At 40.9% G+C, this 57671-nt stretch carries 57 protein-coding genes and 7 tRNA genes (2 of these 64 only partly in view); 31 read left to right on the plus strand and 33 right to left on the minus strand.

Annotated features, from left to right (window positions below; all coding sequences use genetic code 11):
• A protein-coding gene (locus tag SFRI_RS03520) for an anaerobic C4-dicarboxylate transporter (protein WP_041412770.1) crosses the window boundary here: on the minus strand, positions 1–311 show its beginning. The gene continues 991 nt to the left of window position 1, outside the view; only the first 311 of its 1302 coding nucleotides appear in the window; it begins with the start codon at positions 309–311; its stop codon lies beyond the left edge, outside the window.
• Positions 312–423: 112 nt separating this feature from the next.
• Positions 424–1866, minus strand: a complete 1443-nt coding sequence (gene aspA, locus SFRI_RS03525; RefSeq protein WP_011636166.1) for an aspartate ammonia-lyase — start codon at positions 1864–1866, stop codon at positions 424–426.
• A 506-nt stretch (positions 1867–2372) separates the two neighbouring features.
• On the opposite strand from aspA, the gene SFRI_RS03530 reads away from it, so the two are divergent.
• The 3 genes from SFRI_RS03530 (at position 2373) to SFRI_RS21180 (ending at position 4694) form a co-directional block, all read left to right on the plus strand.
• The gene (locus SFRI_RS03530) at positions 2373–3323 is read left to right on the plus strand and encodes a type II asparaginase (protein ID WP_011636167.1); all 951 of its coding nucleotides are present in this window, start codon (positions 2373–2375) and stop codon (positions 3321–3323) included.
• 44 nt (positions 3324–3367) lie between these two features.
• A protein-coding gene (locus SFRI_RS03540; protein ID WP_086019740.1) for an IS3-like element ISShfr6 family transposase occupies positions 3368–4545 on the plus strand; the annotation gives its coding sequence in 2 pieces (ribosomal slippage) (positions 3368–3626 and positions 3626–4545; 1179 coding nt in all).
• The gene (locus SFRI_RS21180) at positions 4542–4694 is read left to right on the plus strand and encodes a hypothetical protein (RefSeq protein ID WP_244262855.1); all 153 of its coding nucleotides are present in this window, start codon (positions 4542–4544) and stop codon (positions 4692–4694) included. Before SFRI_RS03540 ends, SFRI_RS21180 begins: the two co-directional genes overlap by 4 nt.
• A gap of 862 nt (positions 4695–5556) precedes the next feature.
• Here the strand turns inward: SFRI_RS21180 and SFRI_RS03545 are convergent.
• The 3 genes from SFRI_RS03545 to SFRI_RS03555 all read right to left on the minus strand — a co-directional run bounded on the left by SFRI_RS03545 (position 5557) and on the right by SFRI_RS03555 (position 9119).
• On the minus strand, positions 5557–6918 hold the full coding sequence (locus SFRI_RS03545) for an L-serine ammonia-lyase (protein WP_011636170.1): 1362 nt from the start codon (positions 6916–6918) through the stop codon (positions 5557–5559).
• A 67-nt stretch (positions 6919–6985) separates the two neighbouring features.
• Positions 6986–8245 carry an aromatic amino acid transport family protein gene (locus SFRI_RS03550; protein ID WP_011636171.1) on the minus strand — a complete coding sequence of 420 codons (1260 nt, stop codon included), beginning with the start codon at positions 8243–8245 and terminating at the stop codon, positions 6986–6988.
• Positions 8246–8441: 196 nt separating this feature from the next.
• A complete protein-coding gene (locus SFRI_RS03555; protein WP_011636172.1) occupies positions 8442–9119 on the minus strand; it encodes a helix-turn-helix transcriptional regulator in 678 nt (225 codons plus the stop codon).
• Between the two features lie 543 nt (positions 9120–9662).
• Between SFRI_RS03555 and SFRI_RS03560 the strand changes: the two genes are divergently transcribed.
• Both SFRI_RS03560 and rimI read left to right on the plus strand, forming a co-directional pair.
• Positions 9663–10037, plus strand: coding sequence for a hypothetical protein (locus SFRI_RS03560; RefSeq protein WP_011636173.1), 375 nt, complete (start codon positions 9663–9665; stop codon positions 10035–10037).
• Positions 10024–10482, plus strand: a complete 459-nt coding sequence (gene rimI, locus SFRI_RS03565) for a ribosomal protein S18-alanine N-acetyltransferase (RefSeq protein ID WP_011636174.1) — start codon at positions 10024–10026, stop codon at positions 10480–10482. Before SFRI_RS03560 ends, rimI begins: the two co-directional genes overlap by 14 nt.
• A gap of 76 nt (positions 10483–10558) precedes the next feature.
• Here rimI and lipA read toward each other — a convergent pair whose 3' ends face one another.
• From lipA to leuS, 14 genes are all read right to left on the minus strand, one after another.
• Entirely contained in the window at positions 10559–11524 is a 966-nt protein-coding gene (gene lipA, locus SFRI_RS03570) for a lipoyl synthase (RefSeq protein ID WP_011636175.1), read from the minus strand.
• Positions 11524–12174: a lipoyl(octanoyl) transferase LipB gene (gene lipB / locus SFRI_RS03575; RefSeq protein WP_011636176.1), complete on the minus strand. Its 651-nt coding sequence runs from the start codon at positions 12172–12174 to the stop codon at positions 11524–11526. Before lipB ends, lipA begins: the two co-directional genes overlap by 1 nt.
• 103 nt (positions 12175–12277) lie before the next feature.
• On the minus strand, positions 12278–12544 hold the full coding sequence (gene ybeD / locus SFRI_RS03580) for a DUF493 family protein YbeD (RefSeq protein ID WP_011636177.1): 267 nt from the start codon (positions 12542–12544) through the stop codon (positions 12278–12280).
• A gap of 155 nt (positions 12545–12699) precedes the next feature.
• The gene (locus SFRI_RS03585) at positions 12700–13908 is read right to left on the minus strand and encodes a serine hydrolase (protein ID WP_041413365.1); all 1209 of its coding nucleotides are present in this window, start codon (positions 13906–13908) and stop codon (positions 12700–12702) included.
• A 156-nt stretch (positions 13909–14064) separates the two neighbouring features.
• Complete coding sequence (locus SFRI_RS03590; RefSeq protein ID WP_011636179.1) at positions 14065–14877, minus strand: septal ring lytic transglycosylase RlpA family protein; 813 nt, start codon at positions 14875–14877, stop codon at positions 14065–14067.
• Positions 14867–15880, minus strand: a complete 1014-nt coding sequence (mltB, locus tag SFRI_RS03595) for a lytic murein transglycosylase B (RefSeq protein WP_011636180.1) — start codon at positions 15878–15880, stop codon at positions 14867–14869. Before mltB ends, SFRI_RS03590 begins: the two co-directional genes overlap by 11 nt.
• Positions 15881–15894: 14 nt before the next feature.
• The gene (gene rodA, locus SFRI_RS03600; protein WP_011636181.1) at positions 15895–17016 is read right to left on the minus strand and encodes a rod shape-determining protein RodA; all 1122 of its coding nucleotides are present in this window, start codon (positions 17014–17016) and stop codon (positions 15895–15897) included.
• On the minus strand, positions 16998–18854 hold the full coding sequence (mrdA, locus tag SFRI_RS03605) for a penicillin-binding protein 2 (RefSeq protein ID WP_011636182.1): 1857 nt from the start codon (positions 18852–18854) through the stop codon (positions 16998–17000). Before mrdA ends, rodA begins: the two co-directional genes overlap by 19 nt.
• A gap of 129 nt (positions 18855–18983) precedes the next feature.
• Positions 18984–19454, minus strand: a complete 471-nt coding sequence (gene rlmH / locus SFRI_RS03610) for a 23S rRNA (pseudouridine(1915)-N(3))-methyltransferase RlmH (RefSeq protein ID WP_011636183.1) — start codon at positions 19452–19454, stop codon at positions 18984–18986.
• Positions 19454–19783 (minus strand): ribosome silencing factor, encoded by a 330-nt coding sequence (rsfS, locus tag SFRI_RS03615; RefSeq protein ID WP_011636184.1) that lies wholly within the window; start codon positions 19781–19783, stop codon positions 19454–19456. The genes rlmH and rsfS overlap by 1 nt, the downstream gene beginning before the upstream one ends.
• Before the next feature lie 161 nt (positions 19784–19944).
• Entirely contained in the window at positions 19945–20580 is a 636-nt protein-coding gene (gene nadD / locus SFRI_RS03620) for a nicotinate-nucleotide adenylyltransferase (protein ID WP_011636185.1), read from the minus strand.
• Between the two features lie 21 nt (positions 20581–20601).
• Positions 20602–21636, minus strand: coding sequence for a DNA polymerase III subunit delta (holA, locus tag SFRI_RS03625; RefSeq protein ID WP_011636186.1), 1035 nt, complete (start codon positions 21634–21636; stop codon positions 20602–20604).
• Entirely contained in the window at positions 21636–22130 is a 495-nt protein-coding gene (locus SFRI_RS03630) for an LPS-assembly lipoprotein LptE (RefSeq protein WP_041412774.1), read from the minus strand. Before SFRI_RS03630 ends, holA begins: the two co-directional genes overlap by 1 nt.
• Positions 22131–22268: 138 nt before the next feature.
• Positions 22269–24860 (minus strand): leucine--tRNA ligase, encoded by a 2592-nt coding sequence (gene leuS, locus SFRI_RS03635; protein WP_041413368.1) that lies wholly within the window; start codon positions 24858–24860, stop codon positions 22269–22271.
• A 120-nt stretch (positions 24861–24980) separates the two neighbouring features.
• Here leuS and SFRI_RS03640 point away from each other — a divergent pair, with 120 nt between their 5' ends.
• Entirely contained in the window at positions 24981–25481 is a 501-nt protein-coding gene (locus tag SFRI_RS03640; RefSeq protein WP_011636189.1) for a zinc ribbon-containing protein, read from the plus strand.
• A 16-nt stretch (positions 25482–25497) separates the two neighbouring features.
• On the opposite strand, the gene SFRI_RS03645 is transcribed toward SFRI_RS03640, so the two are convergent.
• The 8 genes from SFRI_RS03645 to SFRI_RS20955 form a co-directional block, all read right to left on the minus strand.
• Positions 25498–25788: a DUF6482 family protein gene (locus SFRI_RS03645; RefSeq protein ID WP_041412776.1), complete on the minus strand. Its 291-nt coding sequence runs from the start codon at positions 25786–25788 to the stop codon at positions 25498–25500.
• A 112-nt stretch (positions 25789–25900) separates the two neighbouring features.
• Positions 25901–26413: a type II secretion system protein gene (locus SFRI_RS03650; RefSeq protein ID WP_011636191.1), complete on the minus strand. Its 513-nt coding sequence runs from the start codon at positions 26411–26413 to the stop codon at positions 25901–25903.
• A gap of 12 nt (positions 26414–26425) precedes the next feature.
• On the minus strand, positions 26426–27988 hold the full coding sequence (gene lnt, locus SFRI_RS03655) for an apolipoprotein N-acyltransferase (protein WP_011636192.1): 1563 nt from the start codon (positions 27986–27988) through the stop codon (positions 26426–26428).
• Between the two features lie 3 nt (positions 27989–27991).
• Complete coding sequence (gene corC, locus SFRI_RS03660; protein ID WP_011636193.1) at positions 27992–28870, minus strand: CNNM family magnesium/cobalt transport protein CorC; 879 nt, start codon at positions 28868–28870, stop codon at positions 27992–27994.
• Positions 28871–28915: 45 nt separating this feature from the next.
• On the minus strand, positions 28916–29386 hold the full coding sequence (ybeY, locus tag SFRI_RS03665) for an rRNA maturation RNase YbeY (protein ID WP_011636194.1): 471 nt from the start codon (positions 29384–29386) through the stop codon (positions 28916–28918).
• The gene (locus tag SFRI_RS03670) at positions 29383–30447 is read right to left on the minus strand and encodes a PhoH family protein (RefSeq protein ID WP_041412777.1); all 1065 of its coding nucleotides are present in this window, start codon (positions 30445–30447) and stop codon (positions 29383–29385) included. The genes ybeY and SFRI_RS03670 overlap by 4 nt, the downstream gene beginning before the upstream one ends.
• Positions 30448–30618: 171 nt before the next feature.
• On the minus strand, positions 30619–32043 hold the full coding sequence (miaB, locus tag SFRI_RS03675) for a tRNA (N6-isopentenyl adenosine(37)-C2)-methylthiotransferase MiaB (RefSeq protein ID WP_011636196.1): 1425 nt from the start codon (positions 32041–32043) through the stop codon (positions 30619–30621).
• 83 nt (positions 32044–32126) lie between these two features.
• Complete coding sequence (locus SFRI_RS20955) at positions 32127–32534, minus strand: hypothetical protein (RefSeq protein ID WP_011636197.1); 408 nt, start codon at positions 32532–32534, stop codon at positions 32127–32129.
• Positions 32535–32760: 226 nt separating this feature from the next.
• On the opposite strand from SFRI_RS20955, the gene SFRI_RS03685 reads away from it, so the two are divergent.
• The 11 genes from SFRI_RS03685 to SFRI_RS03735 all read left to right on the plus strand — a co-directional run bounded on the left by SFRI_RS03685 (position 32761) and on the right by SFRI_RS03735 (position 38315).
• Positions 32761–33984, plus strand: coding sequence for an FAD-dependent monooxygenase (locus SFRI_RS03685; RefSeq protein ID WP_049763512.1), 1224 nt, complete (start codon positions 32761–32763; stop codon positions 33982–33984).
• A gap of 218 nt (positions 33985–34202) precedes the next feature.
• Positions 34203–34790 carry an aminoacyl-tRNA hydrolase gene (pth, locus tag SFRI_RS03690; protein WP_011636199.1) on the plus strand — a complete coding sequence of 196 codons (588 nt, stop codon included), beginning with the start codon at positions 34203–34205 and terminating at the stop codon, positions 34788–34790.
• A gap of 77 nt (positions 34791–34867) precedes the next feature.
• On the plus strand, positions 34868–35959 hold the full coding sequence (ychF, locus tag SFRI_RS03695; protein WP_011636200.1) for a redox-regulated ATPase YchF: 1092 nt from the start codon (positions 34868–34870) through the stop codon (positions 35957–35959).
• Between the two features lie 213 nt (positions 35960–36172).
• Positions 36173–36249, plus strand: a tRNA-Met gene (locus SFRI_RS03700).
• A 45-nt stretch (positions 36250–36294) separates the two neighbouring features.
• Positions 36295–36379: transfer RNA gene (locus tag SFRI_RS03705), tRNA-Leu, on the plus strand.
• Between the two features lie 45 nt (positions 36380–36424).
• Positions 36425–36499 (plus strand) — tRNA-Gln (locus tag SFRI_RS03710).
• A gap of 23 nt (positions 36500–36522) precedes the next feature.
• Positions 36523–36597, plus strand: a tRNA-Gln gene (locus SFRI_RS03715).
• 5 nt (positions 36598–36602) lie between these two features.
• Positions 36603–36679, plus strand: a tRNA-Met gene (locus SFRI_RS03720).
• Positions 36680–36772: 93 nt separating this feature from the next.
• Positions 36773–36857: transfer RNA gene (locus SFRI_RS03725), tRNA-Leu, on the plus strand.
• Positions 36858–36905: 48 nt separating this feature from the next.
• Positions 36906–36980, plus strand: a tRNA-Gln gene (locus SFRI_RS03730).
• Positions 36981–37280: 300 nt separating this feature from the next.
• Complete coding sequence (locus SFRI_RS03735) at positions 37281–38315, plus strand: patatin-like phospholipase family protein (RefSeq protein WP_011636201.1); 1035 nt, start codon at positions 37281–37283, stop codon at positions 38313–38315.
• A 258-nt stretch (positions 38316–38573) separates the two neighbouring features.
• Here SFRI_RS03735 and SFRI_RS03740 read toward each other — a convergent pair whose 3' ends face one another.
• The 3 genes from SFRI_RS03740 to lolB form a co-directional block, all read right to left on the minus strand.
• Positions 38574–39521 (minus strand): ribose-phosphate pyrophosphokinase, encoded by a 948-nt coding sequence (locus SFRI_RS03740; RefSeq protein WP_011636202.1) that lies wholly within the window; start codon positions 39519–39521, stop codon positions 38574–38576.
• A gap of 90 nt (positions 39522–39611) precedes the next feature.
• Positions 39612–40484 carry a 4-(cytidine 5'-diphospho)-2-C-methyl-D-erythritol kinase gene (gene ispE / locus SFRI_RS03745; protein ID WP_011636203.1) on the minus strand — a complete coding sequence of 291 codons (873 nt, stop codon included), beginning with the start codon at positions 40482–40484 and terminating at the stop codon, positions 39612–39614.
• Positions 40485–40529: 45 nt separating this feature from the next.
• Positions 40530–41141 carry a lipoprotein insertase outer membrane protein LolB gene (gene lolB / locus SFRI_RS03750; RefSeq protein WP_011636204.1) on the minus strand — a complete coding sequence of 204 codons (612 nt, stop codon included), beginning with the start codon at positions 41139–41141 and terminating at the stop codon, positions 40530–40532.
• A gap of 237 nt (positions 41142–41378) precedes the next feature.
• Here lolB and hemA point away from each other — a divergent pair, with 237 nt between their 5' ends.
• The 8 genes from hemA to SFRI_RS03790 all read left to right on the plus strand — a co-directional run bounded on the left by hemA (position 41379) and on the right by SFRI_RS03790 (position 49264).
• Positions 41379–42629 carry a glutamyl-tRNA reductase gene (hemA, locus tag SFRI_RS03755; RefSeq protein ID WP_011636205.1) on the plus strand — a complete coding sequence of 417 codons (1251 nt, stop codon included), beginning with the start codon at positions 41379–41381 and terminating at the stop codon, positions 42627–42629.
• Between the two features lie 14 nt (positions 42630–42643).
• Entirely contained in the window at positions 42644–43729 is a 1086-nt protein-coding gene (gene prfA, locus SFRI_RS03760) for a peptide chain release factor 1 (RefSeq protein WP_011636206.1), read from the plus strand.
• 9 nt (positions 43730–43738) lie between these two features.
• Complete coding sequence (prmC, locus tag SFRI_RS03765; protein WP_011636207.1) at positions 43739–44593, plus strand: peptide chain release factor N(5)-glutamine methyltransferase; 855 nt, start codon at positions 43739–43741, stop codon at positions 44591–44593.
• A gap of 124 nt (positions 44594–44717) precedes the next feature.
• A complete protein-coding gene (locus SFRI_RS03770; protein WP_011636208.1) occupies positions 44718–45113 on the plus strand; it encodes a SirB2 family protein in 396 nt (131 codons plus the stop codon).
• 10 nt (positions 45114–45123) lie between these two features.
• On the plus strand, positions 45124–45912 hold the full coding sequence (locus SFRI_RS03775; protein ID WP_011636209.1) for a transglutaminase family protein: 789 nt from the start codon (positions 45124–45126) through the stop codon (positions 45910–45912).
• A gap of 193 nt (positions 45913–46105) precedes the next feature.
• Entirely contained in the window at positions 46106–47353 is a 1248-nt protein-coding gene (locus tag SFRI_RS03780; RefSeq protein ID WP_011636210.1) for a DUF819 family protein, read from the plus strand.
• Between the two features lie 17 nt (positions 47354–47370).
• The gene (gene kdsA, locus SFRI_RS03785) at positions 47371–48222 is read left to right on the plus strand and encodes a 3-deoxy-8-phosphooctulonate synthase (RefSeq protein WP_011636211.1); all 852 of its coding nucleotides are present in this window, start codon (positions 47371–47373) and stop codon (positions 48220–48222) included.
• Positions 48223–48391: 169 nt separating this feature from the next.
• Entirely contained in the window at positions 48392–49264 is an 873-nt protein-coding gene (locus SFRI_RS03790) for a DMT family transporter (protein ID WP_011636212.1), read from the plus strand.
• Positions 49265–49358: 94 nt separating this feature from the next.
• Here the strand turns inward: SFRI_RS03790 and SFRI_RS03795 are convergent, their stop codons facing one another.
• Positions 49359–50327: a ketopantoate reductase family protein gene (locus tag SFRI_RS03795; RefSeq protein ID WP_011636213.1), complete on the minus strand. Its 969-nt coding sequence runs from the start codon at positions 50325–50327 to the stop codon at positions 49359–49361.
• A gap of 6 nt (positions 50328–50333) precedes the next feature.
• On the minus strand, positions 50334–50690 hold the full coding sequence (locus SFRI_RS03800; RefSeq protein WP_011636214.1) for a VanZ family protein: 357 nt from the start codon (positions 50688–50690) through the stop codon (positions 50334–50336).
• A 338-nt stretch (positions 50691–51028) separates the two neighbouring features.
• Between SFRI_RS03800 and SFRI_RS03805 the strand changes: the two genes are divergently transcribed.
• Positions 51029–51514, plus strand: coding sequence for a YajQ family cyclic di-GMP-binding protein (locus tag SFRI_RS03805; RefSeq protein ID WP_011636215.1), 486 nt, complete (start codon positions 51029–51031; stop codon positions 51512–51514).
• A gap of 464 nt (positions 51515–51978) precedes the next feature.
• Positions 51979–52365, plus strand: coding sequence for a ribosome recycling factor family protein (locus SFRI_RS03810; RefSeq protein WP_011636216.1), 387 nt, complete (start codon positions 51979–51981; stop codon positions 52363–52365).
• Between the two features lie 344 nt (positions 52366–52709).
• On the opposite strand, the gene SFRI_RS03815 is transcribed toward SFRI_RS03810, so the two are convergent.
• On the minus strand, positions 52710–53285 hold the full coding sequence (locus SFRI_RS03815) for a porin family protein (RefSeq protein WP_011636217.1): 576 nt from the start codon (positions 53283–53285) through the stop codon (positions 52710–52712).
• Between the two features lie 826 nt (positions 53286–54111).
• Between SFRI_RS03815 and cspE the strand changes: the two genes are divergently transcribed.
• The 4 genes from cspE to SFRI_RS03835 all read left to right on the plus strand — a co-directional run.
• A complete protein-coding gene (gene cspE / locus SFRI_RS03820) occupies positions 54112–54324 on the plus strand; it encodes a transcription antiterminator/RNA stability regulator CspE (RefSeq protein WP_011636218.1) in 213 nt (70 codons plus the stop codon).
• A 309-nt stretch (positions 54325–54633) separates the two neighbouring features.
• Entirely contained in the window at positions 54634–54864 is a 231-nt protein-coding gene (locus tag SFRI_RS03825) for a hypothetical protein (protein WP_011636219.1), read from the plus strand.
• A 544-nt stretch (positions 54865–55408) separates the two neighbouring features.
• Positions 55409–56425, plus strand: coding sequence for a hypothetical protein (locus SFRI_RS03830; protein WP_011636220.1), 1017 nt, complete (start codon positions 55409–55411; stop codon positions 56423–56425).
• A 703-nt stretch (positions 56426–57128) separates the two neighbouring features.
• On the plus strand, positions 57129–57671 hold the start of the coding sequence (locus tag SFRI_RS03835) for an OsmC domain/YcaO domain-containing protein (protein WP_011636221.1). Its footprint extends 1644 nt past the window's final position; only the first 543 of its 2187 coding nucleotides appear in the window; the start codon lies at positions 57129–57131; its stop codon lies off the right edge, out of view.

Here is a 57671-nt window from a genome sequence, read left to right on the forward strand (position 1 = left end):
CCAGCAAAGAGTGTCATGAAATAAGTGACGACGGGTGCTAGAAAGGTAATTTGTTTTGGATGTTTACGTAGTAATTTCTCAGCCAGTGAGACGAGGTAGTCCATCCCTCCCGATACTTGCATGGCTGCAATGGCGGTGATCACCGACATAATGATTAGGATTACATCAATCGGGATAGTCCCTGGTGTTAGCCCAAGTCCAGCTGTCAGTATCAGCACTCCGACACCGCCAGCAAAGCCGATCCCCATGCTCCCCATTCTTGCACCTAGGTAAATCGCCCCAAGTACGATAATTATCTCTAATATAATCATGGTATTAACTCTTTGTTATTTTGATTGTCATATTCTGCTTAAGGTTAATTATGCAGAAGCTTATTGTTTAATAATCGAGTTTGGGTTGGAGAGAATCTCCAACCCAACAGAGTTACACTTTGGTTTTGCTAGTATTTCGTTTAGCCTGATACTTAGGATGCATTAGGTTTTCGACAGAGAGGATTTCATCGAGTTCTTCAACTGTTAATAAGCCTCGTTCTAGCACCACTTCACGGACATTTTTACCCGTTTGGGCACAAATTTTTCCGATAATGTCGCCTTCATGGTGACCGATGAACGGATTAAGATAGGTCACGATGCCAATGGAATTTAATACATGATTCATACAGACATCAGGATTGGCTGTGATCCCTTCAACACACTTCTCACGCAGTGCGATACAGGCATTCCCCATAAGACTTAGCGACTCAAACATCGCCTGGCCAATGACAGGTTCCATTACGTTAAGTTGTAACTGGCCGGCTTCTGCGGCCATAGTGATCGTAATATCGTTACCGACAATTTTAAAAGCCACTTGGTTAACCACCTCTGGGATCACAGGGTTGACCTTGGCAGGCATGATTGACGAACCGGCTTGTAACTGAGGCAAATTGATATCATTGAATCCTGTGCGTGGACCCGATGAAAGCAAGCGTAAATCGTTACAGATTTTGGACATTTTAATGGCCATACGCTTAATTGCACTGTGCAGCATAACGTAGGCGCCACAATCCGATGTCGCTTCAATTAAATCTTCTGCTGGCACATATTCACGTCCAGTAATTTCAGCCAAATGTTTAATGGCCAATGAGGAGTACCCTATTGGAGTGTTTAGACCAGTACCAATAGCCGTTGCGCCTAAATTCACCTCAAGTAATAATTCTTGGCAACGTTTAATTGATTTAATTTCTTCGCGCAGTGTTACAGCAAAAGCGTGAAACTCCTGGCCTAATGTCATAGGCACAGCGTCTTGTAACTGAGTGCGGCCCATTTTTAATACGGTCTTGAATTCTGTAGCTTTAGTGTCGAAGGCACTGATGAGGTCGGTTAATGCCTCCAATAAAGTATCTGTGCTGTTGACCAATGCAATTCTGAAACCTGTTGGATAAGCATCATTAGTGGATTGACACTTATTAACATGGTCATTAGGGTTGATGACATCATAGCGGCCTTTTTCTAGCCCCATGAGTTCCAATGCAACATTGGCTAATACTTCATTGGTGTTCATGTTGACCGAGGTACCAGCACCACCCTGATAAACATCTACTGGGAATTGGTCGACAAATTGACCTGTCGTGAGGATCAGATCGCAGGCTTCAATAATTTTATTCGCAATCTCGGGACTTACAGCCCCTAATTCGCTATTAGCCATGGCTGCCGCTTTTTTTGTTAGCATCATGCCTCGTACTAATTCAGGTGCGTCGGAAATTTTTTGATTACTTAATTTAAAGTTTTCCATTGCACGTAATGTGTGAATGCCATAATAAAATTTATTAGAAACTTCTTTAGTACCCAATAAATCTTCTTCGATACGTGTGCTATTAGTGTTTTTCATTTCTATCCTATTAAATCCTGTTAATAGTAAGATATATTTTCGACCTTGAGCTATGGTATGTGTATATAAGCTTAAATTGCATATCAAAAATAACTCTTCGAAAATATGAAGGGGAACTTTCCCCTTAACTATTGGGTGAGAGATTACCCCTTAAGGAGTATTTAAATATAGATGGAGATCACTTATTTGTATCTGGTTATAGATTTTGTTTAGTTGTTGGATAAATATCTCAACTGAATTGATTTGTGTGATCTATTACTGTTTGTTCTAAGTTGTATGTTGAATTGTTATTTTTTTGTCAACTTAAGATTTAAAGGTGGAAATGTTTTTTGGTAAAAGTATTGTGTTAATTAAAAGTGTCTTTATTTAAATTGTTTTATTATTCATTTTTTTGATTTAGATTATTATTTGGTCTTAGTTGTTAATTTTAGTGATAACTATCACGGTGAGAATTTAATAATAGTGCACACTTGTGAAGTGTTTATTATTAATAAAAGGAAGTTAGTATGAATTTTTCTATACGTAAGCTCTTGCTATCGGTTACCTTAGGGTTATTTCTATCCTCTGCGGTGCAAGCGCTTCCACAGGTTCGAATTATTGCCACCGGTGGGACCATTGCTGGAGTGGGCCAATCGGCTACTGAGTCAAATTATCAGTCTGGAGAGGTCGGGGTTAATAGCTTAATAGCAGCTGTGCCGGAGATAAAGTTGCTTGCCGAAATTCAAGGTGAACAACTCGTTAAAATTGGTTCGCAAGATATGAACGATAAAGTTTGGTTAGACTTAGCCAAACGGATTAATATTTTACTGGCTGATAAAAATGTCGATGGAATTGTGATTATCCATGGCACTGATACTTTAGAAGAAACTGCTTACTTTTTGAATCTAACAGTCAAGAGCGATAAGCCTGTAGTGCTGGTTGGTGCAATGCGTCCATCCACTGCTATGAGTGCCGATGGACCTATGAATCTGTATAATGCAGTCGCCATTGCCGCTAATCTAGAGTCTAAAGGCAGAGGTGTTTTAGTCGTGATGAACGATACAGTACTTAACGCCCGCGATGTAACGAAGACTAATACTACTGGAGTACACACCTTTGCCGCGCCTAATTTTGGCCCGCTTGGTATTATTCATAACAGTAAGGTTGAGTATATGGGCAGAACGGAACGTCAACATACGACTCAAACCCCTTTTGATATCAGCAAGCTCGATATTTTACCAAAGGTAGGTATTGTTTATAACTACGCTAATGCTAGTGATTTACCTGCTAAAGCTATGGTTGAAGCGGAGTTTGACGGCATTATTAGTGCGGGTGTAGGTAACGGCAACATTTATCACTCTGTATTCGATACACTCATTAAGGCGAGCAAAAAAGGCATATTGGTTGTCCGCTCTAGCCGTGTACCGACCGGTGCCACTACTCTAGATTGTAGTGGCATAGTTATTTTGGCCACCTAAATAGAGGTGATATTATTACCTCGTACATGACTTTAGGTGAACACATGAGATCGATAACCAGAAAAACATTTAGTGCTGAATTCAAACTTGAAGCAGCCCAATTAGTCCTCGATAAAAACCATAGCATCATCGAAGCAGCAAAGGCGATGAACGTGGGTAAATCAACCATGGATAAATGGGTGAGACAGTTAAAACTAGAACGCCAGGGTGGCACGCCAAAAGCCTCTCCCATTACCCCTGAACAAATTGAAATCCGTGAACTGAAGAAACAGGTAGCCCGTCTTGAGGAGCATAATCTTATTCTAAAAAAGGCTACCGCTCTCTTGATGTCAGACTCGATGAACAATTTACGCTGATCAGCGCACTCAAGCAGAGCCACTCTATTCTCACAATTTGTAATGCATTCAAAGTGCATCGAAGTAGCTATAAATATTGGCTAAAAAGAAAAGAACATATCGATGCTGACTTTACTATTTTATGCAGTGAAGTGAAGGCCGCGCATCGTATTAGTAATGGCTCTGCCGGTGCTAGAACGATAGCGCAATTAGTGACTAACAAAGGGATTAATCTCAGTCGTTATCGAGCCCGTAATCTAATGAGAAAGCTTGGATTATTAAGCTGTCAGCAGCCTAAGCATTCTTATAGGAAAGCTGCACAAGAGCATGTAGCGATCCCAAACACGCTTAATCGACAGTTTGCAGTAACTCAACCAGATCAAGTGTGGTGTGGCGATGTGACGTATGTTTGGGTCGGTAATCGTTGGGCATATTTAGCCGTTGTTTTAGACTTATTTTCCCGCAAACCTGTTGGGTGGGCTTTGTCATTATCGCCTGACAGCGAGCTGACCTCTAAAGCCTTGAAAATGGCATTTGAGTTAAGGGGGAAACCTGAGAATGTGATATATCACAGCGACCAAGGTTCACATTACACAAGCTTGAAATTCAGACAGTTATTATGGCGTCTTCAGATTGAGCAAAGCATGAGTCGTCGCGGGAATTGTTGGGATAACGCACCAATGGAGCGTTTCTTTAGAAGTTTGAAATCTGAATGGGTACCCGCAAGTGGCTATGGGAATTTTACAGAAGCAGACAAAGCGATCACAAATTACATCACTGGATATTACAGTGAAACTAGACCCCATCAATATAATGGTGGGTTAACTCCAAATGAGTCAGAACGTTTATATTGGAATGACTCTAAAACCGTGGCCAATATTACTTGACCACTACAGATGCTGAAATAGATGATGCCAAATACGGCTTTGTTGCTGCTGGTAATCTTAATCCACAAAAAGCCCGTATTTTGTTGATGTTATCGTTAACTCAAAGTAAAGACCCTCAACAAATCCAGCGCTGGTTCCAGCAGTTTTAGGCACTAGCTGAGGCACAAAACACTAGATTAAATCTACATTTTTATGAAGCCAGTAGTCACCACTACTGGCTTTTTTTATGTACTTTATTCTAGTTATAGCGTCTATCTTCCTAATAAAAATTACATAACACTCCCTACAATATACTATGCCTGTAGTGCAGTAGTCTTAATAGTCAGTAACCTAGTTAGTACACCTTGGTTAACGCTATTTATAAAGTATTTTATTAGGGATCCCCCCAAAAAAACTTTACGGAACAAGCCTAAGTAACAATTAATAAACATTAATCTTAACAGAGTAATCTATTAAAGTGCTCGAGGAAATACAGGTGGTCAACGATTATCTGAGTATGCTTATACTCATTGTCTAAATGGGTAAAAAAGATGAGAGTGTTATTGGCAGTGTTAATCGTAATATTTATTAATAGATAAAATAAAGATTGTATTTAACTAAGCGTTAACTACAACTTATGTATGAATTGAATAGATGGTTAAAGTTGTTTGTGACTTTAAATTTCCATTGCGAGGATTAAGTTTTAATGCTAAAGGTTAAGGGTGTCAATCAGGCATCGTTAATTAAAAAGATGAGCCGGTTACTTCTCATCTTACAAATACATGAAATAAACAGCCACAACAATTGCAGTAGCTATTATTATTCAGATGCTTTTAAATTAATATTATTCCGTTTCAATCTGAACGAGTTGTGAAAGCGAAAGTTTTTTATATGAGCTTATTCGTATTTTTAAACTCTTAAATAATATTAAATTAAATATAGAGTTGGTTTTGTTTTAGGTTTTTATTTTTTAATTAAAATAAAATCATATAAAGTTACCAGCAATAAAGATTGCATCTAATATTTTTAACATCAGCAAAGAACTTTGATAGCTAATCCACCCAAAGAGGTTTCTCTATATTTAGAGTTCATATCCTTACCTGTTTCCATCATTGTTTCGATGACTTTATCAAGAGACACGAGAGGATCTGAAGAACGACGTAGTGCCATACGTGCAGAGTTAATCGCTTTTACTGCGTTAATTCCATTACGTTCAATGCAAGGTATTTGCACCCTTCCAGATACTGGGTCGCAAGTCAGTCCCAGGTTGTGTTCCATACCAATTTCTGCAGCGATACATACTTGTTCAGGACTACCACCCAATAACTCAACAAGCCCTGCCGCAGCCATTGAACAGGCGACTCCAACCTCTCCTTGGCAGCCAACTTCCGCTCCAGAAATGGAAGCATTCTGTTTAAATAACCCGCCAATAGCCCCAGATGCCGCCAGAAAACGCATATAGTCTTTCTCGGTAACTCTATGGATAAACTTGTCGTAATAAGCAATTACTGCTGGGACAATACCGCAAGCCCCATTAGTAGGTGCTGTGACAACTCGGCCTCCAGATGCATTTTCTTCACTCACTGCAAAAGCAAACATATTGACCCAATCAATAACAGCCATAGGGTCATTAGATGTAGATTCAGAAGCCACAAGTTGTTGGCAAAGCGCAGCAGCACGACGAGGGATCCGCATTGGTCCTGGTAGTACCCCTTGGGTATTCATACCGCGATCCATAGATTCACGCATCGTTTTCCAGATATGAGTAAACTGAGCTTGAATATTACCTTCTGGGCGCAGCGATTTTTCATTCTCTAACACTAAAGAGCTAATCGATAATCCTTCAGTTTTACAATGTTTAATCAATTCTTCTGCTGTAGAATATTCATAAGGAACTTTTACTAACTGTTCCTCTTGTTTGCCGAAATTTTCTTCATCAACAATGAATCCGCCTCCGATAGAATAGTAAGTCTTGGAGAGCACTTTCTCGTTTTCTATCCATGCATGGATTTGCATGCCATTTTCATGCAGTTTCAAATTTGTATTATGGAAGTGGATGCTTTTATTATAAGGGAAGGACACAGTATGACAGTGCATGCCTACAGGAAGCCTTTCACTTTTCTCCAGCCGTGCAATAAAACTGGGGATACTTTCGATATCGACATCTTCCGGTAGATTACCCGCTAGACCCATAATAATGGCTATATCTGTGTTGTGACCCTTTCCTGTGAGTGACAGTGCGCCATATAAATCAACAGTAATTCTAGTGATTTCTCGAAGCTTGCCTTTCGAACGTAACTCATCGATAAACTCTTTTCCTGCTTTCATTGGTCCGCCGGTATGAGAGCTTGAAGGTCCAATACCCACTTTATAAATATCGAAAACACTAATCATATTGATTCCTTTGCAAAAGCTTCTATACCTAGAAGCTTTTGTCATAGTTTATGAATGGATAGAGCTGTTAAAATATGTCGTAAAGAACAGAGCTGATAGCAGCTAAGCCGCATATAACCGTAAAAATTTGAACAGGAAGTGATGTTTTATACTTAGCCATTGCAGGAACTTTATGCATCGCAAAAACGGGCATTAAAAATAGAATCGCAGCAATCATTGGAGCGCCCACTGCCTCAATCATGCCTAAAATACTTGGGTTAACGATAGCAACCACCCATGTAGACAGCACAATGAAAGCAAGTGATGCTTTTTCAATGATATTTACTGAAGCAGTCGTCCGGCACTTAATAACCCCAACCAGACCTTCGTGCGCACCAAGGAAGTGGCCAAAATAACTGGAGGTAATTGCTGTAAACGCCACAATAGGACCCATTAGAGAAATCATTGGAGATTCATGTTCATTGGCCAGGTAAGACAGGATAGAAATATTTTGTTCTTTAGCTAATAGTAGCTGTTCCGGTGACAAAGATAGCACCACTGAAAATACAAAGAACATAACAAATCCCATCAACATCAACGCAGCACCACCTGTAATAGCGTCAGTTTTTTCTACTGCATTTTGGCCATACTTCCGACGTTGCTCTTTCGTGAACTGACTGATGATAGGGCTATGATTAAACGAAAAGACAATAAGAGGAATCGATAGCCAAATAATCGATGGCATAGATGACCATTCAGGCGAGACTTCCATCATCGAAGTATTCCAGTCTGGGATTAGATAAATCGATAGTGCCAGCAACAGAAACACTAATGGATAAACTAGAATAGAAGTGACTTTCAGCATAAGTTCTCTACCAAAAACGACACCGCCCGTCATTGCCAGAATTAATCCTCCAGATAATATCCAGCGAGGAATTGAAGCTATACCCATCTGGTTTACCATAAAGGAATCTACGGTATTAGTGATCCCCACCCCGTAAATTAGAACGATAGGAAAGATAGCAAAAAAATAGGCAAAGGAAATCAGGTTGGCACCTGTTTTACCAAAGTGCTCCTCAACTGTGTCGGTAATATTCGATTCTGGTTTCGTTGACGATAACACAAACCGAGCCAGAGACTTATGGGCGAACCATGTCATAGGAGCTGCAATTAAAGCTAAAATAACGAGAGGCCAAAAACCACCTGCTCCAGCTTTAATAGGAAGAAAAAGAACTCCCGCACCCACAGCCGTGCCAAAAAGAGAAAGGCACCAAGTAAAATCTTGATAGTTAAATCGACTCTGATCTACAGGTAAGAAGGAGTCATTTGTTAATGTTCTTGAGCTCATATTAATACACTCACTATATTGATAATAATTGATTCGACAACGGTTCTGTCTCAGATTTACCCATAGGAACTGAATCATATGGCTCTTGTTCTGCAAATATTACGGAATCCCGTTCAGTTCAGAATAATGTGTTCTGAATCAACTATCTTTGCATGCCAGTCCAATGTGTAACTTCTAATTTCATTACCACTTTTTGTTACGTTCTAAACTCGCGAATATACTTATAAATAGCATGACGAGTTATTCCTAGCCGTTCTGCAACCGTGTTTGTTGCCTCTTTAAGTTCGAAAATTCCGTTTTCAAACAGCAGTTTGGTTATGGCTTTATTTTTCCCTTTCAAGTTGATTTTTTCGTCGTTTTCAACTTGAATAATTGCATTCTCAAGCGCTTTTTCAATTAATTCACTTGGAGATGAACTAAAGTTCTCATTAACACCGATTGAAGCGCTTGCCGTCTCGGGCATTAATGTTTTAATGATTTCGGTAAATGGGTAGGATAAGTTGGCATTAACACAAAATAATCCTATTGGTTTTTCATTCTCCCCAGCGAGTACACATGTTGTAGATTTCAGTAAAGATCCGTCTTTGATTCTAGTGAAATAGCTTTTGGGTGTCGCATCTCCTGTTTTCTCAAAAGCGCGAAGCATTTTCAGACCCATATCGGTAATCGGTGAACCCACGGTTCGGCCGGTATGATGTCCGTTGACAATTTTAACGACGGAATGCTCGAAGCTTTCGAATGAATGGACCACCACTTCACAATGAGGCCCTATAAATTCCGCTACGGTTTCTGCCAAGCGGAAATTGGATTTCATAAATTCTTTGTCTTTATCTGTAAACACAATATTGAATGATTTGTATGCGTTCATAGTCATGTAAATACCACTAAAGTTAACTAAAATTGGTCTTAATTGACCATTTATATACTTTTAATGCAATTAATCGTTCGAGCTGATAAGACGTATAAGACAATAATGGTCAGATTGAGTCAATAAGATAGTTACATATAGTTAATTTTTGTGAGGTGTATTGCTATTTTTATGTGTGTAATGCTTGTTTTAGTTACATCTAGTTAACTTTAGCTTGGTGTACATAAAAATATTAACTCGAAAGAATACGGTGATATAAAGTTAAAAAAATTTAACAGGCTTGAACTTGACCAATACCGAGCCTAAGACAGACAAAAGTGATCAAGCAAACCCTGGAAGGCTATTTCTATCGATTTTATTGAGCGGATAAATTTTGATCAGATTTATTGTGAATCTACATCTCTTTAGAGGAACAACAATCAAGTGCCGTTATTGGGAGTAAGTCGTTGTTTAAGGTGTGTGTAATCTCACCTGTTTGGGCTAAATTACCTTAAACCTTATTTAGTTAACTGTTATGCTTGCAAAAGTATCCTTGTTTTTGAGAGTCCGATGGATAAATCTGCTTTTTTAGATGCGATGAATATTACTCGCTGGCTCAGTGCCGATAAACCGTTAAAGCCTTACTTAGTGTTGCATGATCTCGATGCCGACTTATCTGATCAAATGTTTATTCATGATGTACTGCGTTTATTAAACGTTGATATTGATCAGTGCGAGTTTGATTGTGAAATGATCAAAGGGCCGCAGGTGATATGGGATATGCGTAAGACAAAAGTTCGTCCTCGCGTTGCTTGGGTTGTAAGTGCGCCGCTAACAGACCTTCATGCTTTGGCTGATGAAAAACGCCATTTATGGCAGCAAATATCTCAACATTTAGATAAAATCCAGCAATTAAGTAAGGGCGAGACCAATGAGCAACATTGATAGTCACTTTATTGTGCCCCTTGGCGTTGAGCATGTAACTGTAATGGCTAAGATTGAAAACCAAGCTCACACTCATCCTTGGTCCGAAACAGGCTTAAAAGAGTGTTTCGGGCCTTTATATCGAGTATTGGGTATTAAGCTGCAAGATGGTTTGTTGGGTTTTGCGATAGTACAGCAAATTATAGATGAGGCGACGTTACTCGATATTTGTGTGGCACCAGATAAACAAGGCTCAGGGTTTGGCTCGTTATTAATGCAGCAATTGATTGATGATGCGAAAGATGCGGGTGCAGTTGTGCTGATGTTAGAAGTTCGTCAGTCAAATGAGGCTGCAAAATATTTATATGAGAAAGCTGGTTTTATTGAGTCAGGCAGGCGTAAAAATTATTACCCTACAGATGATGGTTATGAAGATGCCATTTTAATGGATTTAGCATTGAGTTAATTTTTTGCGTGATTCAATTGAATACAAAAAAAAACAGCGCTAATTGAGCGCTGTTTTTTATTTGGGAGAAGTAAGATTACTTAACTTCTTTACCTTGAGCTTGTAAGTCTGCGTGGTAGCTTGAGCGAACAAGTGGGCCACAGGCTGCATGTGTGAAACCAAGTTCATCAGCTAACGCTTTCAACTCATCAAATTCTGCTGGTGGAACATAACGTTCAACGGGTAGATGAAATTTAGACGGTTGTAAGTATTGGCCAAGCGTGAGCATTTCTACGTTGTGAGCGCGTAAATCTCGTAATACTTCGGCTATCTCTTCGTTGGTTTCACCTAAACCCATCATTAAACCAGACTTAGTCGGAATAGTTGGATGACGCTCTTTAAAGCGTTTAAGTAGGTCTAATGACCACTGATAGTTAGCGCCTGGACGTGCTTTGCGGTAATGAGCAGGAGCCGTTTCAAGATTATGATTAAATACATCAGGAGGCTCGGTCGCTAAAATATCTAATGCGGCATCGATACGACCACGGAAATCAGGAACAAGAGTTTCAATCTTGATTTCAGGGTTTAATAAACGAATTTCGCGAATACAGTCCGCAAAGTGCTGTGCACCACCATCCCGTAAATCATCACGGTCAACAGAAGTGATCACCACATATTTTAACTTCATGTCTTTAATCGTTTGGGCTAGTTTTTTAGGCTCGTCAGCATCAGCTTTTAGCGGACGACCATGGGCCACATCACAAAAAGGGCAACGACGGGTACAGATTGCACCTAAGATCATAAAGGTTGCTGTGCCGTGGTTAAAGCATTCTGCTAAGTTAGGGCAAGATGCTTCTTCACAAACTGAGTGTAATCCGTTTTTACGTAATGCCGCTTTTATCTCGAGAATACGTTGATTTGAAGAGGGTAATTTTACTCGTAACCAATCCGGTTTACGCAGCATAGTTTCGCGCTCTGATGGCACGACTTTTACAGGAATTCGTGCGACTTTATCGGCATCACGTAATTTGACACCTGGTTGTAATCTTTCAGGCCTATTCATTATTCTGCTAATCCTTGATGATGTACAAGTTGTTGATAGCCCATAATTTGGCTAAAGGTTTGGATTAATTTATCGCCAGCTTCAAGCACAGTTTGTGGACCACCTAATGCTTTACATTGCACCATTTCTAAACCGGCATATCCGCAAGGATTGATACGCTGAAACGGGGCTAAGTCCATATCGACATTTAATGCTAAGCCGTGAAAAGAGCAGCCTTTACGGATGCGTAACCCTAAAGAGGCAATTTTTTGTTCTGTGACATAAACACCAGGAGCGTCGGCTTTTGCGTAAGCATTAATAGCGTAATAAGCGAGCATATCAATAATACTTTGCTCAATATTGTTCACTAACTGTCTAACACCTAGTTTATTACGTTTGATGTCAATAAGTGGATAAACCACTAATTGTCCTGGACCGTGGTAAGTAACTTGGCCACCGCGATCGACTTGAATAACTGGAATATCACCAGGGTTGAGTATGTGCTCGCTTTTACCTGCTTGGCCTTGGGTAAATACTGGTGGATGCTCAACAATCCAAAGTTCATCTTGGCTGTCGCTATCACGAGTGTCAGTATATTCCTGCATTGCATGCCATGTCGATTCATAGTCTTGCATACCAAGATGGCGGATGTGCAGTGTTTGTGCTTGCAAGGGCAACGTCTCCCCCAGATAAATGGTGTGTGTCCATCGAGTCAATGGTTTAATTCTTGAGTATTATACTCAAGTTTATGAGTAAAGAAGACTCTTTGGGCTCTTACAGTACGCGTTTTACACCTTCAATTGCGGCAAGATCAATATACGCTTTTTCAATGTGTTCTTTGCTGGTAACTGTAATACGGATGGTCACTGAATAGTAACTGCCTTTACTTGATGCCTTCACGCTTGGAACATAATCACCGGGAGCAAGTTGTTGTGCTACAGCAACAACACGATCGGCTAGGGTATCGTCAGCATCACCAATCACTTTGAAAGGGCACGAATTAGGAAATTCCATCACTTGGTCAAACGTTGTATTTAACATTAACTTACTCGATTCTGTTTTGGTGTTACTAATATGGTGGCAATTATACCCGATTCAAGCCCAGTAGATCTTAAAAAATTAAAGCCGCTGATTAGGCGGCTTTAATTAGTTGATTCACTAATGGATTCATGAATAGATCATGTAAATCTGTTTAATTACTCAAACCAACTGGCAAACATTTGCTTAAAATAATCCATTAACTTGCTGAATAAGCCGCCTTCTTGAACTTCATTCAATGTCACTAGCGGGAACTGAGCAATGTCTTTTCCATCAAGCTGGAAAAAGACACGACCAACTGTTTCGCCTTTAGCAAGTGGGGCAGTTAGTGGCTTTGTTAACTCAAAGTTAGCCTGTAAATCTTTTGCTTTACCACGGCTAATAGTAATAGGGGTGTCGGTCATAACACCGAGATCAACTGTTTCTCTATCGCCATACCAAATTTGTTGAGTTACGAAGGTATCGCCAGCTTTGTATGGTGTAATAGTTTCGAAAAAACGGAAACCATAGTTGAGTAGTTTCTTACTCTCAGCTTTACGAGCAGATTCACTTGATGTGCCCATCACAACGCTAATAAGACGCATGCCTTCGCTGGTGCCTGAAGATACTAGGTTGTAGCCTGCACCTGATGTATGGCCAGTTTTAATACCATCAACGTTTAAGCTTTTATCCCATAACAAGCCATTACGGTTATATTGCTTAATGCCGTTATAGGTAAAAGACTTCTCTGAATACACTTTATATTCTTCAGGTACATCACGGATCAGCGCTGCACCTAAAATGGCCATATCATAAGCTGTCGTTTTATGATTTTCTGAGTCTAAACCATGAGAGTTTTCAAAGTAGCTATCCTTCATGCCTAATTGCTTGGCCCATGAATTCATTAAATCAACGAATGCACCTTCTGTACCAGCAATGTGTTCAGCCATAGCAACACAAGCATCATTACCCGATTGGATAATAATACCGCGGTTTAAGTCGTGTACTTTGACGGTTTTACCCACTTCAATGAACATTTTAGATGAGTCAGGGAAATTCTTTGCCCACGCGTTCTTGGTAATGGCTACATCATCATCTAATGAAATATTACCGACACGGATTTCATGGCCAATAACATAACTGGTCATCATTTTTGTCAGACTTGCTGGGTTTAAACTTTCGTAGGCATTTTCTTCAGCAATGACTCTGCCAGAATTATAATCCATTAGCACGTAAGCTTTAGCGGCAACACTCGGCGCATCAGGTGTCACCATAGGTGCGCGATTGGGTGTAGGACGTATATCTGGTTGTGGCGTTGCTGCGAGTGAAGAAAAACAGACAACTGATGCAAAGAGCATCGTTGTTAATTGAGCGGTTTTGGAAGTCATCATGAAGTTAGCACGTCTCTAGTTAGTCGAAGAAAAGACAAAGATCGATTGGTATAATTTTTCGATTATACATTAGTAGGCAGTCATTTCGCATTAAGGTTCATTCATCCAATGTAAATGAACCTTAATGTTACTCTTTATCACCAGTATTATGGCTTACGGTACGATAAAGCTTTGCGGATAACCATCAATTTGCACACGATCGAGCAACTTATTAGTTAGATGAATTTGTCTGATCGGGCCCAACTGCAATCTGTGCATGCCATTTATCGATGTCACGCGAGAATTCACGGCATATTTGGTTTCTAACTGCTTAGCCAACATATTTATACGCAGTTTATCTTGAGACGCTGCAACTTGAATAAAGTGATTGTCATCATCTTTTAAATCGCTTATTACTCGCTCTTCTGGTGAGGGAATGTAAACGGTTTCAATGGCGACTTTTGCGGTTCCTCTGGCCAGCATGCCTAAGTGGTAAGCAGCAGCATAAGATAGATCAATCACTCGACCATGATGAAACGGTCCGCGGTCATTTACTCTAACAATAATTTGTTTATTGTTGTCTAAATTGGTCACTTTGACATAACTGGGTAAGGGCAGGTTTTTATGCGCTGCAGACATAGTGTACATATCATAAGTTTCGCCATTAGAGGTTAAATGACCATGAAACTTTGAACCATACCATGATGCATGACCTTGCTCTTTAAATCCCTTTCCGCTGTCGAGTACTTGATAGCTTTTGCCTAATACGGTGTAGTTACGATTACCTTGTCTGCTATAAGGTTCGTATTTAGGTTGGGCGTTTTTAACCAAGCTCACATCTGGTGCATCATCAGGATAACGATCGTTAGCCATTTGATAGCGGCTTTTTTTCCCTGAAGAGGTTTTTTTAGCATCATTTGACGAGCAACTGATCAGTAGTGCACTGCTCAACATGATTAATAAGATGAAACGGTAATTAATTGCCATGTTGATTTACCGATTTGTGGTGGGCATTAAGTTGTTGGCTAAACTGATAAACTGCCATTGCATATAACGGGCTGCGATTATAGCGAGTGATCACATAAAAGTTTTTAAGCCCGAGCCAGTATTCAGCGCTTTCAGCTTGATCTAGTTTAATTAACAATGCAGCTTGTGATGCATCAATATCTTGATTATCTGCCAAGCTTAATGTTGGGCTAAGAATGTCTGATACCTTGTAGTGAAGCTTTTCTTTGGTCCAAACATTCGCTTTTGGGGCTGTGCTTGATGTGTGATTTAGTAATAGCGCCACAGGCTGACCTTTTTGCCAACCGTGTTGATGAAAATAGTTAGCCACACTGCCAATAGCATCTGCTTTACTGGTTAATAAATCTCGTCGACCGTCGCCATCAAAGTCGACAGCGTAATGACGGTAGCTAGATGGAATGAATTGACCATAACCCATTGCTCCAGCATATGAGCCTTTTAAGGTGTCATTATCGAGCTTTTCTTCTTTAATCAACGACATTAAATTGGCATATTCACTGCGAAAGAACGTTGCTCGTGGTGGGTAATGAAAGCCCAACGTATACAGGGCATCTTGCACACGATAATTGCCTAAGTAACCACCATAGAATGTTTCAATGCCAATAATGGCCACTATAATTTGTGGATCGACGTTAAATTGTTTGGCTGCTTTATCGATGGTTTGCTGGTTTTCTTGCCAAAACTCTAGCCCTTTTTGCAACCGTTTGTCGGTCAAGAAAATAGGATAATATTGGTGCCAAGGTTTCGCTTCCCAAGGTTTTGATATCGCGTCAATAATAGTTTGATCGAAGCTTGAAGACGCTAAAAACTGCTCGACTTCTTGTTGCTTGAATCCTTGTTTTACTTGTTCAGCAATAAAGGTTTTCTGTAATGCTTGAGTGTCTGCTTCGGTCACTGCATTTGCGTTAAAAACAGTACCAATAAGTAATGCTAAGCTGGCGATTTGAACGGTTATCTTTGTCATGGTTAACGTTAATCCTATCTATCGACAAATCGTCTGTGGGTGTGAATGCTCATTAAAATACCAAAACCTGTCATTAAGGTCAGCATCGAGGTTCCACCATAACTGATTAGCGGCAAAGGTACACCAACCACTGGTAAGATGCCTGATACCATACCTATGTTAACAAAAACATAGACAAAAAACGTTAGGGTGATGCTTCCGGCCAATAAGCGTGCAAAACTTGTCTGTGCTCGTGAAGCGATAACCAGACCCCTGCCAATGACAAATAAATACATTGCCAGTAATACTAAACTGCCAATTAATCCGAATTCCTCACCGATCACAGCAAAGATAAAGTCGGTGTGTCGCTCAGGTAAAAACTCTAATTGTGATTGAGTCCCGTCAAGCCAACCTTTTCCCCAAAGTCCACCTGAACCAATGGCAATTTTCGATTGGATAATATGATAACCCGCGCCGAGAGGATCTTGTTCAGGATTAAACAAGGTTAATACTCGAGTACGCTGATAATCGTGCATCAAGAAAAACCATAAAACAGGTAAAAAGATCAGAATGGCGGTAACAAAGCCGCCGACAATTAACCAACTCATGCCAGATAAAAACAACACGAATACCCCAGAAGCAGCGACCAAAATGGAGGTGCCTAAATCCGGTTGTTTAGCGATGAGTAATGTTGGGATTAGTAGGATAATAACGCCACCGGCCAGATAGCGCTTTTTGGGGGGCAGCGGGAACTTACTGATATACCACGCCATGGTTATGGGGAAGGCAAGTTTGATAAGTTCCGATGGCTGGAATTCCATAAACCCTAAATTAAGCCAGCGCTGAGCACCTTTATTAATGGTGCCAAATAGTTCAACGCCGATGAGTAACGCTACCCCTGCAAGATAAATAGGTAAAGCCCAACGCCTGAGGATTTCTGGATTGATTTGTGCAAAGCAAAACATCACGCCCAACGACAACGCCATACGTACAAGTTGGCGCTCCATCATCGCAGGATCTTCGCCACTGGCAGAATAAATCACAAAAAGACCAAAGCTCATTAAAATAACGATGCCGATGAGTAATGGCACATCTAAGTGTATTTTTTGCCAAAACGATTTTTGATATGCATGATTATTCACGGTTTTACCGCCCATTCGTCTCGTAAAATATACTCATCGAGCAATGCTCGTGCTAGTGGGCCTGCATTGGCGCCACCCCAGCCGGCGTTTTCTAATACCACCGCTAAAACAATACGAGGGTTTTCATAAGGTGCGTAAGCAACAACTAATGCATTATCGCGCAAGTGTTCTGCAATAGTGTTGGCATTATATTTTTGATCTTTGGCTACACTAAATACCTGCGCTGTACCCGTTTTCATTGCCGCGGTATAGGTGGCATCGGTAAAGCGAGATTTATCAGCCGTTTGACGCATAGCTTCATTGATGATGTCCCAATTGCGAGGGTCTTTAAGCTCTATTGGTACTTGCTCATCAATCGGCGAATCAATTTTAACCGTACTATTTTTAAATGATTTTAATAAATGCGGCGTAAAACGCTTGCCTTTATTTGCCATGATAGTCACCGCATTGGCAAGCTGCAGCGGCGTAGTAGTCCAATATCCTTGGCCAATACCGACCGAAATGGTATCGCCATTATACCAAGGTTGGTTGTAACGCATTCTTTTCCAGTCTCTAGATGGCATTACGCCATCTGACTCTTCAAAAATATCGATACCGGTACTTTTACCAAATCCAAAACGATCCATAAATATGGCCATTCTATCGATGCCAACCTTATAGACGAGGTCATAAAAGAAAATATCACAAGAGTCGACAATGGCATGATAGATATCTACCCAGCCATGGCCCCATTTTTTCCAGTCGCCCCATTTGCGATCGACGCCTGGCATTTGCCAATAGCCCGGATCCCAAATACGCGTGCGTTCGTTAATGATTTTTTCTTCTAACCCGAGTAACGCTACATGCGGTTTGATGGTTGATGCTGGGGAGTATTGCCCTTGGGTTGAACGATTAATTAATGGCCGCGATTTATCATTTAATAAGTCATTATAAGCTTTAGAACTAATGCCGTGAACAAAGGGATTAGGGTCATATGATGGGCTTGAAATCATGGCTAAAACACCACCATCTCTAGGATCTATAGCAACGACAGAGCCTTTTCGGCCATCTAAAAGCTCCATGGCCTTCTGCTGTAGTTTGAGATCTAACGTGAGATAGATGTCTTGTCCTGGTGTTGGCGGAGTCACTTTAAGCGTGCGGATCACTCTGCCACGATTATTGACCTCTTCTTCGAGGTGACCGGGGGTACCATGAAGTAAACTTTCATAAAATTTTTCAATGCCTTGCTTACCAATATCTTTGGTTGCGGCATAGTTTTTCCACTGACTACTTTTTTCAAGCAAGGCTTTATCTCGGCTATTAATTTTGCCGACATACCCTAATACATGAGTCATTAGCGCATTAAAGGGATAATGACGCTTAAGGCCTGCTTCAACATAAATACCAGGAAATTTATATTGATTAACACTAAAAATGGCGACTTGTTCGTCGGTTAATTTACTTTTAATGGTTAACGGCTTAAATCGGCGATGAAACTTTAAGGTTTCAGTGATGCTTTCGCGCTCATCTTCAGTGAGTTCAATGAAGGTATTCAGTTCGTCTAAAGTCGCAGTGATATCATCAACTTTTTCTGGAATAAGTTCTAAAGAATAATAAGGTTGGTTTTCGGCTAACAGCACGCCATGACGGTCATAAATTAACCCTCTGCTAGGCGGAGTAGGAACCACGCGGATACGGTTATCATTTGAACGAGTTTCATAGTCTTTGTAAGAGACAACTTGAAGATGATAAAGATTCGAAAATAGGATGCAGAGTAGTAAGAATACGCAAATAAAAGTGAACAATGCACGGCGTTTAAATAGCGCGGCCTCTGCGGCGTGATCATGCATGGTAATGCGCTTGTTTGGCGACACTTATGCTATCCCCGTCGTAACCAAATGAAAGGTTGAATTATAGAAGGTCACAGTATCAGCTGATGAACATGAAAAAAAGAGTTGCATGATAATCATTATCGATAAGCTTAGTTATACATGCGACTGAGTTTATTCTCTGTGATACGGATGATTGGTATTGACGCTCCAAGCTCGATATAGGCTTTCTGCCACAATAACCCTAACCAAAGGATGGGGTAAAGTGAGGGCTGATAAACACCAGCTTTGGTTGGCCGCCTCTTTACAAGCAGGTGAAAGTCCTTCTGGGCCACCAATAAGTAAGCTGACATCTCTACCATCGAGTTGCCACTTTGTCATTTGCTCGGCAAGTTCTGGTGTTGTCCAGTTTTTACCGGGTAAATCTAAACTGACAATGTGGTTACCTTTTGCTACTGCCGCTAGCATTAATTCGCCTTCCTTATGTAAGATTCGGGCGATATCAGCATTTTTCCCGCGTTTCCCTGCTGGGATTTCGATGAGCTCCAAAGCCATATCTCTAGGGAAACGGCGTTGGTATTCTTCGAAGCCTCGAGTTACCCAATCGGGCATTTTGGTGCCAACGGCAATAAGCTGTAACTTCATTAGACGCTGTGTTCAGACCAAAGTTTTTCAAGCTCGTAGTAATCACGAGTTTGTTCTTGCATCACATGCAAAATCACTGAGCCTAAATCAACTAATACCCATTCACTGCTGTCACGACCTTCGACCCCAAGAGGTTGCACGCCAGCATTTTTTGCTGACACGATTACGTGCTCACCAATAGATCGAACGTGTGTTTTTGATGTACCAGTACAAATGATCATAGTGTCGGTAATGGTTGACCGTTTAGATACATCTATAACAGTAATATTTTTTGCTTTTAAATCATCGACTTTGTCGATAACGAAATCTTTTAGTTCGGTGCCTTGCACTCGAAGTACCTCATAAGTAAAAATTAACGGAGTATTATACTCAAATTCACTGTTGATGCGCAATTAAGCATGGCTAAACAACGATAGATTTAATTTTGTGTCCGATGCTGAGTTTACCCATAATCATAATAGTTGAGTTAATAACTGTGCGGTTTATTGTGTTAGCGATAGAGCTGATGTTGGCGAATATATTCGGTTGTTGTTTGAGATAAAACCGTGCTGATATCAATATTTTGAGCTAACTGCTGACGTATTTCAGTTGAAGAAATATCGACTAACTGGCTGTTGATAGTGAATATTCTGCCATTTTTAGCATGGGAAGGCGAGTCAAGATAGTCTGCGGTTGCTTGTCTGAATAATAATTCTTTGGTCATTTCGCTGTTAGTGTCCATTGCCCAACCAGGGCGTTGACACAATGCAATATGGCACAGATTAAACAATGATTGCCATTGATACCACAATGGTAATTGAACAAATGAATCCATGCCCATAATGAAAAAGAATTCATCATCAGGATATTGTTGGGTGAGTAATGTGAGCGTAGTGACGCTGTAAGACGGGGTGTCGCGATTGATTTCGATATCACATAGCTTAAATTCTGGGTACTGCTGGCAAACTAACTTCACCATTTCAAGCCGGTGATGCGTACTCACTACGGTAGTATTTTTATGCGGAGGTATATGATTGGGCATTAGCCAAATCTGGTCTAAATGAAGTTGCTGTTTTACGTCTAGTGCAGGATTGATATGTCCTAGATGGATAGGGTCGAAGGTGCCACCCAAAATACCGATACGCATTCGCTGTCCTTACTTTTTGTCTCAGTCAGTTAATTCAATATGAGCTAAACGGTTATGTGCTCGTGGATCAAATAAAATGCATAAATGGCTGAGACCAATCCAATCTTCAAGCCCTTTTTGTTTGAGATTTAATTCTAATTTAGACGCAAACGCGAGCATATGTTCGATATGATCTAAATCTAATCGCGTTATTGCTGCTTGATAAAGCGGTTTACGCTTATCCCAAATTCGGTGTTGGCTCCACAGTTTGCTGAGTTGTTCGCCATTATGGACGGCCAGTTTTAAGGTGAGCAGCAAATTTATCTCTTTGAATAAAGCCCACATTAAAATGGGCATTGCAGTGCCTTCGGCCTGCAATTGAGCCAGCATGTGCTGTGCATGTTTTTGATGGTTACCTAGAATGGCATCACAGAGTTGAAACACACTGAAACGAGATTGGTCTTCGAAATATTCACTGAGTTGTTCTGGGGTAATATTTTGCTTAGGACTGAGCAGTTGTAGCAATTGCATCGCTTGTTCAGCCGCCAATAAGTTACCTTCAAATAGCGTAAATAACATGGCTTTTGCATCATGGTGAACTGTGAGTTCATAATGAGAAATACGACTGTCTAACCAGCGTTCAAACTGTTTACCTTCAGGCGTGGTGCAGGGTAGGTATATACCTTTGGCATCGAGTGATTTAAACCATTTGCTATTGGTTTGCTCTGCACTGGCTTTGGGGCCTTGGATAATCAATAACATATCTGGATTAGGGTGTTGCAACAGCGTTTGAAATGCTGCGGCTCCCTCCATGCCAGGTTTACCTTGCGGCAGGGTTAACTCAATAATCCGTCGGCTGGCAAATAAGCTCATTGCTTGCCATTCTTGGACTAAATCTCCCCAGTTAAAACCGGTTTCTTGGCTTAACTGTACACGCTCTTCAAAGCCTTGTTTTTTAGCGGCGTTGAGGATCAATTGTTTACTGTTTTCGATTAACCATGGGTCATCACCAAACAGTAAAAAGCATTGCGGTAGTGGTTTGAGATGTTGCTTGAGTTGATCAGGATAAACCCGCATTACTCTGCCCCGATTGACGCCAGAGTTTGGATAATATAATCGGCTGCCTGTACGCGCATTTCTTTAACCAACAACTCCATTTCACGGCTTTTTGCTAATGCAGTACGAGGATCGTCCTGATAATCTCGGCGGATTTCAGTATCAAAATCTTGTGGCTCTTGTCCTGGTAAAGTAACCGAATAATGCACTAAGTAGATCAGCTCATATTCTGCGACATTTCCTGTGGGGTAAAGTGACAGTGTGGCACGTTCGAGAGAGTCGTTAATTAACCGTAACGTAGGTGTTTTTTCTGCTGCATCGACAAGGCTAATACGGTTGATCCGTAATCTGTCACGAACTAAGCGAGTTAACTCACTGTATTCATCGCTGCTGCTTAAATGCAATTCGGCCAATTCGGCAGGGATGGAGTAACTGCGTTGGAGTTTGAAGCCGCATCCTGCAGTGGTCAGTAGCACCAATGTCATTATGGCTAAACAGATTTTTGTGGCTAGCATAGTGAGGGGAGGCATCCTTGTTTATTTGCATGGTTAAATAAATAACTTACCGCGGTGTAACCCGCGGTAAGTTAACACTGAAGCGTTAACGTTATCACCCTAATTTCGGAGGCTGACGAGCCTCCTCATTAAGACAACTTAGTTAGCAACAATACTTAATAGTTTGCCGGGCACGTAAATGACTTTACGAACCGTTAACCCTTCAGTGTGTTTTTGTACGTGCTCATCACTCATGCCTAATGCTTCTACATCTTCTTTTGATGCATCAGCAGCAACAGTAATTTTTGCGCGAACCTTTCCGTTTACTTGTACCACAATGAGCTTGCTGTCTTCGACTAACGCAGACTCATCGACTTCAGGCCAACGGCTATCTTCAATGTCGCCTTCGTTACCTAACTCATTCCATAACGTAAACGTCATATGCGGAACAATAGGGTAAAGCAAACGCGTTACAGCAGACAAAGCTTCAGCAAGTAACGCTCGGTCTTGAGCCGTTTCTTGTGAGGCTTTCAGTAAATGGTTCATTAGTTCCATTACTGAGGCTACTGCGGTGTTAAACATTTGACGACGTGCAATGTCATCGCTGACTTTGGCAATGGTCTTATGTAATTCACGGCGCAATGCTTTTTGATCGGCATTTAATTTGCTGGTATCTAATGCTTCAGTTTTACCTGCAGCAACATGATCGCTAGCCAATTTCCAGAAACGTTTAATGAAGCGATGTGCTCCTTCAACGCCTGACTCTTGCCATTCCAGGGTTAATTCTGGTGGCGAGGCAAACATCATGAATAAACGTACGGTATCAGCACCGTATTTTTCAACCATGACTTGTGGATCGATACCGTTATTTTTCGATTTAGACATCTTACTCATGCCGGTGTAAACCAGTTCATGACCTTGATTGTCTATCGCTTTAATGATGCGGCCTTTGTCGTCTTTTTCTACCACAGTCACTTCTAAAGGTGATACCCAAACTCGGGCGCCTTTTTCGTTGGTGTAGTAATAAGCATCTGCTAATACCATGCCTTGAGTCAGTAACTGCTTTGCGGGCTCATCACTGTTGACTAAGCCTGCGTCACGCAGCAACTTATGGAAAAAGCGGAAATACAACAAATGCATACAAGCATGTTCGATACCGCCAATGTACTGATCTACTGGTAACCAGTAGTTAGCTTTAGCAGGATCTAACATTTCGTCTGCGTGAGGGCTACAGTAACGTGCGTAGTACCAAGATGATTCCATAAAGGTATCAAAGGTATCTGTTTCGCGTGTTGCTGGCTGACCGTTGACTGTGGTTTCGGCCCAAGCCTTATCGGCTTTAATTGGACTTTGAATACCGTCCATCACCACATCTTCTGGCAAAATAACAGGCAGTTGATCTTCAGGCGTTGGCACAACAGTACCATCGGCGAGGGTCACCATCGGGATAGGAGCACCCCAGTAACGCTGACGAGAAACACCCCAGTCGCGTAAACGATAATTGACTTGGCGTTTGCCTTTACCTTCTGCGGTTAATCTAGCATCAATAGCTTCAAAAGCTGCTTGGAAGTCTAAACCGTCTAGCTCAGGGAATGCATCGCCCGAATTAAACACCACACCTTTTTCGGTGTAAGCTTCTTTGCTAACGTCTACTTCGCCATCTACTGGCTTAATGACCGCTTCAATCGCAAGCTGGTATTTAGTCGCAAATTCATAATCGCGTTGATCATGAGCTGGAACTGACATTACCGCACCTGTGCCGTAATTCATCAATACAAAGTTAGCGACCCAAATAGGTACTAACTTGCCACTAATAGGATGAATCGCTTGTAAACCTGTCGCGACGCCTTTTTTCTCCATCGAAGCCATCGCAGCTTCAGTGGTATCAGCATTTTTACATTCTTCTAAAAATGCGGCTAATTCAGGGTTATTTTGCGCAGACTGTTCAGCTAATGGGTGACCAGCTGCAATAGCAACATAAGTCACGCCCATTAAGGTATCAGGACGAGTGGTGTAGATATCAAACGATGCATCACTGTCAGCAACGGCAAAGGTCATTTCAATCCCTTCACTGCGACCTATCCAGTTACGCTGCATGGCTTTAACCTGTTCAGGCCAGCCATCTAACGTGTCGATGTCGTTAAGCAATTCTTCAGCGTAATCAGTGATTTTAATAAACCACTGAGGAATTTCTTTCTGGATCACTTCAGTATCACAGCGCCAGCAACAACCATCTTGTACTTGCTCGTTTGCGAGTACGGTTTCATCGTTTGGACACCAGTTTACTGATGAGGTTTTTTTATACACTAAACCTTTGGCATACAACTGAGTGAAGAACCATTGTTCCCAACGATAGTACTCAGGGGTACAGGTAGCAATTTCACGACTCCAGTCATAACCAAAGCCCAATAGCTTGAGTTGGTTCTTCATGTAGTCGATATTTTCGTATGTCCACGGTGCCGGCGACGCCTTATTATTGATCGCGGCATTTTCTGCAGGCAGACCAAATGAGTCCCAACCAATCGGTTGCAAAACATTTTTACCTTGCAAACGTTGATATCGTGCCACTACATCGCCTATTGTGTAGTTACGGACGTGGCCCATGTGAAGACGACCTGATGGATACGGAAACATTGAAAGACAATAGAATTTCTCTTTGCTTTCATCTTCAGTAACTTCAAAGGTTTTATGTTCGTGCCAGTGCTTTTGCACTAAGGCTTCAATTTCTGAGGGATTATATAGCTCTTGCATCAATCTATTTCCGGCCATGCCGCCCATTGTTTGATCTAACGCTCAGCAGCGCGATTTATAACTGCATAGAATAAACCAGAAGTGATCTATTAAAAAGGTGCGTATTAAGGAGTATTACTTATGAGTGGAAAAAGTTCAGCACTATTAGCCTTATATCAGTCACTATTCGAACAGGTGAAAACCACGTTTGAGCAAGATAACTCATTGACAGCTAAAAGTTTGTTTAAGTCAGTGACCCAGGGTAAAGACTATCTAAAACTTAAATCTCATGCAGATGAAGAAGAGCTCGCTTTAGTAGAAGAATTTTTAAAGCGTGACATTGCAGCCTTCTTAAGTGAGGAAAATGCCGATAATTTGAGTTTTAGTCCAATGGTAATTGGGATTGAGAATACATTATGGCAGTGGTTGAGCGAAATAACTGATCGTAGCCAAGTGGAGTGGCATGAACTTTTACAAGATTTTAAACATCATGGTGTGTATAAGTCTGGAGAAATTATTAACCAAGGTAAACTGACCTGTAATAAGTGTGGTCACCAAATGCAAATCGATTTTCCTGGGGTGATCCCCGATTGCCCAAAATGTGATTACAATGAGTTTTCACGGGAGCCGCTAACACCATAATCCGTTAGGTGAATGCTTAAAACTCTACTCGGTAATGGTAGTGACTTGCACTGCTGTTACCGATCATTTCATCATAAGCAGTCTGAATTTCTATCATGGCATAATGAATGCCTTGTTGTTTCAGTAATACTTCAGCTTGTTTGATTGAGTGAAGACTCAGCTGTTTCCCTGCTTTATTGCGAACACTGTAAAAATTTCCCCGAAGGTCTTCAACACCGAGCAAATAATGATTTGAGTCGGCATAACTAATAATCGTGGGATGCTTAGTTTGTTGAGATATGGCTAATTTTATTTCAGATAATTGCATAGTAACTTCCATCAATAGTCGTTTATCGAGGACATTACGAAGCAAGCTCGAGTTTAGTTTTATATCGAAAGTTTATTTTGAACATCTACAAGTATTTAAAGATGGTTGTAGATTAGCAACCACTTACTACAGTTTGATATTCAGGTGCTGTATTTACATCTGCGGCTTGAGTGTAAGAGAAGTAACAATTGTCATTGATGACTTGGCCATTATCATCTTTATCGTATCCGATATAAGTAACAGCAATTCCTTGATATTGTATGGTAAAAGCGTCATCCACAATGATCCATTTTTCAATGTCCGTGTTGTCTAAATAGCCCCATTTTAACCGAGTTTCAAATACACCGTCGCTGTCGATATCAATATCGATTAAGTCATCGCGGTTTGTGACAGCCCGCACTCGTAAACTCGTCATTTTTGAACGGGCATAAACTAGGGTGTTGGCTGTTTTAATGCTGCCCATGAGGCCTGATAGAGTGCTCTGTCTCGCTTCGGTACTCAAACCAATAAATTTAGGCGCTGCAACCATCGCTAAAATACCAAGGATAATGATGACCACAACTAACTCTATTAAGGTAAATCCTTTTGAGAGAACCTGCGTTTTGAGTTGAATCGATTGTGACATCAAATTATCTCGTTATTTCCGTAAGACGTTTCTGACACCAAATAGCATTAATAAACCACACAGTATCAGCAAGGGGAGTTGACCTATTTTTCTAAACCAAGTTTCACCTTGATAAAGCGCAACATTGGTTACTAACACCCCAGTTTCAAACTGCGGGATAGCATCGGTAATTCGTCCATGCGGATCAACGACTGCAGTAATTCCATTATTGGTACCACGCAGTAATGGTTTACCCATTTCAATGGCACGCATTTGGGCTATTTCCATGTGCTGTAATGGCCCGTTAGATGTGCCAAACCAGGCATCGTTTGATACGGTGAGCAGCATATCTGTTTCGTTTGTAACGCTTGCTCTTACTTGCTCTGGGAAGGCAATTTCGTAACAAATAGCCGGTGCTAAATGGTAACCCAGTGCAATTAAATTAGGTTGAGTGTAGTCACCACGTTGAAATGATGACATCGGTAAATTAAAAAACGGTGCAATAGGGCGTAATAAATCCCCTAATGGTACGAATTCACCAATTGGCAGTAAGTGATGTTTTTTAAACTCATTTGTGCCACCGACAATATAGTCAGCACTTTGCTGCTGCTTCTGATGATGATTACCCAATACGATTAATGAGTTATAAAAATCTTTTTGCTGGTGGCTAATAATGCCAGTAATAATCGCCGTGTTATTCATATTGGCGACTTGATTGGCATTCAATAAAAAGTCTTCCACCATGGCTTCTGGTGCAGGAATGGCAGCTTCTGGCCAAATAACGATATCGACACTAGAGGCATCATCAAATTGCTCACGGGTCAGATCCATGTATTTAAGCATGGTAGGCCACAACGCATCTGGCTCCCACTTCATGCTTTGAGGGATATTCCCTTGCACTAATGCCACTTTAACTGTTTTACCACTGGCTGATATTGGGTTGAGTTGTGGTGCAGCCCAAGCGCTTAATGCCAAAATGGGTAATATGATTAACACTGGGAACACGCGCTTTTGTGTTAACAGCATCAGTGAGCCTGCAACCAGAGCCACCACAAAGCTCAGTCCTAACGCACCAATAAAGCTGGCAAATTCACTAAGAGGCCCTAATGTTTGGCTGTAACCAGCCCAAATCCAAGGGAAGCCTGTCAGTACCCATCCTCTTAACCATTCGGTTAGTACCCATAAGGCGGGGAATAATCCTAGATAGGTTAAATAAGGATTTAAGGTGTGCTTAGCTGTACGTGATAACTTGTTGAGCAAGTATCCTGTTATTGCGGGATAAATTGCCAGATACAGTGCCAGTAAAGCCATTAAGGTTATCGACACAAAAATGGGCATCCCACCAAAGGTGTCAATACTGACATGCACCCAACTAATGCCAATGGCAAAGCAGCCAAAACCGAAACTAAGCCAGTAATATAAACTTTGCTTGGCGGTTAATGTATGACTCTGCCATAGGGCAAAACTCAATGCTAAAGGAAATATGGCCCAAATTTCATAAGGCGCAAACGAAAGTGCCGTACTGGCGCCAGCAATAAATGCCGTCACCAGACGAACAATACTCAAAGAAGAGTGTAAAGGTTGAGTTTTTAGCACGATTTAGTCGTCGAATTCTTCACTAATATTAGGGTCAGGAAGTTTAACACGAAGTTGCACCAAGCGGCGGTTATCTGCGTTAATGACTTTGAACTCGATATTGTTGATGACAATGCTTTCATTGCGTTCTGGTAAATGACCAAATGCATGCGACACCATCCCACCGACAGTATCGAATTCTTCATCACTGAAATTGGTACCACAGGCTTCGTTGAAATCTTCAATTTCCGTCAGCGCTTTTACCATAAACACAGTGTTACTGAGTTTTTTTATTTCGGTGTCTTCAACTGAATTGTGGTCAAATTCATCTTCAATTTCACCAACGATTTCTTCGAGAATATCTTCAATAGTGACTAGACCTGACACTCCACCATATTCATCGACAACAATGGCCATATGGTAGCGCTGTGAGCGGAATTCTTTGAGCAGTACATCGACTCTTTTACTTTCAGGAACGACCACGGCAGGTCGAATCACTTGGGCAAGAGTGAAAGATTCATCAGATTGTTTAAATCCGTATTTGATCAAATCTTTAGCCAGTAAAATGCCTTCAATATGATCTTTGTCTTCATTAACAACAGGGAAGCGAGAGTGACCGGAATCCATGACGATTTCTAAAAACTCATCGACGGTCGAGTCTATTTGAATGGTAACAATTTGCGATCTTGGGATCATGATGTCGCGCACACGAAGGTCGGAAACCTCTAATACACCTTTAATCATTTCGCGAGTATCTTCGGTGATGAGGTCACGCATTTCTGCACCTGCTATGACATCAACTAAATCTTCGCGATTTTGAGGTTCGCCCTGAAATAATTGGTTAATTTTATCGAACCAGCTCTTCTTGTGGGCGTTTGTACTCGGGGGGATATCGTCACTCATAATATTTACCTAAACAAGGGTATCTATAAGATATACCTTGTTTATTTATGCTTCCTTATAGGGATTGTCAAAACCTAAGCCTTCAACAAGTTGGGTCTCTAATGACTCCATCTCATCGGCTTCTTCGTCGATAATATGGTCATAGCCCAGCAAATGCAAGCTACCGTGTATGACCATGTGTGCCCAGTGAGCGATTAGCGGTTTATTTTGCTCAATTGCTTCTTGTTCCACCACTGGTGCGCAGATAACGAGGTCACCCAATAATGGCAATTCAACTTCTGGCGGCGCTTCAAACGGAAACGACAATACATTAGTTGGCTTGTCTTTACCGCGATAAGTTGAATTGAGCTGCTGACTCTCGGCAATATCAACAATACGAATAGTTAACTCTACTACTGGCTTTGTTTGGCCAATAGCGGCTCGAACCCAAGTTTCAAACTCAGCTTGAGTTGGTAAGCGTGGATTATCGACTGCAATTTGTAGGTCGAGATCTAATGATATCCCTTGCTGGCTCATTGAGCACTTTCCTCTTTATCTATTAGCTGACGTTTCTGTTCACGTTCGCGATAAGCTTGTTCTTTGATGGCTTTTTGAATTTGCTCTTGTTGCTCGAATGCTTCATACGCTTCAACGATACGAGCAACAACAGGGTGACGGACCACATCTTGGGCAATAAAGAAATTAAAGCTGATCTCAGGTACCTCGCTGAGCACCTCAATGGCGTGACGTAGGCCTGATTTTTGGCTACGAGGTAAATCAATTTGAGTAATGTCGCCAGTGATCACCGCACGAGAATTAAACCCAATACGGGTTAAGAACATTTTCATTTGTTCAACTGTGGTGTTTTGGGCTTCATCTAAAATAATGAAAGCATCATTGAGAGTCCGTCCACGCATGTAAGCGAGCGGGGCGACTTCAATTACGCCGCGCTCAATTAGTTTTTCAACTTTCTCAAAACCCATCATCTCAAATAAGGCATCATAAAGTGGGCGTAAATATGGGTCGACTTTTTGGCTTAAATCGCCCGGTAAAAAACCGAGTTTCTCGCCAGCTTCAACCGCAGGACGAGTTAGTAGAATACGACGCACTTCTTGACGTTCGTAAGCATCAACCGCCGCGGCAACAGCAAGGTAAGTTTTACCTGTACCTGCAGGGCCAATACCAAAACTGATGTCGTGCCCCGTAATATTATGCATGTACACACTTTGATTCGGTGTACGAGGTTTAATTACGCCACGCTTAGTTTTAATATGGATGCTACTGTCGTCAGAGTCTTGCTGTGCTTCAAGGTTTATGGCTTCTTGAATGGCTAAATGCACCACTTCAGGTTCTAAGTCTGGCGTACTGCCTTTGATTGTTTGGGTTTCTATGTATAACTGACGCAACAAGTTATTGGCATTGAGCGCATTACGTGGCAGTCCAACAATAGTGAAGTGGTTATCTTTATGAATAATCTCAACACCTAATCGGCATTCGAGTTGTTTGATGTTGTCATCAAATGGGCCACATAATGATACGAGGCGGCGAGTATCTGAAGGTTCTAGATACAAATTCATGGTGGTGACTTTAGTGGTCAAATAAGGCTCCAGGTTTCGGTCTTGGACAACAAAATAATAGCGTTAAAATACCATTTAGTAATAATGACAGTTTACGAGTCTCTGTATCGAATTACCATAATATGACCAATTTTAGGCAAAATTAAAGGCGGACAAGCCGCCTTTAGTATCATCTTAAGCAACAAACATGAATTACGGCTTAAAGTGGGTCACACCTAATGCGTCATCTTGCTTGTGTTTAGCCAGAATTTCAGCCGGACGTAAACTGCGACGTAAATCCATTTCATTTTCACCACGGACAAATTCACCGCGTAATGAGTTGGTATAAACATCAACAATTTTCACATCAACGAAACTACCGATATGAGTGTGAGCGGCTTCAAAGTTAACCACACGACTGTTTTCAGTTCGACCGCGAAGTTCCATTGGATTCTTCACTGAAGGACCTTCAACTAAAATACGTTGAACAGTGCCCAGCATTTGACGGCTATAACGCATTGCTTGTTGGGTAATACGGTCTTGTAAAATGGCTAAACGTTGCTTCTTTTCTTCGTCGCTAACATCATCAGGCAAATCTGCTGCAGGCGTACCTGGACGAGCGCTGTAGATAAAGCTAAAGCTGTGGTCAAACGCAACATCTTCAATCAGTTTCATGGTATCAGCGAAATCGTCTTTAGATTCACCAGGGAAACCAATAATAAAATCTGAGCTAATTTGAATATCTGGACGTGCTTTACGCAAGCGACGAATAATCGACTTATACTCAATCGCCATGTGACCGCGTTTCATTTGGGTCAAAATACGATCCGAACCCGATTGCACCGGTAAATGCAGGAAGCTCACCAATTCAGGCGTGTCTTCATACACATCGATAATGTCTTGGGTGAATTCAATTGGGTGGCTAGTGGTAAAACGCAGACGGTCGATACCATCAATTGAGGCCACTAGGCGCAATAATTCCGCAAAGGTACATATCTCATCATCATGAGTTGCACCGCGATACGCGTTAACGTTTTGCCCCAATAAATTCACTTCACGTACACCTTGGGCGGCTAATTGAGCCACTTCAAGAATAACGTCATCTAACGGACGGCTGACCTCTTCACCGCGGGTATAAGGTACCACGCAGAAAGAACAGTACTTACTGCAACCTTCCATAATTGATACGAACGCGGTTGGACCATCAGCGCGAGGCTCAGGAAGACGATCGAACTTTTCAATTTCTGGGAAGCTGATATCAATCACGGCTTTTTCGCCGCGTTGAATTTGTTCAATCATCTCAGGTAAGCGATGCAGTGTTTGTGGCCCAAAGATAATATCAACGCATTGAGCGCGATCTTTAATCGCTTTACCTTCCTGTGAGGCAACACAACCGCCGACCCCAATAATTAAATTAGGATTTTTATCTTTTAAAGATTTCCAACGCCCTAGCTGATGGAATACCTTCTCCTGTGCTTTTTCACGAATAGAGCAAGTATTAAGCAGCAGTACGTCTGCTTCGCTCGCATCTTCGGTCAAGGTATATCCTTGATAGTCGTCTAATAAATCGGCCATCTTTGATGAGTCATACTCATTCATTTGACAGCCCCAGGTCTTAATATGAAGTTTTTTACTCATCAGTGCTCGCCAGTAAATCCACAGTAAAAATAGCGCGACATTTTACCTGTTGTCAGACGGTCTGGCTAGCACTAGTGCAAGTTTCACTCATTTGAATCTAAACTTTGTAATAGCCTTGAAAATAGTAATGATTTATCGTTGGCGTTAAACGTGATTGATTGCTCGGAGTAAAAACCAAATTCCGCGGCCATTTGGCGACTTTGTTGCTGGACTTGAATAAGATTACTTTGGCTTAAATCACGATTAAAGCTGAGCAACATTTCCGTGGTTTGTTGATATAGGGCATAATCGAATGCATTACGATATGTCACTGTAATGGTTTCAATGGAACCTATGTTTGTTGCAGATTGAGTGATTAAGTTATTTTTGGGATTATTAGCAGCGGCATTCGTCGACAGTACTAATGAGCAACCTATGATTGTGGTGATCACAACTGTGGCAATCAAACCATAGCGAATGTCATGGCGTACAAATTGATGGTGACTGTTCATGATGTCCTCTCTTGATTACGTAAAGTGGATCAATTAATGAGACAGTCACAGTATATAGAATCGTTTATTGATTGATTTTTGTTCATTGTAAGCAGATGTAGGTAAAAGCCGTTATAGCAACATTTGGTCATGCTTTAGCTCTTATAGACATATCTATACATATATTGACCGCAGTTCACTGTCATATTAAACAGAAATCATCTCACTATTTATGGATGCCAATACAATGCAAGATGCTTCATTCACATCAACGAACACCTCTGGTAACGCTAATCATTATGATGTTGTCGTTGTTGGCGGCGGAATGGTCGGTGCGGCTGCTGCGATTGGATTAGGCCAGTTAGGGCTCAGTGTCGCAGTGATTGAATCTCGCCAACCACAACCTTATGATCCTTTACAGCCTTTAGATGTGCGAGTATCAGCAATTAGTGTGGCATCTGAGCAATTGTTAACGCGTCTTGGTGTTATGGATGAGCTGCTAACCATGCGCCATGCACCTTATACAGGTTTAGAAACGTGGGAGCTCGATGGCTGCCTTACTGCATTTAGCGCCGAACAAGTTGATCAGTCGCACTTAGGTTACTTTTTTGAAAACCGTGTAATTCAATTAAGCCTATGGCAACAAATCTATAAAATGGACAACATCACCTTATTGTGTCCAGCAAAAGTGATGCAGTTTTCTCGTTTAAGGGACAGTCATCAAGTCGGTATTTTGCTCGATAATGGCGATACGCTTACTACAACATTACTTATTGGTGCTGATGGGGCTAACTCGCAAGTGCGCCAATGGGCGGGTATTGGTTTGACTGGTTGGGATTACGCCCAATCGGCGATGTTAATCAATATTAATACTCAAACGCCGCAGCAATCAATTACCTGGCAGCAATTTACTCCAGCTGGACCGAGAAGCTTATTGCCGCTGCCTGGAAATCATGCCTCATTAGTGTGGTATGACGATGCTAATCGTATTAAACAGTTATCTCAACTGAGCGATCTACAACTTGCCGAACAAATTAGACTGCATTTCCCGTCAAGATTAGACCCTAATTTTACTGTTGAAAATCGTGGTAGCTTTCCATTAACTCGGCGCCATGCACAACAATATTATCAAGATAATCTGGTTATTATTGGCGATGCGGCTCACACGATTAATCCATTAGCTGGCCAAGGCGTTAATATTGGTTTTAAAGATGTCGATGTGCTGGTGGCTCAAATTGCTAATGCTATTGGTAATGGTAAAACATGGTGGCATGCGAGTGTATTAAAGCATTATCAGCAAGCGCGATATTATGATAATCAATTGATGATGACTGCAATGGATGCTTTTTACGCTGGTTTTAGTAACAATTTATTGCCATTAAAATTACTGCGTAATGGCGCGTTAAAACTGGCCAATATCGACTCACCGCTAAAACGTAAAGTATTGAAGTACGCGCTTGGGCTGAATTAAACTATCGGTTGGCGATATGTGCCATTTGTTAGCTAGGCTTACTACGCAACAAACATGACTTCTGTAAAGAGTCGTCAACCGTAAAGCATGAGTGGCTTTGAATGATTACATTATGAGTGAAATTGGTATAAAATGCCGCGTTTTGCATCATGTGTATTTTGATGTACCCCATGAAGGCATTTAGCAGCATTGTTTGCTATTAAACTGACTAGGTTGTGATGAGTAACATTAAATTGATTGTCGGGTTGGCAAATCCGGGTGCTGAATACGCACAAACTCGCCATAATGCTGGTGCATGGTACGTGCAAGAACTAGCGCGCATCTGTAATGTCCCCTTGGTTGCAGAGAGTAAATATTTTGGTGTCACAGCTCGTGCAACTTTGCATGGCAGGGATGTTCGTTTATTGATCCCGACAACGTATATGAACTTAAGCGGTAAGTCGGTTGCAGCATTAGCCAATTTTTTCCGTATTTTGCCTGAAGAAATCTTAGTCGCCCATGATGAGCTGGATATGGATCCTGGTGTGGCTAAATTCAAGTTAGGCGGTGGCCATGGTGGTCATAATGGCTTAAAAGACATTATTGCCAGTTTAGGTAACGACAAAAACTTTCATCGTTTGCGCATTGGCATTGGCCATCCAGGCGATAAAAACAAAGTCAGCGGCTACGTACTGGGCAGGGCGCCAGCGGTAGAGCAAGAGCGAATAAATGCCGCGATTGATGAAGCGGTGCGTTCAACCGAGATTTTATTTAACCAAGACATGGCGAAAGCTATGCATAGATTACATTCGTTCAAAGCAGAATAAGCCAAGCGAGTTTTGTTTTAACACCCTTTCGACATCATTATCCAATGGGATAATTCTACATATATAAAGGTAAGCATATGGGTTTTAAATGCGGCATTGTTGGTCTGCCAAACGTAGGTAAGTCAACGTTGTTTAATGCGTTAACACAAGCGGGTATTGAAGCGGCAAACTTTCCGTTTTGCACTATTGAGCCAAACACGGGTGTGGTACCGGTACCAGATGCACGTCTTGATGCGTTAGCTGCTATTGTTAAACCTCAACGTATTTTACCTACTTCTATGGAGTTCGTTGATATCGCTGGTCTAGTGGCTGGTGCATCGAAAGGTGAAGGCTTAGGTAACAAGTTTTTAGCTAACATTCGTGAAACTGATGCTATTGGTCACGTAGTACGTTGTTTTGAAGATCCAAACATTGTTCACGTAGCCAACAAAATTGACCCCGCTGGCGATATTGAAGTCATTAATACTGAGTTAGCTCTAGCAGACTTAGACGCATGCGAACGCGCTATTTTTCGTCAAGCTAAGCGTGCTAAAGGCGGCGACGGCGATGCGAAATTTGAAGTCGCAGTACTTGAAAAAATGCGTCCAGTGTTAAACGAAGGCCAAATGTTGCGTTCGTTGGAATTAACTAAAGAAGAGTTAGCAGCCGTTGCATACCTTAACTTCTTGACCATTAAACCCACAATGTACATTGCTAACGTTGCTGACGATGGTTTTGAAAACAACCCTCATTTAGATGTTGTTCGTGCTATTGCCGCAACAGAAAATGCTATCGTTGTGCCTGTATGTGCTGCTATTGAGTCTGAATTAGCTGAAATGGAAGCTGATGACCGCGCAGAATTTATGGCTGACCTTGGTTTAGAAGAGTCTGGTTTAGATCGCGTAATTCGTGCAGGTTACGAATTACTGAATCTGCAAACTTACTTTACTGCAGGTGTAAAAGAAGTTCGCGCATGGACAGTACCCGTTGGTGCTTCTGCCCCACAAGCTGCTGGTGTTATCCACACTGACTTCGAACGTGGCTTTATTCGTGCGCAAGTAATGGCATACGAAGACTTTATTACTTATAAGGGTGAAGCTGGCGCCAAAGATGCGGGTAAATTACGTGTTGAAGGTAAAACTTATGTCGTTAAAGATGGCGATGTAATGCATTTCTTATTTAACGTTTAAGTTTTATTAACGTTATCAAGAAACGATAAAGGGGCGTAAGGGAATTTAATCGGTGTTAATTGGGTTTATTTTGTCGATTCGGCATTCAGTTTGGTGAAGTTATAGCCGAACAAGTCGAATTGATGAAAATAGCGAAAAAAACCAGTTGACCTAGATAACCTGAATAAGCATAATACGCCCCGTTCCTCACCAAGAGGGATAGCAAGAAATAGTGGCAATATAGCTCAGCTGGTTAGAGCACAGCACTCATAATGCTGGGGTCGCAGGTTCAAGTCCCGCTATTGCTACCATCTATTTCTTACCCATCTGCTCAAGATGTTAAACTAGAGTGTTGTGCGGGAGTGGTGGAATTGGTAGACACGCCAGATTTAGGTTCTGGTGCCGCAAGGTGTGAGAGTTCAAGTCTCTCCTTCCGTACCATTTATTCGAGATATTGGCTTAGGCGAATGTTTCAAAAAGTTTGATTGGGATATCGCCAAGCGGTAAGGCACTGGGTTTTGATCTCAGCATTCCAAGGTTCGAATCCTTGTATCCCAGCCATTTATAAAGTTAGACAAGATTATTGGGATATCGCCAAGCGGTAAGGCACTGGGTTTTGATCTCAGCATTCCAAGGTTCGAATCCTTGTATCCCAGCCATCTTTGGCAATGTAGCTCAGCTGGTTAGAGCACAGCACTCATAATGCTGGGGTCGCAGGTTCAAGTCCCGCCATTGCTACCATATTTACTGGGTAGAGTGAGTTGTACTTACGTTAGCTGGTAAAGCAAAGTTTACTCTGAAATAAAAAGAGTATACTCTAAGTTAAAATTTGATGCGGGAATGGTGAAATTGGTAGACACGCCAGATTTAGGTTCTGGTGCCGCGAGGTGTGAGAGTTCAAGTCTCTCTTCCCGTACCATCAAATTTTAGTCAAAATTGTTTTTCATGTCTGTTTAAAAAATACTATTGGGATATCGCCAAGCGGTAAGGCACTGGGTTTTGATCTCAGCATTCCAAGGTTCGAATCCTTGTATCCCAGCCAAATTCTAAAAAGCCCGTCTTATAGACGGGCTTTTTGCTGTTTTTTTTCAGCAAAATGTTTTCAGCAAAATTTTTTGATCATATTGAAGCCTGTTGATGTGAATGCCACTCAAAGAAAATCACCCCTTAGCCTTACTCCATGTGCTATCAACTTACTCTGAATGAGCAGATAATTAATACAATCGCTATTGTTTATCAATAGTATTTTCCTATCAACGTGATTGATTCTATCGGTTATCTATTTTACTTACTGTTGTTTAGAATTGTCTTATGCAGTGAATATTTTTAGAAAGGCTTATCCATGGACGTCCTAACACCAACACCATTAACGTATCCTTATGAAGCATCACGCCCCAAGATGGCGCTGATTGCTGAAGGCGGTGGTCAGCGAGGGATATTCACCGCTGGTGTGTTAGATGCGTGGTTAGATAATGATTTTGATCCCTTCGATTTATTCATAGGCACATCTGCAGGTTCACAAAATCTCACGAGCTTTTTATCTCGCCAGAAAGGCTATGCCAAGCGGTTAATCCGTGGATTATCACGGCATAAGCGATTTTACCAACTGGGCCGAGGATTAGTTGGAGGAAATGTTGTCGATTTGGATTGGTACTTTGATAAAACGACTCAAGGTAGCTTTGCCTTAGACTTTACCGCCGCCGCAAAATCATTGGGACAACGCGAGTTATTGATCACCGCAACTAACTCACGCGATCGACAAGGTTATTTCTTACGCCCAAATGGTGATAATGACCACTGGCGCGAATTACTTAAAGCCTCAAGTGCATTACCTTTTCTATATAAGCAGGGGGTTAAACTTGCGCCCTGGTTAACCGCCAGTGCCGCTAATCAAGTTCATACCAACTATGATTACCCTCAAGCTGACTTTTACCTTGATGGTGGACTGGCAGCGCCGTTACCAGTTCGTGAAGCATATCGTCGTGGTGCGCGAAAAATTGTGGTTATTCGTACTGTTAATGCAGATTTTCATGCTCAATCTGCTTGGGTACATAAATTAAAATCATGGATTTGTGTGTCAGGTTATTGTCCCAAAACCATAGATTACTTGGCTCAGCATGAACAAGCTTACGAACAAGAGCTCGCGTTTATCGCCAATCCACCTGATGATGTCGAGATCATTCAAATTTTTGCTGATGATAATCTTCAAAGCAAATTGTTGGGCAGCACAGATATGGACTTACGCCATGATTATCAAACGGGTATTACAGCAGGTAATGCTTTTTTACACACTCAAAAGGCATTCTATTCAACACATTCTTTGCATGCTCAGCCGCTGCTAGAGTCGCTTACGATCATGCAAAGCATGACAGCTTAAATGAATCTGGTTTTGGTTTTGCAGCCAACGCTGAGGTGATTATATTGACTCAATAATTCACTTTGGGTTGAATTTTTTAATGTTGCAGAACGATTTGACGGTTAATGTTAAACATCAGTTGTTCAACACTGACTAACATTTGGTAATAGAGGTTAGGAGTCTTTCTCAAATAAGGTAGATAAAATATTTTTGCGATATTTACCCAAACAAAAACGCACTCGTAAGAGTGCGTTTAGTTGTTTCACTCACTAAAGATGATTAGTGGCGGAACATCGCAGAGATTGACTCTTCGTTACTAACGCGACGTATCGCTTCAGCTAGTACTGCAGACATTGTTAGCTGGGTCACTTTCGCCACTTTTAACATTTCAGGGCTTAATGGCACAGTGTCTGTCACGATAACTTCATCGATAACAGAGTTAGCAATATTTTCAGCAGCATTACCTGAGAATACCGGATGAGTAGCATAAGCGAACACGCGGTTAGCGCCATGTTCTTTCAATGCTTCAGCAGCTTTACATAAAGTGCCACCAGTATCGATCATGTCATCAACGATGATGCAATCACGGCCTTGAACATCACCAATAATATGCATTACTTGAGCAACGTTAGCTTGTGGACGACGCTTATCGATAATCGCAAGGTCAGAGTCATCTAATAGCTTGGCAACGGCACGAGCACGAACTACACCGCCAATATCAGGAGACACAACAACAGGATTTTCTAATTTCTTTGCCAACATGTCTTCAAGTAACACAGGGCTACCGAACACGTTATCAACAGGGACATCAAAGAAACCTTGAATTTGCTCAGCATGTAAGTCACAAGTCAATACGCGGTCAACACCCACGCTTGACAAGAAATCTGCAACAACTTTTGCGGTAATTGGTACACGTGCACTGCGTACACGGCGGTCTTGACGAGCATAACCAAAGTACGGAATAACGGCAGTAATACGACCCGCTGATGCACGACGTAGCGCGTCAACCATTACAATAAGCTCCATGAGGTTATCGTTAGTTGGTGCGCAAGTAGATTGGATGATGAACACATCCGCACCACGTACATTCTCGTTTATTTGAACACTGATTTCACCGTCGCTGAAACGGCCTACAACTGCGTCGCCAAGTTTGCAAAATAAACGGTCGGCTATCTTGGCGGCTAGATTTGGGGTAGCGTTACCAGCAAAGAGCTTGATGTCGGGCACTTTATGAACCTCAGGTGTTTGCTTTACGATTAAAGGCTAGATCAATTTTACGTGTTGTCACTCAAAACTGACCCAGAAGAAATAATGTTGTTAGAGCTGCTCAAGCCGTATTTGTAATGGCGACTTGTTCATCCCCTTTGCGACAAAACCTTGCATATCAGCCGGTAATTTGGCTAAAGCGTCAAGGGCTTGTTGCGAATGTGTAAATTCCCCGAACACGCATGCACCTGTTCCGGTCATTCTCGACGGCGCATATTCTACCAGCCAGCTTAAGGCATTGGCAACTTGAGGGTGCTTAGTTGTGACCAGTTTCTGACAATCATTGCTCCATTGTTGAGTCATTAAACTGCTCATATCCAATTTTGGTGTGTTACGTGGCAAATCAGGATGTTGAAAAACGGCCTGGGTTGATACATGTACATCAGGGACAATAACTAAATACCATGACTCGGGTGGTTGTACTGTGATCAACTTCTCACCGACACCTTCGGCGAACGCAGATAAACCATTAATAAAAACAGGGACATCCGCACCAAGCGTTAAGCCAATTTCAGCTAGTTTATTGGGTGATATATTGGTTTTCCATAAGGCATTTAGCGCCACTAATGTGGTAGCTGCATCAGATGATCCGCCACCTAAACCACCCCCCATAGGCAACAATTTTTCTAACCAAATATGCGCGCCGCCTTCATATTGGGTGTAACGCTTGAGTGATTTTGCGGCCTTAAGAATTAAGTTATCGCTGTCAGCGACAGAATCGGACATCGTAGAATGGAGAATTAAATCTGGTGTGTCTGTGATATGAAAATCAAGGTAATCACAATGGTCAATAAATTGAAATAGCGTTTGTAGTTCATGATAGCCATCGGCTCGCTGGCCAGTTACATGCAAAAATAAATTCAGTTTTGCAGGAGCTGGCCAACTTTTGGATATCGCTGATTTGCGAGAGTTCGTCGATGTCATATTTTGTTAACTACCTTGTTATTAGCCAGCACTGAATATTAAACCCTATTTTGTTTTGGCTGCTACCGCTATCCATTGATTAGTTTGAATTTTTATTTGCACATCTTCACGCTCAATCTTCAACAACCTAGGCACCTGCGCGCCGCTTTGTTGTTGCCAACCGAGAAAACTGACCACCCAATTGGCTTCAGGGTCGTGACTGATTAATTGTTTAATTGTGCCATCAGGATTATAGCTGACAATTTTATCATTGCTGCCAATTTGACCTGTGATCCATAAAGGAAGGCTATCAAGTGGGATTGACCATCCGCTAATACCGGTCAGTAAATCTTGAGCATTACTGTCGCGATAGGTTTTGCCGTCAACGTCAAGTGTTGCCATACCTTGATTTGTCTTAAGGGTTAATACTGTTGTGCCTAATACCGTTGTTAAGCGTAAATCATTAGCTTTCGTTTGGTGCAGCCAATACAAATTGGTACTGAATTTGTCTTCAGATGTCTTGACGGCAATTTTCCCTTGAAGTTCCCATGCTTTGGCTTGAGCCGCATTGGTCACATTGATAGGGCTAAAATCTTCAGATGGTGTGACACTACAACCGGCTAAGACAAGCAACACGGTAACGAGGGCGATATGAAATAAAGATGCAGATAAACGCAATGGATTGCCTAGCAGTTGCTTAAGATGTTCTTATGATACTGGGCTTAAGCCATTATGTAAAAATCCTTTTGCCAAAATTAATGTGATATTAATGTATTGGTTTACATAATAGATATGTGATCAATAAATAAAAATTTAGACATTTATTCCGTTTTGTTAAGCCAATTGTGTTTTTAGTTGGTTCAATTCAGTAGAATAGCCTAATTAACGTCACCGAAAAGAACTTGATACCGTCTAATGAGCCTAGTAATAATCGGGATAAACCATAAAACCGCCACGGTAGATTTGCGTGAAAAAGTCGCTTTCTCTCCAGACCGCATTCATGATGCCATGAAAAGCTTGGCCAGTCGCACCCGCACGGGTGAGGCTGTTATTGTGTCTACCTGTAACCGTACTGAGCTATATTGCAATAATGCTGAAAAGGAAGACATTATTGAATGGTTAGAGGATTATCATGGTTTAGATCATAACGATTTAATGCCGTGTATCTATGCTTATGAAGAACAAGTAGCCGTCAAACATTTAATGCGGGTAGCATCGGGTTTAGATTCTCTGGTGCTTGGCGAGCCGCAAATTTTAGGGCAGGTCAAACAAGCGTTTGTAAAAGCCAAAGAAGCGGGCACTATCGCATTAACGATTGATCGTTTATTTCAAAATACTTTTTCTGTGGCTAAAAAAGTACGTACAGACACTGAGATTGGTGCCGCAGCAGTTTCTGTTGCCTTTGCCGCTGTTAGCATGGCGAAGCATATTTTCTCATCATTGAGCACCACTAAAGTGTTACTCATTGGCGCCGGAGAAACCATTGAATTAGTTGCCAAGCACCTTAAAGATAATGGTGTTGCTTCTATGGTGGTGGCAAATCGTACTATTGAACGTGCTCAAGCCATGTGTGAAGAGTTTAATGCGACCGCAATTACCCTAGAACAAATACCAGACTTTCTCCCTAAAGCCGATATCGTGATATCCTCTACCGCCAGCCCTTTGCCTATTTTAGGTAAAGGAATGGTCGAAAAAGCGCTAAAACAGCGTCGTCACCAACCTATGTTGTTGGTGGATATTGCAGTTCCAAGAGATATTGAAGCAGAAGTCGGTGAGTTAGACGACGCATTCCTTTATACTGTAGACGATCTGCATAGCATAATTGAACAGAACATGGCTTCACGTAAAGAAGCCGCCGAGCAAGCAGAATTAATTACTGAAGATCAATCACACATATTTATGGAGTGGATTAGGTCTTTAGAGTCAGTCGACAGTATTCGCGAATATCGCAGCCAGAGCTTGGCTATTAAAGATGAATTAGTTGAACGTGCCTTGAATAAATTATCTCAAGGCAGTGATAGTGAACAAGTGATACTTGAGCTAGCCAATAGGCTGACCAATCGTTTGATACATTCACCGACACAAGCGCTCACTTCAGCAAGCCGTCAAGGCGATTTGAATACGTTAGGCCAATTAAGATCTGCGCTTGGTTTAGATAAAAACTAAGGTTAGCGAGCTAAATGAAAGAATCCGTTATCCGCAAGCTTGAAGGCTTGCTCGAGCGTAATGAAGAAGTATTAGCGTTACTCAGTGATGCTACCGTGATTTCGGATCAAGACCGTTTTCGTGGATTATCAAAAGAATATTCTCAACTTGAAGATGTTGTCAGTAGCTTTAAGGCATTTCAACAAGCTCAAAAAGATTTCGACTACGCCAAAGAGATGCTTGAAGAAGACGATCTTGAAATGCGCGAAATGGCGCAAGATGAGTATAAGCAGTCAAAGCAAGTGCTAGAAAAGCTTGAAGATGAATTACAAGTTTTACTATTGCCAACAGATCCTAACGATGACACCAACGCGTTTCTTGAAATTCGCGCCGGTGCAGGTGGTGATGAAGCAGCTATTTTTGCTGGTGACTTATACCGTATGTACTCACGTTACTGTGAAGCCAACCGTTGGCAAATGGAAGTCATGAATGTGAACGAAGGTGAACATGGTGGCTTTAAAGAAATCATTGTTAAAATAAGTGGTGACGGTGCTTACGGTAAATTAAAGTTTGAGTCTGGCGGACATCGTGTTCAACGTGTGCCTGAAACTGAATCTCAAGGCCGTGTGCATACTTCGGCTTGTACTGTTGTGGTATTGCATGAAGTACCAGAGGCTGAAGCAATTTCGATTAATGCAGCAGACTTAAAAGTTGATACTTTCCGTGCGTCTGGTGCGGGTGGTCAGCACGTTAACAAAACTGATTCAGCGATTCGTATTACCCATATTCCATCAGGTATTATTGTCGAGTGTCAGGATCAACGTTCGCAGCATAAAAACCGTGCCCAAGCGATGAGTGTATTGGCCGCGCGTATTCAAGCTGTTGAAGATGAAAAAAGACGTAGTGCTGAAGAAACAACCCGCCGTAGTTTAGTGGCCAGTGGTGATCGTTCTGAACGTATTAGAACCTACAATTACCCTCAAGGTCGAGTAAGTGATCATCGCATCAACTTAACGCTATACCGCTTGAATGAAGTCATGGAAGGCGATTTAAATGTCTTGCTTGATCCTATCATGCTAGAACATCAAGCAGACATGCTTGCAGCGTTAGCTGACGATTAAGGAGTGCTCTTGACTCAGTCTTCGTATTCAACAATTGCTGAAGCCCTGCAATGGGCTTATTCACAATTAGCTGCAACCTCTGAATCTGCACATGTGGATGCAGAGGCATTGCTATTGCATTGTATGAATAAAAATCGCAGTTTTTTATACACTTGGCCTGAGCGGCAGCTGACCAGCGAGCAATTTAAAGCTTATAGTCAGATGATCGCCAAACGTCAAAGTGGCACTCCGGTTGCGCATATTATTGGTGAGCGAGAGTTTTGGTCATTACCCTTCATTGTTAATGAATCCACCCTTATTCCACGGCCTGATACTGAAATTTTAGTAGAGACTGCATTGAACTTATCTGTGCGTCACAATGCCAAAGTATTGGATTTAGGCACTGGAACAGGGGCAATAGCATTAGCTTTAGCGTCTGAGCGCCCAAAATGGCGAATTACAGCCATTGATAAAGTGCCAGAGGCTGTGGAGCTTGCTAAAGCTAATCGCGGCAATCTTAATTTAACCGAAGTGGAAATTATCCAGTCGGATTGGTTTTCTGCGGTAGAACAGCGCGATTTTGATTTAATTGTGTCGAATCCTCCTTACATTGATGAAGCCGATGAGCATCTTCATTTAGGCGATGTTCGCTTTGAACCGCAAAGTGCACTTACCGCAGGCAATGAAGGGTATGCTGACTTGTATTACATTGCAGAGCAAGCAAGGGCTCATTTACTGCCCGGTGGTTACTTATTGCTTGAACATGGCTATGAGCAAGCAATCAAAGTACGTGAAAAACTGATTGAACTGGGTTATCAAAATGTCGCCACAGTGCGAGACTTTGGCAGCAATGATCGATGTACGCTAGGACAATGGGCTGATTGATAATCCTGCCTTACTCGGCATTTCCCTTCTAAATAAATAACACTCATCGCGATATTGGTATGTGGCTGGTTGATAGAGTAAACTAGCCACCTTTTATTTTGACCTTTTTAATGAGACTTAATTAATGGAAACATTTTACAGTTTATATCCAGCGGTAAAGCATACTCACATGATGCTAGTTGCCATGAGTGTGATCTTTTTTATCGTGCGTTTTGTTTTGCATTTACGCCAGTCTCCTATTATGGAAAAAAAGTTTGTTAAAGTGGCGCCACATGTCATTGATACCTTTTTATTACTATCAGGCTTCACTCTTTGCTTTATGATCAAACAATATCCTTTTGTTGATCCATGGATGACAGAAAAAATCATCTGTGTTGCGGCATACATTGCTTTAGGCATCATGGCACTTAAATCTAACCGTAATAAGCTGTTTAAGTTTTTTGCTTTTATCGGTGCAATTGGTTGGGTAGTGTTAGCGGCCAAACTGGCTCATTTTAAACAAGTCGTATTCATGGGTTAATTGGTTTTTAATGGCAAAATATCATCTTGATGATGCAGTTTCGATACCTGAAACTGCATTTGAACTCTCTGAACATCTCGGCTTTTCAACCTCAAAACCTGCTATGTGGGCATGGTATGAAATGGCTGGTTCGGTATTGAGTCACTATGTTGTTGACCAAAAAGCACGGCTTGAAGGTCTGTTTAAGTGGTTTTACAATGATTTAGGCTTTTGTGCTCGCGATGACTATTTTAGTGTCGAAGCAGCAGATTTAAGCTATTGCGTGTTAAAGCGTCAAGGTAACAGCACTACGTTATCAATATTATTAATTTTATTGGCTAAGCAGCTCGACTTAACACTCGAGGCGGTTTTATTACCCGGTAATACGGTATTAAAAAGCCAAGTGAATGATGTTATTAGATACCATGACCCGCTTACAGGTAAAGAGCTTAGCCGTCATCAGTTGCACGCATTTGTGCGCGGTGAATTGGGTAATGCGGCTAAATTAAAGCCGAGTCATCTAAAAACTGCCACGCTAAAACGTTTAATTAGCCGCATGTTGCACGAGCTAAAAGCGGGTTGCATTGTCAGCCATAAGTTTGAACCGGCAATGGAATGCTGTAATTTATTATTACAATGGCACCCAGATGATGTTCATCTTAATCGCGAACGAGCGTTTATTGCGCAGCAATTAGGTTGCATTAAAGTGGCCATGTCTGATTTACAGCACTTCATTGATTTGAGTCCGCATGATCCGGTAATTGAACTGGTTAAGATTCAATTAAAGGAACTCAGTCAACATATGCAGGTTTATCATTAATTATTTGATATTACCTGCCGAACAGGCTGCTTTGGGTTAACTCAAAGTGGCTTAAGTTCGCAAGTCGGGCGCCAGCAAGCTTAGTTTTAAAAGCTCTGCTGCGAAATCATGCGATTTGAATCACCATTGATTTTCGCAATAACAATCACAATAACAACAAAAAATATAATGTATTTGTAAGGGAGAACACTGCATGACAACGTCAGCAATGGTGAGCAATGATGCCACCGCACTGGGTATACTCGCCGTTATTTTAGGTTTTGTTTTTTACACTAGTTCATCTACCCATCCGTTTTGGCAAAAATTCTATAAATACATTCCAGCATTATTACTGTGCTATTTCTTACCTTCATTATTAAATACGTTTGGCGTGATTGATGGTCATGCGTCACAACTGTATTTTGTTGCTTCGCGGTATTTATTGCCTGCGTGTTTAGTGTTATTGATTTTAAGTGTCGATTTAAAAGCCATCCTGAGTTTAGGCCCTAAAGCGGTGATTATGTTTTTAACCGGCACGCTGGGTATTGTTATTGGTGGACCGATTGCACTATTAAGCGTATCAATGATTGATCCATCATTACTAGGTGGCAATGGTCCAGATGCCGTATGGCGCGGTATGACAACCTTAGCGGGAAGTTGGATCGGTGGCGGTGCCAACCAAGCCGCAATGAAAGAGATTTATGAAGTCGGCGGTGAGATTTTCTCAGTGATGGTGACTGTCGATGTCATTGTGGCCAATATCTGGATGGCAGTACTGCTGTTTATGGCATCAAAAGCCAAAGAGATTGATGCCAGAACGGGTGCAGACACCACCGCGATTGAAGCACTAAAAGAAAAAGTAGAAAAGTACCACGCCGAGAATTCACGTATTCCGTCGCTTCGTGACATCATGCTAATTGTGGCAGTTGGGTTTGGAGTGACAGGGTTTGCCCATTTTGCGGCAGATTTCTTAGGGCCTTTCTTCGAAGCCAACTATCCATGGACCGAAGATTACAGTTTAACCTCTAAATTTTTCTGGTTAGTGGTAATTGTGACCACTATAGGTTTAGGGCTTTCGTTTAGTCCTGTACGTCATCTAGAAGCGTCAGGCGCCTCTAAAATCGCTTCTGCATTTTTATATATTTTAGTCGCGACTATTGGTTTACATATGGATGTGTCTAAAGTCATGGATACGCCGATTTATTTCTTAATCGGTATTGTGTGGATGTTAGTGCATGCAGGATTAATGTTATTGGTTGCTAAACTCATTAAAGCGCCATTGTTTTATATGGCAGTGGGCAGCCAGGCAAACGTGGGCGGAGCTGCATCGGCGCCAGTGGTGGCTGCTGCATTCCATCCTGCATTAGCACCTGTAGGGGTGTTGTTGGCAGTATTCGGTTATGCATTAGGTACTTACATGGCATGGCTATGTGGTCAGTTATTACAAATTGTCGCAGTGTAATGCGCTAAGAGGATCAAATGGATCAAAAAATTATTCAGTTATCTAATAACGTTCAAGTCGCTAACGATAAGCCGTTCGTGTTATTTGGCGGTATGAATGTGCTTGAATCGCGCGATTTAGCAATGTCGATTGCGGAGCATTATGTGGAAGTTACCCAAAAGCTTGGGATTCCATATGTGTTCAAAGCGTCTTTTGATAAAGCGAACCGTTCATCGGTTAACTCATACCGTGGACCGGGTATGGAAGAAGGTCTACGTATTTTTGAAGAAATAAAATCAACCTTTAACGTACCGATGATCACCGATGTGCATGAAATTCATCAGTGTGCGCCAGTCGCTGAAGTTGTCGATATTATTCAGTTACCTGCATTCTTAGCGCGTCAAACCGATCTTGTTGTTGCAATGGCGAAAACCGGTGCGGTGATCAATGTGAAAAAACCACAGTTTCTAGCGCCGCATGAAATGCGCCACATCATTACCAAGTTCAACGAAGCGGGTAATGACAACATTATCTTATGTGAGCGTGGCAGTAGTTTTGGTTATAACAACCTCGTGGTCGACATGTTAGGCATGGACGAAATGAAGCAAACAGGTTATCCGGTGATTTTTGATGCCACCCATGCACTACAACGCCCTGGTGGACGTGCTGATTCTGCTGGTGGCCGTCGTGCACAAGCCACTGAACTTGCTCGTAGTGGTATGGCATTAGGTCTAGCAGGTCTATTTATTGAAGCTCATCCCGATCCTGATAATGCAAAATGCGATGGTCCATGTGCACTACCACTGCATTTATTAGAGAAATACCTAACGCAGATGAAAGCGGTTGATGAATTGGTTAAATCCTTTGAGTTTATTGATACTAGCAAGTAAACCATCAATGGCATTGAATAACTGAAACATCGGCAAATTGATTTTTAATCAATTAGACACTTAATCAGTGTCTTTTAATGGCCGTAAACAGTAATCTAATTGCCCTTGTATAAGCCCTGACTTTTTACCAAGTTTCAGGGCTTTTTTATGTAATGAGCAATAGTTAATTATGTGGATCATGTTTACCTTCCTCGCTGCGTTTATGCAGGCGTGGCGCAATGCGTTTCAAAGTAAACTCAGTAAAGAAGTCAGTGTTGCAGGTGTTACCTTAGCTCGATTCATTTGGGCTGGCCCCATTGCTGCGTGTTATCTGTATGGTTTACATCAATATCAACCTAGTGCATTACCTGAGTTTACAGGGACATTTTGGGGTTTTGTTATTGGTGCATCATCGATGCAAATTCTAGCAACAGGCTTGATGGTTAAACTGTTTAGAATGCAAAACTTTGCGATTGGTGCCGGGCTGGCTAAAAGTGAAGCATTAGTAGCAGCAATACTTGGGGTGCTATTTTTCGGCACACAATTATCCTTATTAGGCTGGATAGGCGTTGTTATTGGCGGCTTAGCAATAATGTTGTTAAGCAGCAAACAAGGTTTTAAACAGCTCTCAGTTAAAACAGTCTTGTTAGGGCTTGCGTGTGGCAGTGCTTTTGCGTTGACTTCCCTATGGGTACGCGAAGCAAGTTTAACCCTACAAGGGCCGTTTACGCATCGTGCTGCATGGGTATTACTGTGGGTTATTGGCTTACAAACAATCGTGCTAATAGGCTATTTGCTGGCAAAAGATAAATCGACTTTAGCGGCGTTGTGGCAACGACCAACATTAACCTTATCAATTAGTATTACTAGTTGTATCGGTTCAATTGGTTGGTTTAGCGCAATGTCGTTGCAGGCTGTGCCTTATGTCAAAACACTAGGCCAGATCGAGGTGTTTTTTACCTTGATGATCGCTGTTTTTTGGCTTAAAGATAAAGTTAAAATTAACGATGTAGCGGGTTTGATTTTAATCGCAATAGCAGCTGTTTTGGTCATGTGGAGCTAAATCCAGTAGCGAATAATTATCAGCTTACATATTCTGATTTGGACTGATGTACCCCATCATTTAAATTGAGTTGATGCGAGTGGTAGCATCGCATTCAAGATTGACTCAGTTGTAAAACCTTGTCGACGAGATATTGATTATTGGGCACTTTAAGATGATGCGCCTTGGCTTGCTGGCAAATATAGCCATTTATCTCATTAATTTCAGTCGGTCTATTGTGGGCGATATCTTGATACATAGATGAGAAGTTTGCCGAGGTTAACTCAATCACTTGATAAACCCGCGCTCTAACAGCTGCCTTATCTAATGTGATGTCATCATATTTAGCCACTTCGACTAGCTCATCGATAATGGCACTTATCTGTGATTGATATTCTGTTGCTGCCAATTGACCATTAGCACACTGATTTAATGCGGTTAACGGGTTTATTACTGCATTAATGGCCAGCTTTTGCCACAAGACGGGTAATACAGGCTGATACCATTCAATCGGCTGATTGTCACTTTGCAGATGAGATATGCGCATCTTTAACGCTGTCGACATAGCAGAACCACAATAATGTCCTAGCTGCGTTACGCCAAACCCACTGTGCTTTACCTGCCACTGACTTAACTTCAACGCCGCTTGTGAAGTGGTGCCTAACGTTAAGCCTATACCCTGATACTGCGAAAGGGCTGCAGCAACCAGTAAGTGCGGACCTAAACCATTATGGAGTAATACAATATGGCATTGGGGCGACAATTTCGGTAATAAAGGTAAAAGTGCTTGCTCGACTTGATAGGCTTTAACACACACAAACAGTAATTCGACTTGTACTAAGCGGTCATCATCAGTTCCCAATATTGTCGCTAATGATTCATGATTGTGCTGTGTGTGGTCAATGAAATTCAACGGCTGTTGACGAGTTAGCTTATCTCGGCCAATAAACATCACATCGTTCGTTTGGGTATTAACACTCAGTTTGTGATACATCAACTGTCCAATTGCACCTGCACCTAAAACGGCAATAAGAGTATTATTGTCGTGTGTGGATGATGTTGGCAACGTTGGTGTATTGGCCATAGGGCTTTAACGATTCGCTTTTAATTTACGGTATTTATTGATAGAAAAGTGCAGTAAGTAAAATAATGCAATCCCAAAAAAGTCGGCAATAACATCGGCAGCTGAAGCGCTGCGATAAGGTAAGCGAGATTGAATCAATTCAATTAACACTGCATAGGTAGCTAGAGAGATACACAAAAAATACCAACGCGGTTTAAAAGCGTAATGTGCTAGATATGAAAGGGCAAAAAAACTGCCTAAATGGCCCACTTTATCCATATGGGCGAAAGTCTGCGGGTAACTTGGTTTTGAAAAAACAAGATAGCTAGTCACTATCACAGCAACAACTAACGCAAGTTTAAAAATATTTTTATAAGTGATCACGAGCGTAACATCAGCCTTGTGAAACGAGAATATCGCTAATAATAAGAAACCTGTTTAAAATTGTCACTAATTAACCTCTATAGAAAGTAATAATTGTTTAATAAGGACATTTTTTACTATTGATAATGACAAAATCATAGTCGTCAAACTCAATACCAATGGGCGTTTTAGCCTCATTATCAATTAAAATAGCTGGTTAATGATATTTTGTTAATCAATAGGATATTAGCGAAAGATAATCGGCTCAATAAAGCCTAAGTTGTACTTCACTATCCTGTTAATGACTCCTAGTGTAAAATAGCCATATATAAATGTGATGAATCAAAGAGGAAAGCAACATGCCATCTATGGATATTGTGTCGGAAGTTGACGAAGAAGAATTACGTAACGCGGTAGAAAACTCTCGCCGTGAAGTGGCTGGTCGATTTGATTTACGTGGTAAAGAAATCGAGATTGATTTGAAAGACAATGTTGTTACCTTAAAATCAGAAGACGATTTCATTTGTAAGCAGTTAGTCGATATTCTGCGTATTCAACTTAGTAAACGTAACGTCGATCCGTCGTCAATGGAAGTCGATGAAAAAGCGGTTCACAGTGGTAAAACCTTCAGTTTAAAAGTTAATTTTAAGCAAGGTATTGATTCACTGGTGGCTAAAAAGCTGGTTAAAGCTATCAAAGACAGCAAACTTAAAGTGCAAGCCGCTATTCAAGGCGACTCAGTACGCATCACCGGTAAAAAGCGCGATGACCTACAAGCTGTCATGCGTCTAGCCAAAGAATCAGAACTCGGACAACCATTCCAGTTCGACAACTTCAGAGACTAATCCTGAAGCAATAAAGAGAAGCCGATATGCATTAATCGATATTGGTTTTTTAAATTTATCCTGCTTGTCAGATTTTAGATCAGATAACATTGTTTTGAGTTTTGTCATAAACAGTGAATAAGTAGCAAGCTTTGTCTTAAACTTATGTTCAACATCATTACCTACGCTTTGACTTAATTAAACTAGTAATACATATCTACTAATGAATGTCGAAAGCCTATTGTTGGCATTTTTAATTAAAAGTACAAATTGCCATGCAATGCTTAGTGTATTGATATTGTTTGTTATTTTATAGTGATTTGATATAAGTATTTTCACATTGATGGCATTGGTCTGTTGTTACTTTTGTTTCGGATAGACTTACTTTGATTGCTATATATTTTCTGTCATAGTTAATTTATCTAACTGTTTATAGACGTTATTTAGTGGGTAGGGCACAGTACGATCCTGTTTAAAATACTATTATGACTGAAGATATTACCATTCCACTTCCATCGCTTATTCATCGAATCGGTGGAGAGAAAGCCAAGCAGGCAAAAATCATTGCGCTGCAATATGACTGCGAGCTAAAGCGTGTGCGTCGATCTCGGAATTGGAGAGTTATCGGTGAGGCGGTTAATATTCAGTCGTTTACTGAACAGTTAAAAGCACAAAGTGATGATAATTTTCGTTATCTTATTCGAAAGATTGAGACTGCGCTTCTTGGCCATGCAGATAAGTTAGAGCCACTAGACGAAAAACTTGTCCGCTTAATTAAACAAACACCAGGTATCACCTTGGGAGAATTAATCCAACTTACCCAATGTACGTTAACTGAGGCGCGAGTGGCTCGTTTTAACGTCGATTTTTGAATATTTCAAAGTGTGCTTTTTATTTTTTTATGCTGCAGGATCGCAATACTCCGGGGTGATACAAAATACAACGCTTGTTGTTTTGAGCCACAAGCTCAGTATGTAAATTTGCATCGCAGTGAATAAACAGAGTTAAAGATAAGCAACCTAAGTCATCAATTGTTTTATTGACACAAATCGCAGACACAAGAGCGATGTTCATATCACTTGCTCTTGGGTGAAGGTTAATCGGTTTAATGCGGATCTGAGAATTATAGGTACAAAATAAGGGCGTAACACAAATTGCATTACACCCTTCTGGATTTTATTTTTTAAGTAGTTAATTTAAGCACTCTACTTAATCACTAGAAACGATATTCAACACCGATACTAGCTTGTTTAAAGTCTGTTTCTGTGTCGGAACCGTTAGATACATTATCTAAGTTAATTTCTGCATCATACCAAGTGTACTCTGCATTAATTAGAAAACGATCTGTTACCTTAAACGCTACACCTGCACCGGCAAACACACCTTCATCATCTTTATTGCCAGAAAACCCGACTACGTCATAATCTGTTGAGTACCATAACTGACCACCTTTGGCATATAACTCTATTCGCTCAGCAATGGGCAATGTCACTTTTAGACCTGCGGTATAACCATCTGTTTCAGCACTAGATAAGTTGTTGCCGTAACTACCAAAATCAATATAGCTACCTTCTAGAGCTAAGTATTTGTTGAAGCGATAACCGACTAGGCCCTGGAGAACATCATTGTCGTCATCAAAGTCATCTTCGCCATCAACTTTTAGGTAACCATAATTAGCGCCGACATAAACGCCATTTTCAGCTACGTCTTTCTTGAAGTCATCAGCGTGAGAATAAGTACTAAAAGAGGCTAACGAAATAAGTCCAGCTAAAGTAAGAATCGTATTTTTCATAAGGTACTCCTAGTTAATTACGTAAATACATCTAACTACCTACAAAACGGATGCCAACTTTATAAAAGTAACAGCGAATTATTTATCGGTATTTAAATTTAACGATTAATATCAATGATTTATATTTTTGTTTTTGATGGGGGAAGGTGGCCGGTGATTATATCTCAAGTGAAATGGCTTATTTTTTCACCTGCTTAATGAGACAGTAATAATGTAAAACGGTATTTTTTTCTGATTAAATTGTAAATTTTTCATATTGAAAATATATTGTTATCAATACGTTACGGTTTATTTGTTATTGTCTACTTTCTAGGAAAGATAAAATCTTGGTCATAAACTTGCTATGTTGATTTAGCTTTTTAAAGTGTAGGTTTGTCCGATAGCGTTAAAGTACAACCATTAAGTAAAGATAATAACTATACAGTAACAAGCCGATTAACCGGATTATCAACACGGTAGGATCGTGAACCTAATTTCATATCGATTTTTTGGTTAACGGCTATGACAGGCTTAGTGGCTAATCTAGTGGCTAATATTGTACATTGAGGTTGCAGGTGACAATGCTGCTAACCAAGTGGTTTTAGATATTATTTATATTTATTCAATAAAAATATTTACAAGCTTAGATATTCGTGTATTATACGTCTTGCTCTGACATTCAGAGTTATTAATGAACATCAAGTAAAAGAAAAGCCTTAGAATCTCTTCGTTATCGTTGTTATCCTCTGTGTTTCCCTTAGCTTCATCGTGACATTCAATAATTCAAGCTTGAGCGCATCGCATTTTCGCGACAGATTGATTAATTTTAATATATAAGGGACACATCATGTCTAACAAAACAACTGGTTTAGTAAAATGGTTTAACGAAGATAAAGGTTTTGGTTTTATCACTCCTGATAACGGCGGCGCTGACGTGTTCGTTCATTTCCGTTCAATCACTTCAGAGGGTTTCAAGACTCTTGCTGAAGGCCAGAAAGTTTCTTTTGATGTTGAGCAAGGCCAAAAAGGCCCACAAGCTGCTAACGTAGTAGCTGTGTAACTCGACGTTATAAGAATAACGCAAACGGTTTAACGACTGTTTGCGTTTTTTTATGCCTGCAATTTAACAATTTATATTGTTAGCGCGTATAGGTACTTCATTTTGGGCGTATGATAACTTCAAATTTGGTTTAATATTTATCTACTGCTTGTTAATCAGCATCCTTAACACGAGCAGAACCCAGCACTCACTTAATAATTTACTGATTTCTCAAAAACCCTCTTTCTACTTTGATCTGAATCAACGCTATTAATCGTAAATCGATTCATTATATTAGCTGTACATCATACTGATGATTACGGGGCCATAATGTCAGATAACAAACTCATCTTGATTTTAAAAATCTGTATCTCGATAGGGATTAGCTTAATTTTATTAGGCATTTATTGTCATAATTTCAGCGAAACGATTGCAACGATGGGGGTTAATGGAATCATTATTAGTGCTATGTGTGTTGCTTTTGGCATGGCGTTGTCGCTACCAACAAAAATGTACCTGACTTTTATACTGGTTAAGCGTGAAGTAGAAAAAACCACATGACTTCTTTTTAGTCGGTTCGTTATGAGTTGACTGTAAATGTTTACACTGCCTACATTTTCATTTCAAATATCAATTTTTATCTCCCTGATTTTACCTGCTCGAAATAATTTTTAATGATGATAATTTCTTCTACCACCTTTTATCTTGACCAATTTATTTTTGCAAAAGCCTAAGTTAGTAAACGTAAAAGTCTTATTGAGTGGCTTAGTTGCAATTTAATACTTAAGAATGAAAGTTTTTTGTGGTTGATTTTAATCGGTTTTCTGTGACGTTCATTACTGTGAGACGTTTAATTTGTTACATAAATAGTGATACTGGTCTGTTTCTACATAATGATGGGGAAATTTGTAGTTATAAAAACCTATAGCATTGATTTTATGAATATTAAATTTATAAGAAACTAACTGCTTTATGGTGAAAATATCACTTTTTTGGTTGAATATATGTGACTTTTGTTAGTTTTCAATGGTTTTTTGGATGACATTCGTTTTTGGATCAGTTATTACTGTTTATACAAACAGGAAATAACATTTAAGGAAAAATAATGCCTTCATGGTTTACTAATGTTCAGCTTGGTTTTGATATGGCGACAAGCTTAACAATCGTTGGTGCTGCAGTTACTTGGGTTATTCGTGAGAAGAAGCAAGCTGAAGCCGAAAAAGTGCGTGGCATTAATCAACAGGTTCGCTCTACGAGTCTTAAAAAAGTACAAGATGTGCTTTTTGAGATGGAAGATAAATTTTCTGTGCTGATCAATGAAACACAGACCTATGAAAATATGATCGATAATCGTGTTCGCAAAGTAAATGATCAACTCGATTTTTCTCGATTGAATTTAGCGATAAAACGAGACGATCAATTTCTGATTAAAGCGATTGATCGTCTCCAAGCTATTCGCGAAGAATTAGGTCAGTTTTATGAATTGATTCAGGTTAGACGTTATAGCTTGATACCTTTACTTGATGCTATTGAAGAAGGTGATAAGTATATTGGTGTATTCCAACAAAACATCGACGAGGTCGGTGATGCTTATAACCAAGTGACATCAGGAAATGTATCTCTGTTAAAAGAGCTGGAAGCAGTTATTTCAATGCTCAACAAACAGTTTGGTGATGAGCTTGTTGACGTATCTGATGAAGTCAAAAAAGAGCTTTTTCAAAAGATATCGACAGATGAAACCTTTATGAAACCAATACAATCTATCATTTATGATGAAGATTATTTCTATTGGGTACAACGTTTTGTTCCTGCAGGAAGAGAAGACGATTATTTAGAAAAGGTTGTTAGACCAAGTAAAATTGAAGATAAAGAGCTTTGCTCTGAAGTGATGGTTCATTTTATTTTAGCCTTAATTGGTAAGAACCATGAGCTAATTTCTCAAGTACTGAGAACGGCTTCAGGCTCGGTGATGAAAGCACGAATCGAGTGTAAAGATATTTTGATTTCACTTAGTGCTATTTCACATAAATTGGTTATGGATAATAATGGCGAAACACTTGAAAAAGTAATCGCTAAATATGAGTCTGAAGAGTACTTTGGACGAAACGTAACTATTCGCTAGTCGATCTATTTAACATTGAACCTGCTGTTTATATTTTTGAAGATGACTAGGGTCTGTTGACCTTTGTTGGTTGAATTTTGTTCGAGTTAAAAACGTTTTAAACTAGGCGAATGGATTGCTGCCTAGTCATCTAAGCAAAATGCATTCAACAAAGAGTAAAACGTTTTTAGCCGAACCTTTCGGGCAGCGTTTGTAGGTCATTTTTACTGCGTTATCGACTTTTTACGTAGAATAACTACACCACAAAGTCTCTGCCTTGTCGCTCATGTGTAAATAATGGCCAACAATTCTCTGTAAAAACAACCTTAAAAGATCAGTAAGACCTAGTGTTTCTAGGTCTTACCGGACTTAGTGGCAGATGAATGAGGGGTGAAAACCCTTCATCATTTATACACCGGGTTTAGCTTCAGCAAGACTGGCTTCAACCTTTGCCGTTAATATATTCATAATACGATCTGTGACGATTGGATCTACAGTGATAACTGTTTATTTACATTGAAATGAGCATGTTCATCAATTTAGTCATTTTTATAAACACTAGCACTGTTCTGCTGCTAGCGAATCAATAGTGTTAATCCTGCAAAATCAGCTTAAAGCTAACATTTTGGCAATTAACCCAAGACTATTGGCTCAAAAACACCGATAATTCACCCTAATTTAGACAAGCTGGCCGTTTGGTTGCGCAAGACTGTGGATATATTCAATGGAAATCAAAGTAAATTTTCTCGATAATTTGAGACTCGAAGCTAAGTTTGACGACTTTACCGTCACCGCCGATCAGCCGATCCGCTACAAAGGTGATGGTTCTGCTCCTAGTCCTTTTGATTATTTCTTAGCATCTTCAGCACTTTGTGCCGCTTACTTCATTAAGGTGTATTGTAAAGCTCGTGATATTTCGACTGAAAATATCAAATTATCGCAAAACAATATCGTTGACCCGGAAGATCGTTATAACCAAATCTTCCAAATTCAAGTTGAGTTACCGGATGATATTTCGGATAAAGATCGCCAAGGTATTTTACGTTCAATTGATCGTTGTACCGTTAAAAAAGTGGTTCAGACTGGGCCTGAGTTTAAAATCGAAACCGTTGAAAACTTAGACGCCGACGCCAATGCGATGTTGATGGGTCAAACTGAAGCCGATGCGAGTACTTTTATCTTAGGTAAAGATTTACCGCTTGAGCAAACCATTAAAAACATGACAGGCTTGTTAGCCGACCTTGGTATGAAGATTGAGATTTCGTCA

The organism is Shewanella frigidimarina NCIMB 400 (genome assembly GCF_000014705.1).
Lineage (GTDB): Bacteria > Pseudomonadota > Gammaproteobacteria > Enterobacterales > Shewanellaceae > Shewanella > Shewanella frigidimarina.

Bases quoted from the DNA above. Each gene is read 5' to 3' on its own strand.
- aspA (WP_011636166.1), bottom strand. From the start codon at position 1,866: ATGAAAAACACTAATAGCACACGTATCGAAGAAGATTTATTGGGTACT.
- SFRI_RS03530 (WP_011636167.1), top strand. From the start codon at position 2,373: ATGAATTTTTCTATACGTAAGCTCTTGCTATCGGTTACCTTAGGGTTA.
- SFRI_RS03545 (WP_011636170.1), bottom strand. From the start codon at position 6,918: ATGATTAGTGTTTTCGATATTTATAAAGTGGGTATTGGACCTTCAAGC.
- SFRI_RS03550 (WP_011636171.1), bottom strand. From the start codon at position 8,245: ATGAGCTCAAGAACATTAACAAATGACTCCTTCTTACCTGTAGATCAG.
- SFRI_RS03555 (WP_011636172.1), bottom strand. From the start codon at position 9,119: ATGACTATGAACGCATACAAATCATTCAATATTGTGTTTACAGATAAA.
- SFRI_RS03560 (WP_011636173.1), top strand. From the start codon at position 9,663: ATGGATAAATCTGCTTTTTTAGATGCGATGAATATTACTCGCTGGCTC.
- rimI (WP_011636174.1), top strand. From the start codon at position 10,024: ATGAGCAACATTGATAGTCACTTTATTGTGCCCCTTGGCGTTGAGCAT.
- lipA (WP_011636175.1), bottom strand. From the start codon at position 11,524: ATGAATAGGCCTGAAAGATTACAACCAGGTGTCAAATTACGTGATGCC.
- ybeD (WP_011636177.1), bottom strand. From the start codon at position 12,544: ATGTTAAATACAACGTTTGACCAAGTGATGGAATTTCCTAATTCGTGC.
- SFRI_RS03585 (WP_041413365.1), bottom strand. From the start codon at position 13,908: ATGACTTCCAAAACCGCTCAATTAACAACGATGCTCTTTGCATCAGTT.
- SFRI_RS03590 (WP_011636179.1), bottom strand. From the start codon at position 14,877: ATGGCAATTAATTACCGTTTCATCTTATTAATCATGTTGAGCAGTGCA.
- mltB (WP_011636180.1), bottom strand. From the start codon at position 15,880: ATGACAAAGATAACCGTTCAAATCGCCAGCTTAGCATTACTTATTGGT.
- rodA (WP_011636181.1), bottom strand. From the start codon at position 17,016: ATGGGCGGTAAAACCGTGAATAATCATGCATATCAAAAATCGTTTTGG.
- rlmH (WP_011636183.1), bottom strand. From the start codon at position 19,454: ATGAAGTTACAGCTTATTGCCGTTGGCACCAAAATGCCCGATTGGGTA.
- nadD (WP_011636185.1), bottom strand. From the start codon at position 20,580: ATGCGTATCGGTATTTTGGGTGGCACCTTCGACCCTATCCATCTAGGA.
- holA (WP_011636186.1), bottom strand. From the start codon at position 21,636: ATGCGGGTTTATCCTGATCAACTCAAGCAACATCTCAAACCACTACCG.
- SFRI_RS03630 (WP_041412774.1), bottom strand. From the start codon at position 22,130: ATGCTAGCCACAAAAATCTGTTTAGCCATAATGACATTGGTGCTACTG.
- leuS (WP_041413368.1), bottom strand. From the start codon at position 24,860: ATGCAAGAGCTATATAATCCCTCAGAAATTGAAGCCTTAGTGCAAAAG.
- SFRI_RS03640 (WP_011636189.1), top strand. From the start codon at position 24,981: ATGAGTGGAAAAAGTTCAGCACTATTAGCCTTATATCAGTCACTATTC.
- SFRI_RS03645 (WP_041412776.1), bottom strand. From the start codon at position 25,788: ATGCAATTATCTGAAATAAAATTAGCCATATCTCAACAAACTAAGCAT.
- SFRI_RS03650 (WP_011636191.1), bottom strand. From the start codon at position 26,413: ATGTCACAATCGATTCAACTCAAAACGCAGGTTCTCTCAAAAGGATTT.
- corC (WP_011636193.1), bottom strand. From the start codon at position 28,870: ATGAGTGACGATATCCCCCCGAGTACAAACGCCCACAAGAAGAGCTGG.
- ybeY (WP_011636194.1), bottom strand. From the start codon at position 29,386: ATGAGCCAGCAAGGGATATCATTAGATCTCGACCTACAAATTGCAGTC.
- miaB (WP_011636196.1), bottom strand. From the start codon at position 32,043: ATGAGTAAAAAACTTCATATTAAGACCTGGGGCTGTCAAATGAATGAG.
- SFRI_RS20955 (WP_011636197.1), bottom strand. From the start codon at position 32,534: ATGAACAGTCACCATCAATTTGTACGCCATGACATTCGCTATGGTTTG.
- SFRI_RS03685 (WP_049763512.1), top strand. From the start codon at position 32,761: ATGCAAGATGCTTCATTCACATCAACGAACACCTCTGGTAACGCTAAT.
- pth (WP_011636199.1), top strand. From the start codon at position 34,203: ATGAGTAACATTAAATTGATTGTCGGGTTGGCAAATCCGGGTGCTGAA.
- ychF (WP_011636200.1), top strand. From the start codon at position 34,868: ATGGGTTTTAAATGCGGCATTGTTGGTCTGCCAAACGTAGGTAAGTCA.
- SFRI_RS03735 (WP_011636201.1), top strand. From the start codon at position 37,281: ATGGACGTCCTAACACCAACACCATTAACGTATCCTTATGAAGCATCA.
- ispE (WP_011636203.1), bottom strand. From the start codon at position 40,484: ATGACATCGACGAACTCTCGCAAATCAGCGATATCCAAAAGTTGGCCA.
- hemA (WP_011636205.1), top strand. From the start codon at position 41,379: ATGAGCCTAGTAATAATCGGGATAAACCATAAAACCGCCACGGTAGAT.
- prfA (WP_011636206.1), top strand. From the start codon at position 42,644: ATGAAAGAATCCGTTATCCGCAAGCTTGAAGGCTTGCTCGAGCGTAAT.
- SFRI_RS03770 (WP_011636208.1), top strand. From the start codon at position 44,718: ATGGAAACATTTTACAGTTTATATCCAGCGGTAAAGCATACTCACATG.
- SFRI_RS03775 (WP_011636209.1), top strand. From the start codon at position 45,124: ATGGCAAAATATCATCTTGATGATGCAGTTTCGATACCTGAAACTGCA.
- SFRI_RS03780 (WP_011636210.1), top strand. From the start codon at position 46,106: ATGACAACGTCAGCAATGGTGAGCAATGATGCCACCGCACTGGGTATA.
- kdsA (WP_011636211.1), top strand. From the start codon at position 47,371: ATGGATCAAAAAATTATTCAGTTATCTAATAACGTTCAAGTCGCTAAC.
- SFRI_RS03790 (WP_011636212.1), top strand. From the start codon at position 48,392: ATGTGGATCATGTTTACCTTCCTCGCTGCGTTTATGCAGGCGTGGCGC.
- SFRI_RS03795 (WP_011636213.1), bottom strand. From the start codon at position 50,327: ATGGCCAATACACCAACGTTGCCAACATCATCCACACACGACAATAAT.
- SFRI_RS03805 (WP_011636215.1), top strand. From the start codon at position 51,029: ATGCCATCTATGGATATTGTGTCGGAAGTTGACGAAGAAGAATTACGT.
- SFRI_RS03810 (WP_011636216.1), top strand. From the start codon at position 51,979: ATGACTGAAGATATTACCATTCCACTTCCATCGCTTATTCATCGAATC.
- SFRI_RS03815 (WP_011636217.1), bottom strand. From the start codon at position 53,285: ATGAAAAATACGATTCTTACTTTAGCTGGACTTATTTCGTTAGCCTCT.
- cspE (WP_011636218.1), top strand. From the start codon at position 54,112: ATGTCTAACAAAACAACTGGTTTAGTAAAATGGTTTAACGAAGATAAA.
- SFRI_RS03825 (WP_011636219.1), top strand. From the start codon at position 54,634: ATGTCAGATAACAAACTCATCTTGATTTTAAAAATCTGTATCTCGATA.
- SFRI_RS03830 (WP_011636220.1), top strand. From the start codon at position 55,409: ATGCCTTCATGGTTTACTAATGTTCAGCTTGGTTTTGATATGGCGACA.